Annotated in this window: 54 protein-coding genes and 2 tRNA genes (1 of these 56 running past the window's edge); 24 read left to right on the top strand and 32 right to left on the bottom strand. The window is 73.0% G+C overall.

Features of this window, described 5'->3' with window-relative positions:
* Positions 1–94: 94 nt before the first annotated feature.
* Both ACWCXH_RS22440 and ACWCXH_RS22445 read right to left on the bottom strand, forming a co-directional pair.
* Entirely contained in the window at positions 95–556 is a 462-nt protein-coding gene (locus tag ACWCXH_RS22440) for an N-acetyltransferase family protein (RefSeq protein ID WP_449803217.1), read from the bottom strand.
* A gap of 89 nt (positions 557–645) precedes the next feature.
* Positions 646–1,437, bottom strand: a complete 792-nt coding sequence (locus ACWCXH_RS22445; RefSeq protein WP_449803218.1) for a VOC family protein — start codon at positions 1,435–1,437, stop codon at positions 646–648.
* 217 nt (positions 1,438–1,654) lie between these two features.
* Between ACWCXH_RS22445 and recD2 the strand changes: the two genes are divergently transcribed.
* The 3 genes from recD2 (at position 1,655) to ACWCXH_RS22460 (ending at position 6,656) form a co-directional block, all read left to right on the top strand.
* The gene (gene recD2, locus ACWCXH_RS22450; RefSeq protein ID WP_449803219.1) at positions 1,655–3,892 is read left to right on the top strand and encodes an SF1B family DNA helicase RecD2; all 2,238 of its coding nucleotides are present in this window, start codon (positions 1,655–1,657) and stop codon (positions 3,890–3,892) included.
* Between the two features lie 223 nt (positions 3,893–4,115).
* Positions 4,116–5,405 carry a citrate synthase gene (locus tag ACWCXH_RS22455; RefSeq protein ID WP_449803220.1) on the top strand — a complete coding sequence of 430 codons (1,290 nt, stop codon included), beginning with the start codon at positions 4,116–4,118 and terminating at the stop codon, positions 5,403–5,405.
* 531 nt (positions 5,406–5,936) lie between these two features.
* On the top strand, positions 5,937–6,656 hold the full coding sequence (locus tag ACWCXH_RS22460) for an SDR family NAD(P)-dependent oxidoreductase (protein WP_449803221.1): 720 nt from the start codon (positions 5,937–5,939) through the stop codon (positions 6,654–6,656).
* A gap of 96 nt (positions 6,657–6,752) precedes the next feature.
* Here ACWCXH_RS22460 and ACWCXH_RS22465 read toward each other — a convergent pair whose 3' ends face one another.
* The 3 genes from ACWCXH_RS22465 to ACWCXH_RS22475 all read right to left on the bottom strand — a co-directional run bounded on the left by ACWCXH_RS22465 (position 6,753) and on the right by ACWCXH_RS22475 (position 9,792).
* Complete coding sequence (locus ACWCXH_RS22465) at positions 6,753–9,119, bottom strand: heavy metal translocating P-type ATPase (RefSeq protein WP_449803222.1); 2,367 nt, start codon at positions 9,117–9,119, stop codon at positions 6,753–6,755.
* 138 nt (positions 9,120–9,257) lie between these two features.
* Positions 9,258–9,476 carry a heavy-metal-associated domain-containing protein gene (locus ACWCXH_RS22470; protein WP_449803223.1) on the bottom strand — a complete coding sequence of 73 codons (219 nt, stop codon included), beginning with the start codon at positions 9,474–9,476 and terminating at the stop codon, positions 9,258–9,260.
* A gap of 127 nt (positions 9,477–9,603) precedes the next feature.
* A complete protein-coding gene (locus ACWCXH_RS22475; protein WP_449803224.1) occupies positions 9,604–9,792 on the bottom strand; it encodes a hypothetical protein in 189 nt (62 codons plus the stop codon).
* Between the two features lie 161 nt (positions 9,793–9,953).
* On the opposite strand from ACWCXH_RS22475, the gene ACWCXH_RS22480 reads away from it, so the two are divergent.
* Complete coding sequence (locus tag ACWCXH_RS22480; RefSeq protein WP_449803225.1) at positions 9,954–10,343, top strand: hypothetical protein; 390 nt, start codon at positions 9,954–9,956, stop codon at positions 10,341–10,343.
* Here the strand turns inward: ACWCXH_RS22480 and dhaL are convergent.
* The gene (gene dhaL / locus ACWCXH_RS22485; protein ID WP_449803226.1) at positions 10,340–10,966 is read right to left on the bottom strand and encodes a dihydroxyacetone kinase subunit DhaL; all 627 of its coding nucleotides are present in this window, start codon (positions 10,964–10,966) and stop codon (positions 10,340–10,342) included. The genes ACWCXH_RS22480 and dhaL overlap by 4 nt on opposite strands.
* Positions 10,967–10,980: 14 nt before the next feature.
* On the bottom strand, positions 10,981–11,964 hold the full coding sequence (dhaK, locus tag ACWCXH_RS22490) for a dihydroxyacetone kinase subunit DhaK (RefSeq protein WP_449803227.1): 984 nt from the start codon (positions 11,962–11,964) through the stop codon (positions 10,981–10,983).
* 171 nt (positions 11,965–12,135) lie between these two features.
* On the opposite strand from dhaK, the gene dhaM reads away from it, so the two are divergent.
* The gene (dhaM, locus tag ACWCXH_RS22495; RefSeq protein ID WP_449803228.1) at positions 12,136–12,528 is read left to right on the top strand and encodes a dihydroxyacetone kinase phosphoryl donor subunit DhaM; all 393 of its coding nucleotides are present in this window, start codon (positions 12,136–12,138) and stop codon (positions 12,526–12,528) included.
* Between the two features lie 19 nt (positions 12,529–12,547).
* On the opposite strand, the gene ACWCXH_RS22500 is transcribed toward dhaM, so the two are convergent.
* Entirely contained in the window at positions 12,548–14,278 is a 1,731-nt protein-coding gene (locus ACWCXH_RS22500; RefSeq protein ID WP_449803229.1) for a bifunctional 3'-5' exonuclease/DNA polymerase, read from the bottom strand.
* A 183-nt stretch (positions 14,279–14,461) separates the two neighbouring features.
* Here ACWCXH_RS22500 and ACWCXH_RS22505 point away from each other — a divergent pair, with 183 nt between their 5' ends.
* Positions 14,462–16,486, top strand: a complete 2,025-nt coding sequence (locus tag ACWCXH_RS22505) for a M3 family metallopeptidase (protein WP_449803230.1) — start codon at positions 14,462–14,464, stop codon at positions 16,484–16,486.
* A 48-nt stretch (positions 16,487–16,534) separates the two neighbouring features.
* Here the strand turns inward: ACWCXH_RS22505 and ACWCXH_RS22510 are convergent, their stop codons facing one another.
* On the bottom strand, positions 16,535–18,010 hold the full coding sequence (locus ACWCXH_RS22510) for a cellulase family glycosylhydrolase (protein ID WP_449803231.1): 1,476 nt from the start codon (positions 18,008–18,010) through the stop codon (positions 16,535–16,537).
* A gap of 65 nt (positions 18,011–18,075) precedes the next feature.
* Positions 18,076–18,714: a TetR family transcriptional regulator gene (locus ACWCXH_RS22515; protein ID WP_449803232.1), complete on the bottom strand. Its 639-nt coding sequence runs from the start codon at positions 18,712–18,714 to the stop codon at positions 18,076–18,078.
* Between the two features lie 145 nt (positions 18,715–18,859).
* On the opposite strand from ACWCXH_RS22515, the gene ACWCXH_RS22520 reads away from it, so the two are divergent.
* A complete protein-coding gene (locus tag ACWCXH_RS22520) occupies positions 18,860–20,083 on the top strand; it encodes an acyl-CoA dehydrogenase family protein (RefSeq protein WP_449803233.1) in 1,224 nt (407 codons plus the stop codon).
* Positions 20,084–20,094: 11 nt separating this feature from the next.
* On the opposite strand, the gene ACWCXH_RS22525 is transcribed toward ACWCXH_RS22520, so the two are convergent.
* From ACWCXH_RS22525 to ACWCXH_RS22535, 3 genes are all read right to left on the bottom strand, one after another.
* Positions 20,095–20,697, bottom strand: a complete 603-nt coding sequence (locus ACWCXH_RS22525) for a hypothetical protein (RefSeq protein ID WP_449803234.1) — start codon at positions 20,695–20,697, stop codon at positions 20,095–20,097.
* A 128-nt stretch (positions 20,698–20,825) separates the two neighbouring features.
* Complete coding sequence (locus ACWCXH_RS22530) at positions 20,826–21,599, bottom strand: enoyl-CoA hydratase/isomerase family protein (protein ID WP_449803324.1); 774 nt, start codon at positions 21,597–21,599, stop codon at positions 20,826–20,828.
* A complete protein-coding gene (locus tag ACWCXH_RS22535; protein WP_449803235.1) occupies positions 21,506–22,219 on the bottom strand; it encodes a TetR/AcrR family transcriptional regulator in 714 nt (237 codons plus the stop codon). Before ACWCXH_RS22535 ends, ACWCXH_RS22530 begins: the two co-directional genes overlap by 94 nt.
* On the opposite strand from ACWCXH_RS22535, the gene ACWCXH_RS22540 reads away from it, so the two are divergent.
* A complete protein-coding gene (locus tag ACWCXH_RS22540; protein ID WP_449803236.1) occupies positions 22,170–22,901 on the top strand; it encodes an MFS transporter in 732 nt (243 codons plus the stop codon). The two genes, ACWCXH_RS22535 and ACWCXH_RS22540, sit on opposite strands and share 50 nt — an antisense overlap.
* Positions 22,902–23,005: 104 nt before the next feature.
* Here the strand turns inward: ACWCXH_RS22540 and ACWCXH_RS22545 are convergent, their stop codons facing one another.
* Positions 23,006–23,554: a GNAT family N-acetyltransferase gene (locus ACWCXH_RS22545; RefSeq protein WP_449803237.1), complete on the bottom strand. Its 549-nt coding sequence runs from the start codon at positions 23,552–23,554 to the stop codon at positions 23,006–23,008.
* Positions 23,555–23,642: 88 nt separating this feature from the next.
* Between ACWCXH_RS22545 and ACWCXH_RS22550 the strand changes: the two genes are divergently transcribed.
* Positions 23,643–24,281: a TetR/AcrR family transcriptional regulator gene (locus tag ACWCXH_RS22550; RefSeq protein WP_449803238.1), complete on the top strand. Its 639-nt coding sequence runs from the start codon at positions 23,643–23,645 to the stop codon at positions 24,279–24,281.
* A gap of 327 nt (positions 24,282–24,608) precedes the next feature.
* Here the strand turns inward: ACWCXH_RS22550 and ACWCXH_RS22555 are convergent.
* Positions 24,609–24,684: transfer RNA gene (locus ACWCXH_RS22555), tRNA-Arg, on the bottom strand.
* A 634-nt stretch (positions 24,685–25,318) separates the two neighbouring features.
* On the opposite strand from ACWCXH_RS22555, the gene ACWCXH_RS22560 reads away from it, so the two are divergent.
* From ACWCXH_RS22560 to ACWCXH_RS22580, 5 genes are all read left to right on the top strand, one after another.
* Entirely contained in the window at positions 25,319–25,924 is a 606-nt protein-coding gene (locus ACWCXH_RS22560; protein ID WP_449803239.1) for a single-stranded DNA-binding protein, read from the top strand.
* A gap of 354 nt (positions 25,925–26,278) precedes the next feature.
* The gene (locus ACWCXH_RS22565; RefSeq protein WP_449803240.1) at positions 26,279–27,727 is read left to right on the top strand and encodes a Cys-Gln thioester bond-forming surface protein; all 1,449 of its coding nucleotides are present in this window, start codon (positions 26,279–26,281) and stop codon (positions 27,725–27,727) included.
* A gap of 300 nt (positions 27,728–28,027) precedes the next feature.
* Complete coding sequence (gene ettA, locus ACWCXH_RS22570) at positions 28,028–29,692, top strand: energy-dependent translational throttle protein EttA (protein ID WP_449803241.1); 1,665 nt, start codon at positions 28,028–28,030, stop codon at positions 29,690–29,692.
* Between the two features lie 109 nt (positions 29,693–29,801).
* Positions 29,802–30,281 (top strand): acyl-CoA thioesterase, encoded by a 480-nt coding sequence (locus tag ACWCXH_RS22575; protein ID WP_449803242.1) that lies wholly within the window; start codon positions 29,802–29,804, stop codon positions 30,279–30,281.
* A 36-nt stretch (positions 30,282–30,317) separates the two neighbouring features.
* Positions 30,318–31,010: a hypothetical protein gene (locus ACWCXH_RS22580; RefSeq protein WP_449803243.1), complete on the top strand. Its 693-nt coding sequence runs from the start codon at positions 30,318–30,320 to the stop codon at positions 31,008–31,010.
* A 12-nt stretch (positions 31,011–31,022) separates the two neighbouring features.
* On the opposite strand, the gene ACWCXH_RS22585 is transcribed toward ACWCXH_RS22580, so the two are convergent.
* The 10 genes from ACWCXH_RS22585 to ACWCXH_RS22630 form a co-directional block, all read right to left on the bottom strand.
* A complete protein-coding gene (locus ACWCXH_RS22585; protein WP_449803244.1) occupies positions 31,023–31,427 on the bottom strand; it encodes a globin in 405 nt (134 codons plus the stop codon).
* A gap of 87 nt (positions 31,428–31,514) precedes the next feature.
* Entirely contained in the window at positions 31,515–32,681 is a 1,167-nt protein-coding gene (locus ACWCXH_RS22590) for an ABC transporter permease (protein ID WP_449803245.1), read from the bottom strand.
* Positions 32,678–33,595 (bottom strand): ABC transporter ATP-binding protein, encoded by a 918-nt coding sequence (locus ACWCXH_RS22595; RefSeq protein ID WP_449803246.1) that lies wholly within the window; start codon positions 33,593–33,595, stop codon positions 32,678–32,680. Before ACWCXH_RS22595 ends, ACWCXH_RS22590 begins: the two co-directional genes overlap by 4 nt.
* A 132-nt stretch (positions 33,596–33,727) precedes the next feature.
* Positions 33,728–34,720 carry an FHA domain-containing protein gene (locus ACWCXH_RS22600; RefSeq protein ID WP_449803247.1) on the bottom strand — a complete coding sequence of 331 codons (993 nt, stop codon included), beginning with the start codon at positions 34,718–34,720 and terminating at the stop codon, positions 33,728–33,730.
* A 195-nt stretch (positions 34,721–34,915) separates the two neighbouring features.
* Entirely contained in the window at positions 34,916–36,271 is a 1,356-nt protein-coding gene (locus tag ACWCXH_RS22605) for a vWA domain-containing protein (protein WP_449803248.1), read from the bottom strand.
* A gap of 83 nt (positions 36,272–36,354) precedes the next feature.
* Complete coding sequence (locus tag ACWCXH_RS22610) at positions 36,355–37,686, bottom strand: protein phosphatase 2C domain-containing protein (protein WP_449803249.1); 1,332 nt, start codon at positions 37,684–37,686, stop codon at positions 36,355–36,357.
* Positions 37,687–37,689: 3 nt separating this feature from the next.
* Positions 37,690–40,206, bottom strand: a complete 2,517-nt coding sequence (locus ACWCXH_RS22615) for a tetratricopeptide repeat protein (RefSeq protein WP_449803250.1) — start codon at positions 40,204–40,206, stop codon at positions 37,690–37,692.
* Positions 40,207–40,211: 5 nt separating this feature from the next.
* A complete protein-coding gene (locus ACWCXH_RS22620) occupies positions 40,212–41,564 on the bottom strand; it encodes a hypothetical protein (protein ID WP_449803251.1) in 1,353 nt (450 codons plus the stop codon).
* A 213-nt stretch (positions 41,565–41,777) separates the two neighbouring features.
* Complete coding sequence (locus tag ACWCXH_RS22625; protein ID WP_449803252.1) at positions 41,778–42,722, bottom strand: glutamate ABC transporter substrate-binding protein; 945 nt, start codon at positions 42,720–42,722, stop codon at positions 41,778–41,780.
* A 13-nt stretch (positions 42,723–42,735) separates the two neighbouring features.
* Entirely contained in the window at positions 42,736–44,208 is a 1,473-nt protein-coding gene (locus ACWCXH_RS22630) for a hypothetical protein (protein WP_449803253.1), read from the bottom strand.
* Positions 44,209–44,502: 294 nt separating this feature from the next.
* Here ACWCXH_RS22630 and ACWCXH_RS22635 point away from each other — a divergent pair, with 294 nt between their 5' ends.
* Positions 44,503–45,078 (top strand): nucleosidase, encoded by a 576-nt coding sequence (locus tag ACWCXH_RS22635; RefSeq protein WP_449803254.1) that lies wholly within the window; start codon positions 44,503–44,505, stop codon positions 45,076–45,078.
* Between the two features lie 30 nt (positions 45,079–45,108).
* Complete coding sequence (locus ACWCXH_RS22640) at positions 45,109–45,630, top strand: DinB family protein (RefSeq protein ID WP_449803255.1); 522 nt, start codon at positions 45,109–45,111, stop codon at positions 45,628–45,630.
* Between the two features lie 44 nt (positions 45,631–45,674).
* On the opposite strand, the gene ACWCXH_RS22645 is transcribed toward ACWCXH_RS22640, so the two are convergent.
* Entirely contained in the window at positions 45,675–46,580 is a 906-nt protein-coding gene (locus tag ACWCXH_RS22645; RefSeq protein ID WP_449803256.1) for a sigma-70 family RNA polymerase sigma factor, read from the bottom strand.
* Between the two features lie 116 nt (positions 46,581–46,696).
* On the bottom strand, positions 46,697–46,930 hold the full coding sequence (locus ACWCXH_RS22650) for a hypothetical protein (protein WP_449803257.1): 234 nt from the start codon (positions 46,928–46,930) through the stop codon (positions 46,697–46,699).
* Positions 46,931–46,949: 19 nt separating this feature from the next.
* Between ACWCXH_RS22650 and ACWCXH_RS22655 the strand changes: the two genes are divergently transcribed.
* On the top strand, positions 46,950–47,213 hold the full coding sequence (locus tag ACWCXH_RS22655) for a helix-turn-helix domain-containing protein (RefSeq protein ID WP_449803258.1): 264 nt from the start codon (positions 46,950–46,952) through the stop codon (positions 47,211–47,213).
* A 95-nt stretch (positions 47,214–47,308) separates the two neighbouring features.
* A complete protein-coding gene (locus ACWCXH_RS22660; RefSeq protein WP_449803259.1) occupies positions 47,309–48,097 on the top strand; it encodes an alpha/beta fold hydrolase in 789 nt (262 codons plus the stop codon).
* Between the two features lie 94 nt (positions 48,098–48,191).
* On the opposite strand, the gene ACWCXH_RS22665 is transcribed toward ACWCXH_RS22660, so the two are convergent.
* From ACWCXH_RS22665 to ACWCXH_RS22675, 3 genes are read right to left on the bottom strand one after another with little or no spacing between them, the layout of a single operon-like run.
* Positions 48,192–48,665 (bottom strand): hypothetical protein, encoded by a 474-nt coding sequence (locus ACWCXH_RS22665; RefSeq protein WP_449803260.1) that lies wholly within the window; start codon positions 48,663–48,665, stop codon positions 48,192–48,194.
* 35 nt (positions 48,666–48,700) lie between these two features.
* A complete protein-coding gene (locus tag ACWCXH_RS22670; RefSeq protein WP_449803261.1) occupies positions 48,701–49,258 on the bottom strand; it encodes a hypothetical protein in 558 nt (185 codons plus the stop codon).
* Between the two features lie 9 nt (positions 49,259–49,267).
* Entirely contained in the window at positions 49,268–49,711 is a 444-nt protein-coding gene (locus ACWCXH_RS22675) for an ATP-binding protein (RefSeq protein WP_449803262.1), read from the bottom strand.
* A gap of 158 nt (positions 49,712–49,869) precedes the next feature.
* Between ACWCXH_RS22675 and ACWCXH_RS22680 the strand changes: the two genes are divergently transcribed.
* The 3 genes from ACWCXH_RS22680 to ACWCXH_RS22690 all read left to right on the top strand — a co-directional run bounded on the left by ACWCXH_RS22680 (position 49,870) and on the right by ACWCXH_RS22690 (position 51,056).
* Positions 49,870–50,820, top strand: coding sequence for a helix-turn-helix domain-containing protein (locus tag ACWCXH_RS22680; protein WP_449803263.1), 951 nt, complete (start codon positions 49,870–49,872; stop codon positions 50,818–50,820).
* On the top strand, positions 50,780–50,914 hold the full coding sequence (locus ACWCXH_RS22685) for a DUF397 domain-containing protein (RefSeq protein WP_449803264.1): 135 nt from the start codon (positions 50,780–50,782) through the stop codon (positions 50,912–50,914). Before ACWCXH_RS22680 ends, ACWCXH_RS22685 begins: the two co-directional genes overlap by 41 nt.
* Before the next feature lie 58 nt (positions 50,915–50,972).
* Positions 50,973–51,056 (top strand) — tRNA-Leu (locus ACWCXH_RS22690).
* A gap of 71 nt (positions 51,057–51,127) precedes the next feature.
* Here ACWCXH_RS22690 and ACWCXH_RS22695 read toward each other — a convergent pair.
* Positions 51,128–51,640, bottom strand: a complete 513-nt coding sequence (locus ACWCXH_RS22695) for a hypothetical protein (protein WP_449803265.1) — start codon at positions 51,638–51,640, stop codon at positions 51,128–51,130.
* Entirely contained in the window at positions 51,637–52,476 is an 840-nt protein-coding gene (locus ACWCXH_RS22700) for an SDR family oxidoreductase (RefSeq protein ID WP_449803266.1), read from the bottom strand. The genes ACWCXH_RS22695 and ACWCXH_RS22700 overlap by 4 nt, the downstream gene beginning before the upstream one ends.
* Positions 52,477–52,798: 322 nt before the next feature.
* Between ACWCXH_RS22700 and ACWCXH_RS22705 the strand changes: the two genes are divergently transcribed.
* The 3 genes in view from ACWCXH_RS22705 to ACWCXH_RS22715 are tightly spaced (at most 18 nt apart) and all read left to right on the top strand, a layout consistent with a single transcriptional unit that may run on beyond the window.
* Positions 52,799–53,035, top strand: coding sequence for a ferredoxin (locus ACWCXH_RS22705; RefSeq protein ID WP_449803267.1), 237 nt, complete (start codon positions 52,799–52,801; stop codon positions 53,033–53,035).
* Entirely contained in the window at positions 53,025–54,419 is a 1,395-nt protein-coding gene (locus ACWCXH_RS22710; protein ID WP_449803268.1) for an NAD(P)/FAD-dependent oxidoreductase, read from the top strand. The genes ACWCXH_RS22705 and ACWCXH_RS22710 overlap by 11 nt, the downstream gene beginning before the upstream one ends.
* An 18-nt stretch (positions 54,420–54,437) precedes the next feature.
* Positions 54,438–55,067, top strand: partial view of a cytochrome P450 gene (locus ACWCXH_RS22715; protein ID WP_449803269.1) — the 5' portion only. The gene runs 609 nt beyond the window's last position; only the first 630 of its 1,239 coding nucleotides appear in the window; its start codon is at positions 54,438–54,440; its stop codon lies off the right edge, out of view.

Raw genomic sequence — 55,067 nt, forward strand, 5'->3', positions numbered from 1 at the left:
GGACCCTGTGGGAGAGTAGGACGCCGCCGAACAATTCTTCTGAAGAACCCCCATCCGGATTCCGGATGGGGGTTCTTCGCGTTTCCGGACCTTTTCAGAGCCGGTACTTGAAGCCGTAGTGCGACCGCACGAAGCCGAGCCGCTCGTAGAACCGGTGGGCGTCGGTGCGGGTGGCGTCCGAGGTGAGCTGGATGAGGTCGGCGCCGAGTTTGCGCGAGCGCTCGATCGCCCACTCGATCAGCTCGGTGCCGAGGCCGCTCCCGCGTTCGTCGGCATGGATGCGGACGCCCTCGATGATCGCGCGGGTGGAACCCTTCCGGGAGAGGCCCGGGACGAGCGTCAGCTGGAGGGTGCCGACGACCCGGCCGGCGCGCTCGGCGACGACCAGGTGCTGGTGCGGGTCGCCGGCGATGCGGGCGAGGGCGGTGCGGTAGGGGGTGAGGTCGTCGGGGCTCTCGCGCGTCGCGCCCAGCGGGTCGTCGGCGAGCATCGCCACGATCGCCGGCAGATCGTCCTCCGTCACCCGGCGGATCGTCAGAACGGTCGTTTCGGTCATGATCAGAGATTAAGAGGTTCCGTCTCCCGCGCCACCCCCTGTCTACGCCCGTAGCACCCCTTCACGGCCCTTCTCGGGGTGATCCCGCGTCACTCGCCGGGCTTGGCGCTGGTGATGACGGCGAACACGGCTCCGTGCGGGTCCAGCAGCTGGGCGAGCCGGCCCACGCCGTGGACGTCCATGGCGGGGATCCGGACGGTCGCCCCGAGGGTGCTCGCGATGGCGAGGCTCGCGTCGACGTTGGGGACCTCGAAGTAGGGGAGCCAGTGCGAGGCGGTGCCGCGGGCGGTGTGTTCGGGGCCGAGCTGCATGATGCCGCCGTGGGCGTCGTCGGTGCCGCCGCCGGCCGGGGTGAGGACGGTGTAGAGGACCTCGCCCAGCGGGACGTCCTGCTCCTGCCAGCCGAAGACCGTGCGGTAGAAGGACTTCGCGCGTTCGGCGTCGACGCTGTAGCACTCGGTCCAGCAGAGGCTGCCCTCCTCGGTGACCACGTCCAGGCCGCGGGTGTCGTGCGGCTGCCAGACGGCGAAGTCGGCGCCGGTCGGGTCGGTGTAGCCGGCCATCCGGCCCGCCGTGAAGACGTCGAACGGGGCGAACCGGACGCGTCCGCCCGCCTGTTGGACGAGTGCGGTGGTGCGGTCGGCGTCGGGGGTGGCGAAGTACACCGTCCAGCTGGGCAGGGCGCCCTCCTCGACGAGCGGGCCGAGGGCGGCGACCGTCCGGCTGTTGACCTGGAAGAAGCCGTAGCCGCCGGCCTCGGGCCCCGCCGAGTCGAAGGACCAGCCGAACAGGGCGGTGTAGAAGTCCACGGAGGCCTGGGTGTCGGGGCTGCCGAGGTCGAGCCAGACGGGGGCGCCGGGGCGGTAGTCGGTGGTGAGCATGACGGGCTCTGCTCCTCGGACGGGGCCCGTGCGGGCGCGGGTGCGATGGGTGACCCCCCTGTCACTCCCAGCCTGGCACCTGCACCGGTGGGCCGCACGGCAGGCGGGCTGTGACCAGGGCGGACGGAGGCCCTCCACGGGCGGTCCGGAGGTGTCCGACCGGGGCGGTACGGTGCGTAGCGGAAAGGTCCGCCCGTACCGGTCGAAGGGGGTCCCGGTGGCCAGGCAGCCGCAGGCGGGACAGGAACCCGCGCAGCGCCAGCTCGCTCAGGTGGAGGGGGTGCTGGAGCGGATCACGTACGCCAACGAGGACACCGGGTACACGGTGGCCCGGGTGGACACCGGCCGTGGCGGGAACGACCTGCTGACCGTGGTGGGGGCGTTGCTGGGGGCGCAGGTCGGGGAGTCGCTGCGGCTGCACGGGCGGTGGGGTTCGCACCCGCAGTACGGGCGGCAGTTCGTGGTGGAGAACTACACGACGGTGCTGCCGGCCACGATCCAGGGCATCCAGCGGTACCTGGGCTCGGGGTTGATCAAGGGGATCGGCCCGCGGTTCGCGGAGCGGATCGTGGAGCGGTTCGGGGTGGACACCCTGGAGGTGATCGAGAACGAGCCGGGCCGGCTGATCGAGGTGCCGGGGCTGGGGCCGAAGCGGACGAAGAAGATCGCGGCGGCCTGGGAGGAGCAGAAGGCCATCAAGGAGGTGATGGTCTTCCTGCAGGGGGTCGGGGTGTCGACCTCGCTGGCCGTGCGCATCTACAAGCAGTACGGGGACGGTTCGATCGGCGTCGTGAAGAACGAGCCGTACCGGCTGGCCGCGGACGTGTGGGGCATCGGGTTCCTGACGGCGGACCGGATCGCGCAGGCGGTGGGGATCCCGCACGACAGCCCGGAGCGGGTGAAGGCGGGACTGCAGTACGCGCTGTCGCAGAGCAGCGACCAGGGGCACTGCTACCTGCCCGAGGAGCGGCTGATCGCGGACGGCGTGAAGCTGCTCCAGGTGGACGTGGGGCTGGTGATCGACTGCCTGGCCGAGCTGGTGGCGCTGGAGGGGGTGGTGCGGGAGTCGGTGCCGGGGGAGGGCGGCCGGCCGATCACCGCGGTGTACCTGGTGCCGTTCCACCGGGCGGAGGTCTCGCTGGCCAACCAGTTGCTGCGGCTGCTGCGTGCGGACTCGGACCGGATGCCGTGGTTCGCCGGCGTGGACTGGCCGGTGGCGCTGGAGTGGCTGGCGAAGCGGACGGGGGCGGAGCTGGCGCCGGAGCAGGAGCAGGCGGTGCGGCTGGCGCTGACGGAGAGGGTCGCGGTGCTGACGGGTGGCCCGGGCTGCGGCAAGTCGTTCACGGTGAAGTCGATCGTGACGCTGGCGCTGGCGAAGCGGGCGAAGGTCGTGCTGGCGGCGCCGACCGGTCGGGCGGCGAAGCGGCTCGCGGAGCTGACCGGGGCGGAGGCCTCGACGGTGCACCGGCTGCTGGAGCTGAAGCCGGGCGGGGACGCCGCGTACGACCGGGACCGGCCGCTGGACGCGGACCTGGTGGTGGTCGACGAGGCCTCGATGCTGGACCTGATCCTGGCGAACAAGCTGGTCAAGGCGGTGCCGCCGGGGGCGCACCTGCTGTTCGTGGGGGACGTGGACCAGCTGCCGTCGGTGGGGGCGGGGGAGGTGCTGCGGGACATGCTGGCGGACGGCGGGCCGATCCCGTCGGTGCGGCTGACCCGGATCTTCCGGCAGGCGCAGCAGTCGGGCGTGGTGACCAACGCGCACCGGATCAACGAGGGGAAGCCGCCGCTGACGGACGGTCTGCCGGACTTCTTCCTGTTCGCGGAGGACGACGCGGAGCGGGCGGCGGGTCTGACGGTGGACGTGGTGGCGCGGCGCATCCCGCAGAAGTTCGGCTTCGATCCGCGGCGGGACGTCCAGGTGCTGGCGCCGATGCACCGGGGGCCGGCCGGCGCGGGGAACCTGAACACGCTGTTGCAGGCGGCGGTGACGCCGGCCCGGGAGGGGCTGGCGGAGCGGCGGTTCGGCGGGCGGACGTTCCGGGTGGGGGACAAGGTCACGCAGGTCCGCAACAACTACGACAAGGGGCGGAACGGCGTCTTCAACGGCACAGTGGGAGTGGTGACCGCTCTCAGCGTGGACGACCAGCGGTTGACGGTGCTCACCGACGAGGACGAGGAGGTGCCCTACGACTTCGACGAGCTGGACGAGCTGGCCCACGCGTACGCGGTGACGATCCACCGCTCGCAGGGCAGCGAGTATCCGGTGGTGGTGATTCCGGTCACCATGTCCGCCTGGATGATGCTCCAGCGAAACCTCTTGTACACCGCCGTGACCAGGGCGCGGAAACTGGTGGTGCTGGTGGGGTCACGGAAAGCGATCGCGCAGGCCGTTCGGGCCGTCAGTGCAGGTCGGAGGCATGCCGCACTCGATCATCGACTTGCTACTGGATGATTATCCAGCAGGATGGTTGCCTCTAATGTTCTCTTGACGTGAAGAGATTTACGGCAGAGCCTAGGATGGCGTCGATCTTGTCCGGTTCGTACCGGCTGCGGCGGCAGGTTTTGTAGGGGAGGGCCCTTTCGGGCCACCCCGGGTGCGCGACTGTCCTCCAGATGGGGGATGGTAGAGACAGTGGGCACCTTGGAAGAGGATTCATTTCGTCGGTGAGGAAGACGTGAGCGACAACTCGGTAGTACTGCGGTACCAGGACGGCGAGTACGAGTACCCCGTCGTCGAGAGCACTGCGGGCAACGCCGGCTTCGACATCTCGAAGCTGCTCCCGCAGACCGGCCTGGTCACCCTGGACAACGGCTTCGGCAACACCGCCGCCTACAAGTCCGCGATCACCTTCGTGGACGGCGACAACGGCATCCTGCGGTACCGCGGCTACCCGATCGAGCAGCTCGCGGCGCAGGGCGGCTTCATCGAGACCGCGTACCTCCTGATCAACGGCGAGCTGCCCACGGCGGACCAGCTGGCCGAGTTCAACCGCGAGATCACCCAGCACACGCTCCTGCACGAGGACGTCAAGCGGTTCTTCCAGGGCTTCCCGCGGGACGCCCACCCGATGGCCATGCTGTCCTCGGTGGTCGGCGCGCTCTCCACGTTCTACCCGGAGAGCCACAACCCGTTCGACGCGGCCCAGCGCCACCTGTCGACCGTGCGCCTGCTCGCCAAGCTGCCCACCATCGCGGCCTACGCGTACAAGAAGGCGATGGGCCAGCCCTTCGTCTACCCGCGCAACGACCTGAGCTACGTCGAGAACCTCCTCCGGATGACCTTCGCGGTCCCGGCCGAGGACTACGAGCTCAACCCGGTCGTCGTGAACGCGCTGGACAAGCTGCTCATCCTGCACGCGGACCACGAGCAGAACTGCTCCACCTCCACCGTGCGCCTGGTCGGCTCCAGCCACGCCAACCTGTTCGCCTCGATCTCGGCCGGCATCTCGGCGCTCTGGGGCCCGCTGCACGGCGGCGCCAACCAGGCCGTGCTGGAGATGCTGGAGAGCATCCAGAAGGACGGCGGCGACGTCGACGCCTTCATCACGAAGGTCAAGAACCGCGAGGCCGGCGTCAAGCTGATGGGCTTCGGCCACCGCGTCTACAAGGCCTTCGACCCGCGCGCCGCGCAGGTCAAGCTGCTGGCGCACGAGGTCCTCGGCCAGCTGGGCAAGCAGGACCAGCTGCTGGAGATCGCGCTCAAGCTGGAGGAGCACGCCCTCAAGGACGACTTCTTCATCTCGCGCAAGCTCTACCCGAACGTGGACTTCTACACGGGCCTGATCTACCGCGCCATGGGCTTCCCGACCAGCATGTTCACCGTGCTGTTCGCCCTCGGCCGGCTGCCGGGCTGGATCGCCCACTGGCACGAGATGATCAACGACCCGACGAGCCGCATCGGCCGTCCGCGTCAGATCTACACGGGCACCGCGATCCGCGACTACGTCGCCCTCGGCGACCGCTGACGCACAACCCCGAAGGGCCCGGCCGCACGTGTGCGGCCGGGCCCTCGTGTGTCCCTGCGCGGTGGGACCCGTCGGATCCCCCGTGCGCGGACGGGATCGTACGACGCACGACTCCGGGGCCGGCCGCAGCCCGGGACGGCCGCTCAAAGCGTCCCTGGCCCGCCACAACCCCGGCGCCGTGCGCGAAGGCCGTCGAGTCGACGGCCGACCCGGGGCCCGCCGGAGCCCCGTCGGCGGCACTGGAGGTGCGGGGACGCGTTGCCGTTCGTCGCGTCTCCGTCCCTCGGAAAACTGCCGCACTACCAACCTAAGACGTATCAGGGTGCGAGAAGTTACGCCCGAGGGGTGTGAGCTGCCTCTCGCCACGCTCTGTGTGCGCGTGGTGCCGGGCCCATATCACACGTTCCGGCGTGGGCGACGTCACCCTCCCCGCAGTCACGGCAACCGAGCGTGATAGGAATCGTGGCATTCCGGTACGGACCGCCCCGCACCCTCGCAGCGTGGCGGCGGAACTGGGGAGGGAGTGCGCAGATGGCCAGGAACGTCGTAGTCACCGGCGGTGGCACGGGAATCGGGTTCGAAGTGGCGCGGCGGTTCGCCGAGGCGGGCGAACGGGTCGTGATCGTCGGCCGCCGCCGGGAGGTGCTGGAGAAGTCCGCGGCCGGGCTCGGGCCCAACGTCACCCCGCTGGTCTGTGACCTCGCCGACCCGGACGCCGTCGAGGCCGCGCTCGCCGAACTGCCCGAGCGGATCGACGTGCTGGTGAACAACGCCGGCAGCCGCGAGACCGTGATCGGCGGCGGCCCGCACGCGCTGCTGGCCCGTTGGCGCGGGGACTTCGAGCGCAACGTGCTGACCGTCGTGCTGCTCACCGAGTCGATCCGGGACCGGCTCACCCCGGGCTCCGGCCGGGTCGTCACGGTCAGCTCGATCGCCGCCCTGCGCGGGGCCGGCTCCTACGGTGCGGCGAAGGCCTCGCTGCACGCCTGGAACCACTTCCTGGCCGCCCAGTTGGGCACCTCGGGCATCACCGCGAACATCATCGCCCCGGGCACGGTGGCGGGCACCGAGTTCTTCGGGCCGCGGCTGGACGAGGCCGAGGTGGCCCGTCGGGCGGCGCGCACGCTGCTCGGCCGGATCGGGGAGACGGGGGAGGTCGCGGGGGCCGTGTACTTCCTCGCCTCGCCCGAGGCCGGGTTCATCACCGGCGAGATCCTGCACTGCAACGGCGGTGAGCTGCTCGGGCGTTGAGCCCGTACGGCCGTGGGCCCGGACCGCGACGAGCGGTTCGGGCCCACGGCCGTCTCGGGGCCGTCAGGCGGCCGGCGGACGGCTGTCAGGCGGCTGTCAGGCCGCCTTGAAATGGCGCAGCCGGAGGCTGTTGGTGACGACGAAGACCGAGGAGAAGGCCATCGCGGCGCCCGCGATCATCGGGCTGAGCAGTCCGGCGGCGGCCAGCGGGATCGCGGCCACGTTGTAGCCGAAGGCCCAGAACAGGTTGCCCCGGATGGTGCCCAGGGTCCGCCGGGAGAGCCGGATGGCGTCGGCCGCGGAGCGCAGATCGCCGCGGACCAGGGTGAGGTCGCTCGCCTCGATGGCGGCGTCGGTGCCGGTGCCCATCGCGAGGCCGAGGTCCGCGCGGGCGAGCGCGGCGGCGTCGTTGACCCCGTCGCCGACCATGGCGACCGAGCGGCCCTCGGCCTGGAGGCGCTCGACGGTGGCGACCTTGTCCTCGGGCAGCACCTCGGCGATCACGTCCGCGGGGGCGATGCCGACCTCGGCGGCGACCGCCTCGGCCACGGCCCGGTTGTCGCCGGTGAGCAGCACCGGGCGCAGGCCCAGGGCGCGCAGCTCGGCGACGGCCTCGGCGCTGGTCGGCCTGACCGCGTCGGCGACCTCCAGGACGGCCCGTGCGGCGCCGTCCCAGCCGACCGCGATCGCGCTCCGGCCGGCGGCCTCGGCGGTCCGCTTGGCCTCGGCGAGGCGCTCGGGCAGGAGCTGGGAGCGGTCCGCGAGGAGCGCCTCGCGGCCGGCGACCACGGTGTGGCCGGCCACGACGCCCTGGACGCCGAGGCCCGGGACGTTCTCGAAGCCCTCGACGGGCGGCAGTTCGCCCGTCCGCTCGGCCGCGGCGGCGGCGATGGCAGCGGCGATCGGGTGCTCGGAGGCGTGCTCGACGGCGCCGGCCAGGCGCAGCGCCTCGGTCTCGGTGACGCCGTCGGCGGTGTGCACCGCGAGCAGGGTCATCCGGCCGGTGGTGACGGTGCCGGTCTTGTCGAGGACGATGGTGTCGACCCGGCGGGTCGTCTCCAGCACTTCCGGGCCCTTGATCAGGATGCCGAGCTGGGCGCCGCGGCCGGTGCCGACCATGAGGGCGGTCGGGGTGGCGAGGCCGAGGGCGCACGGGCAGGCGATGATCAGCACGGCGACGGCGGCCGTGAACGCCGCGGTGGGGCTGTCGGTGGCGAGGAGCCGGCCGACCAGGGTGGTGAGCGCGATCAGGACGACGACCGGGACGAAGACGGCGGAGATCCGGTCGGCGAGGCGCTGGGCGGCGGCCTTGCCGTTCTGCGCCTCCTCCACCAGCTTGGCCATCCGGGAGAGCTGGGTGTCCGCGCCGACCCGGGTCGCCTCGACCACGAGCCGGCCGCCCGCGTTGACGGTGGCGCCCGTGACGGCGTCGCCGACGGAGACCTCGACCGGGACGGACTCGCCGGTGAGCATCGACGCGTCCACGGCCGACGCGCCCTCGACCACCACGCCGTCGGTGGCGATCTTCTCCCCGGGACGGACCACGAACCGGGTGCCGACGGCGAGTTCGGCGATCGGGAGGCGCACCTCGTGCCCGCCCGCCCTCCCCCGGCCTTCGGCCGGGGGTACCCCCGGCTCACCACCACCCTTGCCCGAGGGCGATTCGCGCCCGCCCCCTTCGACGAGCACCGACACGTCCTTGGCACCGAGGTCCAGCAGGGCGTGCAGGGCGGCCCCGGCCCGGCGCTTGGAGCGGGCCTCCAGGTGGCGGCCGAGCAGGATCAGCACGGTGACGGCGGCGGCCGTCTCCAGGTACAGGGTGGACGAGGCGTCGGTGTCGCCGATCGACAGCGAGAACTCGTGCCGCATCCCCGGCATCCCGGCGTGGCCCCAGAACAGCGCCCAGAACGACCAGCCGAAGGCGGCCAGGGTGCCGAGCGAGACCAGGGTGTCCATGGTCGCGGCGCCGTGCTTGAGGTTCGTCCAGGCGGCTCGGTGGAACGGCAGGCCGCCGTACACGACGACCGGGCCGGTCAGGGCGAAGGCCAGCCACTGCCAGTTGGTGAACTGCAGGGCGGGGACCATCGACAGCATCACCACGGGGATGCTGAGGACGGTGCCGATCAGCAACCGGTCGAGCAGGGGGTCGGCGGGCTGCTCGGGCGCGGCGGTGGCGTCGGCCGGCCAGGGGGCGGGGGCGGCCGGGGGCGGCGGGAGCTCGGCGGAGTAGCCGGTGCGCTCCACGGTGGCGATCAGGTCCTCGACCGAGACGCCGGGGCCGTAGTCGACCCGGGCCTTCTCGGTGGCGAAGTTGACGGTGGCCTCGACGCCGTCCATCCGGTTGAGCTTCTTCTCGATCCGGGCCGCGCAGGAGGCGCAGGTCATCCCGCCGATCGAGAGCTCGACCCGGTCCGGTTCCCCGGTACCGGTCGCGCCCTCCATCCCGGGTGCGGTGGTGCTCATGCACCCACCTCGCCGCGCTCGGCAGGCACTTCGCGCGACGCGCACCTCTCGTTGATGAGCTCGCTGCGCTTGCTCATGCTCAGCTCCTCAGAAGACGGATGGCGGGCCCGCCGCCCGGGCCCGTCGTGCCGGACGGACTCAGGCGCTGCGGCCGACCAGCTCGTAGCCGGCCTCGTCGACGGCGGCGCGGACCTGCTCGTCGTCCAACGGGGCGGCAGAGGAGACGGTCACGGTGCCGGCCTTGGCATCGGCGGCCACCTCGGTGACACCGGCCAGGGAGGAGAGCTCCTCGCTGATCGCGTTCTCGCAGTGGCCGCAGCTCATGCCGGTCACGGTGTAGGTGATGGTGCTGGACATCCGGGCCTCCGGGAAATCGTGTGCGGCCCCGGGCGGCGCCCGGGTTCCTGGTCTGGTGACACCATACCCCTCCAGGGTATCTCCCGGAGGGGTGTGGTGACGCGGATCGCATGGCCGTCCGGGCGGCTCACGCCGGGGCGGACGGGAACTGGGCCGGGATCGGCGCCGCTCGTTCCGGGCGGACCGGCATCCTCGGCCACAGCAGTCCACCCAAGGAGATCACGGCCGGGCCCGCGACCCGCAGCCGGTGCAGCGACTGCGGGTCGCGGGCCCGGCCGGGGGTGGAGAAGCGCGAGGTGTTGCGGTATCCGGACACCGGTCATGACCTTGATCTGTGCGGCTGCCTTGGTCGTACTGTATGACAAATAGGGCATTTCGGTGTGCTTCGGCCGAGTCCCCGGCGGGTCGGCGGGGGTGGTGGGCCGAGCCGGGGTGGGCGGGTGGGTGGCTGTCTTGATCGTCCGTTATGTTCGATATGTGTTCCCGATCCGCCGCTCCCAGTCGCCCGCGGCCCCCACCGCCGCCGGGCTGCCGTCGGACCGGCAGCGCGATGCCCTGCTGGCCACGGACCTCCAGGACGTCCCGCTCTGGCGGCGGGCCACCCCCGCGTTCGCCGCGATCGTCGTCGTCGGGCTGGCCGACCTGCTCTCCGGCAAGGAGCGCTACCTCGCGCCGCTGATGACCGTCGTCCCGGTGATCGCCGCGCTCACGCTGAAGCCGGGCGAGCTGCTGGTCGGACGGACGGGTGAGGGCGCGGGGGCGCTTGGGGACGAGGTGACGGGGGAGCCTTCCGATGCGCGCAGCTCCCCGCGCCCCTTTCGGGGCCGGGGAACTGCGCGAGGTAGGGAGCGGTGGCCCTGGCCCTAACCGGCCGTGACGTCGGCCAGGGCGCGGAAGATGAGGGCCGTGGAGGTGGCGCCCGGGTCCTGGTGGCCCTTGCTGCGTTCGCCGAGGTAGGAGGCGCGGCCCTTGCGGGCTTGGAGGGGGATGGTGTCGGTGGCGCCCTGTTCGGCGGCGTCGGCTGCTGCTGCGGCGGCCTCGGGGAGGGTGATGCCCGCAGCGGCGGAGGTGTGGAAGGCGGCCACGGCCGGGGTGTAGGCGTCGACGATGGTCTTGTCGCCGGGTTCCGCCTTGCCGAGGGCGCGGACGGCGTCGAGGCCGGCCGCGAGGGCCTCGGCGAGGGCGGCCGGGCCCGCGGGCCCGGGCAGGGCGGCGCCGATCGCGCGGAAGGCCTTGCCGTAGAGGGGGCCGGAGGCGCCGCCGACCTTGGAGATCAGCGTGGTGCCGGTCTTGGTGAGCACCGCGCCGGGGCCGGCCGGCCGGAGGCCGTCGAGCGCGGCGAGGGCGGCGGCGAATCCGCGCTGGAGGTTGCTGCCGTGGTCGCCGTCGCCGATCGCGGAGTCCAGTTCGGTGAGCCGGCCCTGCTCCTTCTCGACGGCGGCGGCGACCGCGCGGATCCAGGCCTCGGCCAGCGGGGTGTCGAAGTCCACGTGTGTCTCCTCGCTCAGGCCCGCTTGAGGGCGGGGGTGTCGACCGGGGCGTCCCAGAGTTCCAGCAGCTGTCCGTCGGCCTTGGTGAGGGTGAGCGAGAAGCCCGCCATGTCGAGGCTGGTGACGTAGTTGCCGACGAGGCTGCGGGCCACCGTGATGCCGCGCTCGGCGAGCCGGGCGGCGACCTCGCCGTAGACGACGTACAGCTCCAGCAGGGGCGTGCCGCCGAGGCCGCCCAGCAGGGCGATGACCTCGTCGCCCGGGGTGAGGTGGTGGTCGGCGAGGATCGTCCGGACCACCTCGGCGGCCAGGTCGCGGGCCGGGCGCAGCTTCTCGCGGCGGCGGCCGGGTTCGCCGTGGATGCCGACGCCGACCTCGATCTCGTCCTCGGGAAGGTCGAAGCCGGGCTTGCCGACGGCCGGGACGGTCGCGGCGGTGAGCGCGATCGCGAAGGAGCGGGAGGCGGCGTTGACGCGCTCGCCGAGCGCGGCGACGTCGTCGAGCGGGGCGCCGCGTTCGGCCAGGGCGCCGGCGGTCTTCTCGACGATGACGGTCGCGCCGGTGCCGCGGCGGCCGGCCGTCCACGTGGAGTCCTCGACCGCGACGTCGTCGTTGACCAGGACGGTGCGGACCTCGACGCCCTCCTCGGCGGCGAGCTCGAAGTTCATGACGTCGCCGGTGTAGTTCTTGACGACGAAGACGACGCCCGCGCCGGAGTCGACGGCCTTGGCGGCGGCGAGCATCTGGTCGGGCACCGGGGAGGTGAACACCTCGCCGGGACAGGCGGCGTCGAGCATGCCGGGGCCGACGAAGCCGGCGTGCAGCGGTTCGTGGCCGGAGCCGCCGCCGGAGATCAGCGCGACCTTCGGCGCGCCGGGGCGACCGGCCCGGGTGACCACCCGGTTCGGGATGTCCACCGTCAACTCGGGGTGGGCGGCGGCGAATCCGGCCAGCGCGTCCTCCAGGACGCTCTCCGGGGTGTTGATCAGCTTCTTCAACGCTCTTCGCTCCCTTGGTCAGGACGCTGGTGAGGGCGCCTGGTGAGGCCGTCACCGCCGTGGACGCTGCTGCCCCGACGCTACGCCGGACGGGGGTGGTCGGCACGGGGTGCGACACGCGCGATCCCCGTCACCTCCCGGAGCAGCGGGCCGGGTCGTAGGGTCGGGGGCATGACCGAACACGTGGGTGTCGTCCTGGTCTCGCACAGTGCCCGACTCGCCGCCGGGCTGCGGGAGCTGCTCGGGGAACTGGCCCCGGACGGGGTGCGGGTGGCGGTCGCGGCCGGGACGGAGGACGGCGGGCTCGGCACGAGCTACGACCTGATCGCGCGGGCGATCGGCGAGGCGGACGGCGGTGCGGGCGTCGTCGTGCTGCCCGACCTCGGCAGCTCGGTGCTGACCGCCGTGACCGTGCTGGAGGACGATCCGCGCCCGGGCGTGCGGCTGGTGGACGCGCCGTTCGTGGAGGGCGCGGTGGCCGCCGTGGTGACCGCCTCGACCGGGGCGGGGCTGGCCGAGGTGGTCGCGGCGGCCGAGGAGGCGCGCGCCTTCCGCAAGCTGTAGCGGCTGCTCGGCGGGGCGGTCATTTGGCGTCGGCGTAGCAGTCGACGACGGCGGTGGTGAGCGGGAAGCGGACCGGGGTGTCGCCGAACACCAGCAGCCGGGCCTCGTCGGCGGCCTCGGCGACGGCGGCGGCGACCTCGTCGGCGAGGTTGGCCGGGGTGTGCACGACGACTTCGTCGTGCTGGAAGAACACCAGGTGCGGGCGGTCCGCTGGGACGGCCGCGGGCAGGGCGTTCAGCCGCCGGCGCAGCGCCGCGAGCAGGGCGAGGGCCCAGTCGGCGGCGCTGGCCTGGATGACGAAGTTGCGGGTGAAGCGGCCGCGGGCGCGGGCCCGGCGGCCGCCGGCCTCGCCAGCGGTGTCGGGCGCCTCGGTGAGGTCGAGGAAGTCGGCGGAGGCGGGCGGGCAGACCCGGCCGAGCCGGGAGGCGACCACGCCGCCGTCCTCGCCGGTGCGGGCGGCGGCCTCGACGTAGCCCATCGCGGCGGGGTAGCGGTGGCGCAGGGTGGTGAGCAGCGGGCCGATGTCGCCGCTGGTCTGCCCGTACATGGCGCCGAGCAGGCCGAGCTTGGCCTTGTCGCGGTCGCCGCGGAAGGCGCTGGCGGCGAGGGCCTCGTAGAGGTCGCCGCCGGCGGCGGTGCGGGCGAGGCCGGCGTCCTGGGAGAGCGCGGCGAGCACCCGCGGTTCCAGCTGTGCGGCGTCGGCGACGACGAGCAGCCAGCCCGGGTCGGCGACGACGGCGCGGCGCAGGATGCGCGGGATCTGCAGGGCGCCGCCGCCGCGGCTGGCCCAGCGGCCGGAGACCACGCCGCCGACCACGTACTCGGGCCGGAACCGGCCGCCGCGGGCCCAGGCGTCCTGCCAGGCCCAGCCGTGGGCGGCGTGGATCCGGGACAGCTCCTTGTAGCGGATGAGCAGCCGGGCGGCCGGGTGGTCGACGTCCTTGAGCTCCCAGGAGCGGGTGGAGCCCAGGTGGATGCCCTGGTCGGCGAAGGCGCGCAGCACCTGGGTGTGCGAGTCGGGGTTGAACGGGCGCCCGCCGAGGGCCTGCTGGAGTTCGGCGGCGAGGTCGGCGAGCAGCTTGGGCTGGGTGCCGGGGACGGTCGGGCGGGGGCCGAGCAGCTCGGTCAGCAGGTGGTCGTGGACGTCGGCGCGCCAGGGCAGTCCGTCGTGGGTCATCTCGGCGGCGACCAGGGCGCCGGCGGACTCGGCGGCGACCAGCAGGCGGAACCGGTGGCGGGCGGCCGGGTCGGCGATCGCGGCGAGCCGGCGTTGCTGCTCGGCGTGGACGGCGACGACCGCGGCCAGCGGGTCGGCGCCGGGCGGCAGTTGGAGCCGGTCGGGGGCGAAGAGGGTGTCCTGTCCGTCGTCGGACTCGGCCGAGCCCGGCTCCGGGAGGTCGTCCGGTACGGGCAGGCCGCGCAGCCGGGACCAGGCGGCGCCGAGCGAGCGGGGCGCGCCGAAGCGGCCCTCGTGCGCGAGCAGGAGGGCCTCGACGAGCCGCAGGTCGTGGCAGCGGCCGAGCCGGTCGGGCAGCCGGGGCAGCAGCGGGGCGTAGGCGCTGTCGGCGGCGGCCCAGACCCATCGGGGCCCCGGCTGACGAGCGCCTCCGGCGGCCTCCCGGGCGGCGACCGCGGCGGCGAGGTCGGGGACCGGTTCGGGCGGGCCGAGCGGCGCGCCGGCGTCGTCGAGCGGCTGGAGCCGGCCGCCGGGGCCGTGCGGGTCGGGGACCAGGGCGGTTCTGGGGGCCACGGGGGCTCCTCCTCTCGGTGCGCGGGCTGGTGTGCGGGTTCGGGTGCTCGTGTGCGGATCCGTGAGGGTCCGCGAGGGTCCGCGAGGGTCCGGGGTCGACGGTAGCCGGTGGGTCCGACAACGGGGGACGACGCGGCAAGGGACGCGTAGGCAGCGCGGGGGACACGGCGTATGGTCCGTGAAATGACCGAGAACCCGTTCTTCAAGCCCAGCACCCTGGTCTTCGAACTGCCTCCCTTCGCCGAGATCCGGGACGAGCACTACCTGCCCGCCTACGAGCACGGGATGGCCGGGCAGCTGGCCGAGATCGCCGCGATCACGGCCGATCCGCAGCCGCCGACCTTCGCCAACACGCTGGTGGCCCTGGAGCGTTCCGGCGAGGTGCTGCGCCGGGTGGACGCGGTCTTCCGCAACCAGGTGGCCTCGGACACCAGCGACCTGGTCGACGAGGTGGACGCCAAGGTGAGCCCGCTGCTGGCCGCGCACCACGACGCGATCCACCTGGACCGCGCCCTGTTCGCCCGGATCGAGGAGCTGTACGGGCGCCGCGCCGAGCTGGGCCTGGACCCGGAGTCGCTGCGGCTGCTGGAGCGCCGGCACACCGCGTTCGTCCGCTCCGGCGCCCGGCTGGGCGCGGCCGAGCAGGAGCGGCTGCGCGAGCTGAACGCCGAACTCGCCGCCCTCGCCACGACGTTCCAGCAGAACGTGAACGCCGCCACCAAGGCCGCCGCGCTGGTCCTGGACTCCGCCGGGGAGCTGGACGGGCTGTCCGCCGACGAGGTCGCCGCGGCCGCGGAGAACGCCCGGGTGCTCGGCCACGACGGGAAGTACGTGCTCAGCCTGCGGAGCACCTCGGGCCAGCCCGAACTGGCACTGCTGACCGACCGGTCGGTGCGCGAGCGCCTTCTCGCCGCCTCGCTCGGCCGGGCCGCGGACGTCAACGGCCCGCTGGCGATCCGGATGGCCGGGCTGCGGGCCGAGCGGGCCCGGCTGCTCGGCCACCCGACCCACGCCGCGTACGTGGTGGCCGACGAGACCGCCGGCTCGGTCGAGGCGGTGGACGGCCTGCTGGCCCGCCTGGTGGAGCCGGCGGTGGCCATCGCCCGCCGGGAGGCCGCCGAGCTGGCCGAGCTGGCCGCGGCCGACGGGATCGAGGAGATCGCCGCGCACGACTGGGCGTACTACTCGGAGAAGGTCAGGCAGGGCTCGTACCGCGTCGACGCGGCCGCGCTGCGCCCGTACTTCGAGCTGGAGCGGGTGCTGCGCGACGGCGTGTTCTTCGCCGCCGGGCTGGCGTACGGGCTGGGCTTCACCGAGCGGCCGGACCTGACGGCCTACCACCCGGACGCCCGGGTCTTCGAGGTGTCCGAGGAGGACGGCACCCCGCTGGGCCTGTTCGTCGGGGACTTCCACGCCCGCGCGTCCAAGCGCGGCGGCGCGTGGATGGACGAGCTGGTGTCGCAGTCCGCGCTGACCGGCCGGCGGGCGGTGGTGATGAACAACCTGAACGTCCCGAAGTCGGCGCCGGGCGAGCCGGTGCTGCTGACCTGGGACGAGGTGCGCATCCTCTTCCACGAGTTCGGGCACGCGCTGCACGGGCTGTTCTCGGACGTGCGCTTCCCGCTGTTCGCGGGCACCGCGGTGCCCCGGGACTTCGTCGAGTTCCCGTCGCAGGTCAACGAGATGTGGATGGTCCGGCCGGAGGTGCTGGCCAACTACGCGCGCCACCACGCGACCGGGGAGCCGCTGCCGGCGGAGCTGGTCGAGCGGATGGCCGCGGCCGAGGGCTTCGGCCAGGGCTTCCGGACGGTGGAGTACCTGGCGGCGACGCTGCTGGACTGGGCCTGGCACACGGTGCCGGAGGGCCGGGAGATCGCCGACGCCGAGGAGTTCGAGGCGCAGGCGCTGGCGGCGGCCGGGATCGCGGTGCCGGCGATCCCGCCGCGCTACCGGTCGGCCTACTTCCAGCACGTCTTCTCGGGCGGCTACAGCGCCGGGTACTACGCGTACATCTGGTCGGAGGTGCTGGACGCCGACACCGCGCGGTGGTTCGGGGAGAACGGCCGCCCGGTGCGGGAGAGCGGCGAGGTGTTCCGGCGCGAGCTGCTGTCGCGCGGGTTCAGCCGGGACCCGCTGGACTCGTTCCGCGCGGTGGTCGGCCGCGCGCCGGAGACCGGGCCGCTGCTGGCGCGCCGGGGGCTGGCCTGATCACCCCGGGGCCCTGATCACCCCGGGGTGGTCACTTCGGGGCCCTCGTCACTTCGAGGTGAGCGCGACCGTCACCGGGGTGCCCGGGCGGGCGTGCGGGAGCCGGATCCGTACTGTTCCCGCGCGCCCGCCCGCGGGCTGCTCGACCTCGACCCGGGCGCCGGCGGGGGAGACGGAGACCTGTGCGCCGCGCGGGAACGCGGCGGGCGGCAGGACGAGTTCGCTGCTGCGCCCGGTGCCGTCCGCGCTCCAGCGGACGGTGCCGCCGCCGGCGTCGGTGTGCACGTCCGTTCCGGCGACGGCCGCCGGGTAGGGGCCGAACGCGGGCCCGTCGCCGGGGGCGGGCCGCCCGGCCGGATCGAGCGCGCAGTAGCCGCCGGTGCCGCGGCACCAGTACCACATCGTCCAGCCCTCGGCGAAGCCGTCCATCGCCGCGACCTGCCGCTGGACGAGCCGGGTGTTGCCCGGGGTGCGGGAGTCGGGCGGCCCCCACTCGCCGACCAGGACGGGCAGTCGGTGGGCGGCCGGGTAGGCGGTGATCGCGGCGGTGTAGTGCTCGACGAAGCCGTCGGACGGGTCCCAGTCGGCGCCGTTCTCGACGGCGGTGTCGTAGAAGTGCGGCGCGTAGCCGAGCCGGGGCGCACCGGGGCGGGGGTCGTCGAAGCCGGGCAGTCGCGTGGGCACGCCCTGGCCGACCAGGACCGTCGGTTCGACGAACAGCCAGGCGCGGCGGTCGACTCGGCGGATCGCGGCGATCAGGCGGCGGTACATGCCGGCGAGCCGGCCCTGTTCGAGGGCGGCGGAGGCGGCGGCGAGGACGGCCGGGTCGGCCGGGTCGCCGTCCACCGGGCCGAACGGCTCGTTGAACAGGTCGTAGCCCAGCAGCGAGTGGTGGCCGCGCAGTTCGCGGGCGAGCCGGGTGTAGAAGTCGGCCTGCCAGGCGCGCAGGTCGGGGTCGTCGTAGAGGTGGCGGAAGGCGGCCTGGACGGCGGGCTGGAAGTAGCCGGCGAACCAGTCGTCCGGGTCGGGGGTGAACGGCAGGCCGTCGTCCCGGGTGGCCCAGCGCGGGATGCCGCGGTCGCCGCCGCCGAACGCCGGCCCGTAGACGTCCTGGTGGAAGTCGACGAGGGCGAGCACGCCGTACCGGTCGGCCCAGCCGAGGAGCCGGTGCAGGCGGCTCAGTTCGGCCGGGTCGAGGCGGCCGCGTTCGGGCTCCAGCCTGTTCCAGGAGACCGCCACGCGGATCAGCGTGAAGCCCTGCGCGGCGAGGGATTTGACGTCCGCCTCGGTGGTCTCGGCGTACTTGTCGAGGTTGAAGCCGCGCAGCCTGAGGTGGCGGCCGTGGGCGTCGGTGAGCGCGGTGCGGCCGTCCGGGCCGGTGGCGGTGCCGGTCGGGAAACGGGCCGCCGGGGCCGCCGGGACATCATGGGCCTCATGGGCCTCATGGGCCGAGGCGCCGGGGGCGTCGGCCAGGGCGGCGGTGGTGGCGAGCAGGATGGCAACGGCGGTGCGGCGCAGGCGCATTCGGACCTCGCACGGCGGTGGGTGGGGCCCGATGATGCCCGCGGCGCCGTGGGCGGCACAAGGGGTCAGACGGCGCCGTTCGCCCCGGCCGGTCCGGCGGGCGTGGTCGGCAGGGCGGCGGTCGGCAGGTCCGCGGCGGCGGCGAGGCGGCCCCACAGCAGGTCGGCGAGGGCCTGGACCATGCGGGTGCGCGAGCACGGCCTGGACTCCAGCCACCAGTCGCCGGCCGCCAGCACCATGCCGGTGATGCCCCGGCCCCAGGCCTCGGCGAGCAGGTCGCGGTCGGCGCCGAGGTCGACCTGGCTCTGCACGGCCCGGGTGATCTCCTCGGCGATCTGCCGCAGCGCGGGGGCGAGCGCGTTGCCCGCGCCGGTCGGGTCGCCGGGTTCGGGGTGGGTGAGCAGCCGGTAGACCTGCGGGCGGGCCTCGATGCCGGCCAGGTAGGTGTCCAGCACGTGCTCGACCCGGTCGCGGCGCTCCAGCGGCTCGGCGAGCGCGGCCCGGACGGCGGCCAGCAGGCCGCTGGTGTGACGCTCGGTCAGGGCCCGGATCAGGCCGTTCCGGTCGCCGAAGTGCCGGTAGAGGATGGGCTTGGTGATGCCGGCCTCGGCGGCGATGGCGTTCATGCTCGCGCCCGGGCCCTCCCGCTGGACGACCCGGTCGGCGGCGTTGAGCAGCTGCTCGCGGCGGGGCTCTCGGGACATGCGCTGCTCCTCGGATACGGGGGTGGGCTGGGCGTCCGCGCCCGCCCTGGGCGTTGACACCGGTTACCAATCAGTAGCAGACTCCGACGATGTTACCCGAGGTAACACCCCGGTCGGCCGTACCCCTTCTTCGGAGGCAAGCACCATGAGCAGCACGTTCTCGATGGATCCGGGTGCGGACCAGCTCGCCGTGCGCGACTGGCTGCACGGCTTCGCCGCCGATGTCGTCCGACCCGCCGCCGCCGAGTGGGACGAGCGCGAGGAGACCCCCTGGCCGATCATCCAGGAGGCCGCCAAGCTCGGCATCTACTCGCTCGACTTCTACGCCCAGCAGTACTTCGACCCCTCCGGCGTCGGCATCCCGATCGTCATGGAGGAGCTGTTCTGGGGCGACGCCGGCATCGGTCTGTCCATCGTCGGCACCACCCTGGCCGCCGTCGCCGTGCTCGCCAACGGCACCGACGAGCAGATCGGCACCTGGACCCCGCAGATGTTCGGTACCCCGGACGACGTCAAGGTGGCCGCGTTCTGCTCCTCCGAGCCGGACGCCGGCTCCGACGTCTCCGCGCTGCGCACCCGCGCCGTCTATGACGAGGCCAAGGACGAGTGGGTGCTGAGCGGCACCAAGACCTGGGCCACCAACGGCGGGATCGCCGCCGTCCACGTCGTCGTCGCCACCGTCGACGCGGAGCTCGGCGCCCGGGGCCACGCGTCCTTCGTCGTCCCGCCGGGCACCCCGGGGCTGAGCCAGGGCCAGAAGTTCAAGAAGCACGGCATCCGCGCCTCGCACACCGCCGAGGTCGTCCTGGACGACGTCCGGGTGCCCGGCAGCTGCCTGCTCGGCGGCAAGGAGAAACTGGACGAGCGGCTGGCCCGGGCCCGCGAGGGCGTCCGCAGGAGCGGCAGGGGCAACGCGGCCATGGCCACCTTCGAGGCCTCCCGCCCGGCCGTCGGCGCGCAGGCGATCGGCATCGCGCGGGCCGCGTACGAGGTCGCGCTGGACTATGCGAAGACGCGCGAGCAGTTCGGCCGTCCGATCATCGACAACCAGGGCGTCGCTTTCCAGCTGGCCGACATGCGGACCCGGATCGACGCGGCCCGGCTGCTGGTGTGGCGGGCCTCCTGGATGGCCGTCAACAACCAGCCGTTCACCGCGGCCGAGGGCTCGATGTCCAAGCTGTACGCGGGCGAGACGGCCAAGTGGGTCACCGCGCAGGCGATGCAGATCCTCGGCGGCAACGGCTTCACCCGGGAGTACCCGGTCGAGCGCATGCACCGGGACAGCGCGATCTACTCGATCTTCGAGGGGACCAGTGAGATCCAGCGGCTGGTGATCGCCCGGGCGATCTCGGGGGTGCCGATCCGCTGACTACCGGCTGCTCACCGGGCCGCCCAGAACGTGAGCCCGGCGGTGAGGGCGCCCACCACCGTGCCGACGACCGTCTGCGCGGTGGTGTGGTCCCGCAGCACCGTCCGGGACCAGCCGACGACCGCGACCAGCGGGTAGAGCAGCAGCCACCACGGGCCGAGCGCGATCGCCAGGCAGACCACCGCGCCGCTGGTGACGGCGGTGTGCACGGAGACCTTCCACCACACGGTGATCACCAGGATCGGGATCAGTGAGGCGAACATCGCCGCCACCAGGGCCGTCAGGTCGGCCGGGGCGTCGAGCCAGAGCATCGCCGCGAAGCTGACCGCGACCGAGCCCATGATGAACGGCAGGACCGTCAGCCGGCGCTGCCGGTGCCCGACGTGCCGGTCCCCGACAGTGCCCTTGCGCATGCCGCGCTGGATGAACAAGGTCGGGATGACGGCCGCGAACAGCGCGGCGAAGGCCGCCCAGGCGATGCCCTTCCAGCCGTAGCGCAGGCCGCCGAGCAGCGGCAGCAGCACGATGATCACGTTCTTCGGCTCGACGCCGTCGGTGATCCGCCGGGCCCAGAGCGTCCTGGTGGTGGTGGGGGCGGTCGCGGGCTCGGTCATCGGGGGAGTGCTCCAGGCGGCTCGGATCGGGCTTGCCGGATGATCGTATTTCCTTGGAGTGGCCGCCCTTCCCCGGGGAGGCGCGGCTCGTTTCCCCGGGACGGTGGCTCGTTCCCCGGGAGGCGGGCTCAGAACCGGGCCGGGCGGCCCTCCAGGAACGCGGCCAGCCCCTCGTGCACGTCCGACGCCTCCCGGGAACGTCGCTCCCACGGTGCCAGCGCCTCCGCCGCCCGATCCGCCGGGACGGCCAGGGCGGCCTTCACCGCGCCGATCGTCTGTGTCGAGCGACTGGTCAGCAGCCGGGCGAACTCCAGCGCGGCGGCGTCCAGTTCGGCGTCCGGCAGGACCCGTTCCGCGAGGCCCAGCGAGAGCGCGTCCCGGCCCGTCACCAACTCGCCGGAGAACAGCAGGTACTTGGCGCGTGCCGGGCCGACCAGCCGGGCCAGCCGCAGCGTCGGCACCGCCGGGTAGACCACGCCGAGCTTGGCCGGGGTGATCCCGAGCCGGGCGTCCTCGGCGACGAACCGCAGGTCGCACGCGACGGCCAGCTGGCAGCCGCCGCCGACGCAGGCGCCCCGGACGGCGGCGATCGTCGGGTGCGGGAAGGCGGCCAGCGCCTCCTCGGCCGCGACGTTGACCGCGTGGTAGGCGTCCGCGCGGTCCGGATCGCCGTACACGTCGGCGAGTTCGGCGATGTCCGCGCCCGCGCTGAAGGTGCCGCCGGCGCCGGTCAGCAGCAGGGCGCGGACGCCCTCGTGCCCGGCGAGCTCCCGTAGCACCTTCGGCAGCGCCTGCCAGATCGCCAGGGTCACCGCGTTGCGCCGGTGCGGGCGGGCGAACTCCAGCACCGCGACGCCGTCCTCGCCGACGTGGGCGTGCAGCCCGTCGGCGTGGGCGGGCAGAGCGGCGCGGTCCCGCGTGAGCAGCGACTGGTCCATGCGGCAGCACCTCCGGGAGGGTCGTGGTGCGCCCACTCTCTCAGGAGGCGCCGGCGCAGTAGTCGCCGATCCCCCGCTCGACGAGGGCGAAGGCGCGGCGGGCGCGGTCGAGGGCCTCCGGCAGGGCGTGGGCGGCGCGCTCGCCGGCCAGCATCCGGAGCTGGTTCTCGGTGGTCAGGACCAGCCGGGTGGCGAGCAGTTGGGCACCGGCGACCTGGGCGGTGAGCTCGTCGTGGGCCGGGTCCTGGGCGAGCAGTTCGGCGGGTCAGCAGGGCCTGGGCCTCGCGGCCGAAGGCGGCGGTGGCGCGCGTCGCCAGGGCGGGGGTGCGGTGCACCAGCCGGACCACGTCGAGCACCGTCCGGTCGTCGTTCAGGCCGCTGGCGGGGTCGAAGGCGGCGAGCGCGGCCAGGAAGTGCTCGCGCAGGGCCGCCACCGCAGAGGTGCCCGGGGCGCGCTCGCGCACCACCCGGGCGGGCTCGTCGAGGTGTTGCTCCATCGGGCCCATGACCAGGTCTTCCTTGGTCGGGAAGTAGTTGAAGACGGTCATCTTGGAGACCTCGGCGGCGGCCGCGATCTCGGCCACCGAGACCTGGTCGAAGTCGCGTTCGGCGAACAGCCCGATGGCCGTGCGGAAGATCCGGATCGCCCGGGGGATCGCCCCGACCTCGGCCAGCCTCTACCTGATGCCGATGGCCGCCGGAATGACCGCGGTCGGGCTGGTGGTCGGCCGGCTGACCGCCCGCGGCTACGCGCCGCGCACCTTCCTGGTGGCCGGCTCCGCCTGCGCGGCGCTCGCCCTGGCCCTGCTCGGGCTCAGCGGTCCGGACACTGGCCTGTGGGCGGTGGGCCTCGAACTCGCCCTGCTCGGCGTCGGGTTCGGCCAGCTGATCGGGCAGCTGATCACCCTGGTGCAGGAGGCCGCCCCGCGCCACCAGCTCGGCGTGGCGACCACCGGCATCCGGTTCTTCCAGACCCTCGGCGGCGCGCTCGGCGCGGCGTTCTTCGGGACCCTGCTGGCCCGGGTCTTCGCGGCCGACGAGCCCGGCCGGTCGATGGGCGCGGTCCGGGCACTGACCGGGGCGGCCCGGGACCACGCGGTGCGCGGCTTCACGGACGCCGTCGACGTCGTCTTCCTGTCGGCGGCCGGGGTGATGGGGCTGGTGCTGCTGCTCGCGCTGCGGCTGCGCCCGGTGGAGGCGGCGCCGGGGGCACCCGAGGCACCCGGGGCGCCGGAGACGGTGGAGCGGCCGGTGCTGGCGGCCTGAGCGGCCTTTGCGGCCGGCGTCGGCGGCCTGAGCGGCCCGAGGTGTGGTGAAGCGCGGGGCCCGGTGGATCGCAGGGGAAGCCACCGGGCCCCGGCTTCGCGCGGTCAGGCCTGCGGCGTCCACTCGGTCGCGAGGATCGACCAGATCTCCTTGTCGTGGCGGACACCGTTGTGCAGGAACCACTCGCGCAGGGTGCCGTCCAGCGTCATGCCGACCCGCTCGGCGACGGCGCGGCTGCGGGCGTTGGCGGAGGAGCACCACCACTCGGCGCGGTGCAGGCCCCGGGTGGTGAAGGCGTAGTCGAGCAGGTGCCGGACGGCGGCGGTGATCAGTCCGCCGCCCTCGCCGGCCGGCTCGGTCCAGGCGCCGATCTCGCAGATGCCGGTCCGGGCGTTGAAGCTGACGAACATCACGCCGCCGACCAGGGTGCCGTCGCGCCAGATGCCGTAGATCCGGCCGGAGTCGGTGTGGTGGCGGTCGGCGTAGCGCTGCAGGGTGGCGCGGGCCGAGTCGAGGTCGGTGGAGAAGGTGGCCCACGGGATCCACGGGTCGGTGTGGGCCCGGGCGCGGTCGATGTGGGCGAGGAACTCGGGGGCCTGCCACGGCTCCAGCGGGCGCAGTTCGACGTTCTCGGCGAGCGGTACGGCAAACAAGGGTGGGGCCTTTCCGGGGAGTGCGCGGGGCGGGCGTTCCGCCTGGAGATCCATTCATAACAAACGTTTGGTATGTACGATAGCCCCCATGACACCGGCCCGTGGAGACCATGACGCCCGCCGCCTCGAAGTCTCCGAGGGGGTCTGGCGGGTGCTCTCCTCCCGCGGCTTCGAGGGGCTGACACTGCGCGCGGTGGCCGCCGAACTGGGCGCCTCCACCGGCTTGTTGACGCACTACTTCCCCAACAAGCGGGCCCTGCTGGGCCACGCGCTGGAGGAGCTGGACCGGCGCTCCCTCGCCCGGCCCCGGCGTACCGACCCGGCCGACGGCACCCCGCCGCCCGCAGGGCTGGCCCGGCTGCGGGCCGCGCTGCTCGACATCCTGCCGCTGGACGAGGCCGCCGTGGCCGGCAACCGGATCTGGGTCGGCTCGTGGGACGTCGCCCTGGCCGACCCCGAGCTCGCGGCCGCCCACGCGGGCCGCTACGGGCGCTCGCGCGAGGCCCTGGCGGCCCACGTCGCGGACGCCCAGCGGCTCGGGGAGCTGCCGGCCGGGGCGGACGCCGCGGAGCTCGCGGCGGGTGCGCAGGCCTTCGTGCTGGGGCTGGTGGTGCAGGCGCTGTTCTCGCCGGGGGAGTTCCCGGCGGGGCGGCAGGTCGCGCTCCTGGACGCGCACCTGGCGGGGCTGGCGGCGACCGACGGGTCCGTTGGACCGGGCGCGGGCTGAACCTCGGGACCGGGTGAGGACCTGGCGGCGGACCGGCGTGAGGGCCGGGCTCGGAGCTGCGGTGAGGGCCGGGGTGGGGCCGGGGCGAGAGCCGGCCCGCGGCCCGGTCGTGGGCCGAACTCGGGCGAACTCGGGCGAACTCGCGCCCCGAAGGGGGATTCGCCGGATTTCCGTCGTTCGGCGGGCGTCGTGCGTTTGGTCCGAACTGGCGCGGAATGCCGGAGTAAGTTTCTCGCGGTGGCCATGACACGCATTGTCACGGGTTATGCGCGGTGCGTGTGCGGGGGATTTCCCCGCCGCCGAGGCGGCGGCCCGGGAATTGGCAGGTGGTGCCCCCAGCAGGATTCGAACCTGCGACCTACCGCTTAGAAGGCGGGTGCTCTATCCGCTGAGCTATGGGGGCGGGACGGGCGGCGCCCGGGTGGGCGTGACCGTTGCCGGGATCGGGTGACGAGCGCGTGGGGCGCCCGTGTCCGGCCCCGTACCTGAGGGTTGGGGTGGGGGTTGGCAGGCCCTCGCCCTGTCGGGGACAGGATAAGGGTGTCCAGTTCCTCGGCCGGGTTCGACGGCACCGCCGTTGGTGTGTCGGCTCCGGTGGAGCGGTCCGATAATCGCAGGTGAACGCCGTGTGTGCAGCGTTCTGGCAGTGTTCCGCGCCGGACGTTGTGCAGTCGTTACGGGGCTGCCGCCTCACCCGTTATGGATTCGACACGGAGAAACTACCGCGTCCGGCGCGGGTGGGGGGCCGTATTCGGGCCCCTTCGGTCGGATGACGTGGGCAGACGGTGGCCGGCTCGCGTTCCCCGGTGGCGGAGGCGGGCCGGGAAGCGCCCCGATTGTTGTCATGCTCGCGAAGAGTTGGCGTCCGAGGGGGAGCGGAAGGGCGAAATTCACTCCTGCGAGTGACAGGAGTTTTCCACAGGGGTGAGTTGTCCACAGGATTTCGGAACTTCCCGGCGGGGATTTCCCGTGAAGCGCACTCTCGTTCCGCATCGGTCGATTCCATACGGTGCATCGGCGAGAACGGAGAGTGCGCTGTGAACGAGACCCAGGTGACGGTGATCGGCAATGTCGTGACCGACGTGAGCTACGGCGAAACGGGCAGCGGCGTGCCGATGGCCAACTTCCGGCTCGCGTCCACCGAGCGGCGGTACGACCGCGAGCGCCAGTGCTGGGTGGACGGCGAGACGCAGTGGCTGACGGTGACGGCCTGGCGGGCGCTGGCGGTGAACCTGATCGGCTCGCTCGCCAAGGGCGATCCGGTGGTGGTGAGCGGCCGGCTCCGGGTGCGGGAGTGGGGCGAGGGCGAGGGGAGGCGCAGCCGGGTCGAGATCGACGCCAGATCGGTCGGACACGATCTCAACCGCGGGACCTCGGCGTTCCGTTGGGCAGCGGGCACGCGCGGGCACCCGCCGACGGCGGCCGGGGCGGTCGGCGGCGAGCCCGGCGGGTCGCCCGACGGCGAGGTGGTGCCGGGGTGGATCGCCGACGCCCTGGCGGCGCGCAAGGCGTCGGCGGTGGCCGCGATGCCTCCCGGAAGCGGGGCGGGTGGGGAGGATGCGGTGCCGGCAAGGGCGTCCGGTGAAGGTGACGAGGTGTCCGAAAAGGAAAGCGGAGATGATGCGCAGGGGGTGCTGATCTGACCCGGAGTCGACCAAAACTGTCGACAAATATGTAGATCGAGGCGGTTGTTGCACCCGCACGCGCAATCGGGAGCGGATAACAGAAAGTGGCGAGGAGTTTCTGGTCTACCGTCAGCTTGTGTGGAAACTGAGGGGGTTGATAACGATACAGATACGGAATCGTCCTGATTTCGCATGGGGGTTTGCGGGCCTCTGGGGCTCAATAGGATTCGTCTGGTTCATACCCCGCAGCGGCGCCATACGGGGCGCCAGCGGCAAGGCAAGTCGGCGGGCTGCCCATCGGCACGGCCCGGCCCGGAGGGAAACCAGATGGTCCAGATGCAGAGGCGGAGTCTTCCCCGCATAGCTACTGTCATGCTCGCGACCAGCCTCGCGCTGGGCGGAGGTCTGTTCGCGGCCGGTGCGGCGGCTGCGGCCGCACCTGGCTCGGGCGTGACCGCCGTCGTCCAGGACACGATGCTCGGCGAGCCGATCGACATCCAGGGCGGCAACACCGTCGAGGGCGGTCTGTTCACGCTCAAGACGGACAGCGGTGAGCTCCAGACCTACTGCATCGACTTCGGCAACCCCGTGTACCTCGACAGCGGGGCGAAGTACCAGGAGTCGGACTGGAAGTCGAGCTCGCTCGGCCGCAAGGACAAGGCGCAGGACGCCTCCAAGATCCGCTGGATCCTGGAGAACTCCTACCCGCAGGTCAGCGACCTCGCGAAGCTGTCCAAGGACGCCGGTGTCGACGGCCAGCTGTCCCCGGAGGACGCCGCGGCCGGCACCCAGGCCGCGATCTGGAGGTTCTCGGACGGCAAGAACGCCACCCCGCAGAACTCCAGGGCCAAGCAGCTGCGCGACTACCTGATCAGCGACAAGAACAAGGGCGTCGCGGCCGAGCCGAAGCCCTCGCTCACCCTCGCCCCGGACTCGGTCTCCGGCAAGTCGGGCGGCAAGCTCGGCCCGTTCACGCTCAACTCCAGCGCCACCCAGGTGAAGCTGGCGGTCTCCGGCGACGCCGCCGACAAGGTCAAGGTCCTCGACAAGGACGGCAAGCAGGTCGGCGGTGCCCTGAACGGCCAGATCGCCAAGGACACCCAGCTCTTCCTGGACGTCCCGGCCGGCACCCCGGACGGCGCCGCCACCCTCACCGCCTCCGCCGAGACGGTCGTGCCCAGTGGCCGTGTCTTCCTCAGCGAGGGTTACACCCCCGAGCGGCACAGCCAGACCATGATCCTCGCCGGCTCCAGCAAGCTGAGCGTCAGCGCCACCGCCAAGGCCACCTGGAAGCAGGGCAAGGGCGCGCTGCTCGACAGCATCGCCCAGGTCGAGTGCGACAGCAACGGCGTGCGGGTCAGCGTCGCCAACGGCGGTGACGAGGCCGCCACCGTCAACGTGCAGCCGGGCAAGAGCCTGACGGTCCAGCCGGGCAAGACCGAGAGCCTGGTCGTCCCGGTCAACAACAAGGCCGCCTACGACATCACCGTCACCGGCCCGAACGGCTACACCAACAACTTCAAGGGCATCCTGGACTGCAAGGGCACCGGCACCCCGGTGACCCCGAGCTCCGGTCCGTCCACCCCGGCCACCTCCGGCAAGCCGACCACCCCGTCCACCCCGTCCGCCTCGGTGAGCACGGCCGGCCACCCGGCCCCGGCCACCACCAGCCCGGCCCCGGGCACCGGTGGTCTGGCCCAGACCGGTGCCAGCAGCAACACCCCGATCCTGGCCGGCGCTGCCGGCGCCCTGGTCATCGCCGGTGGTGCCGCGGTCTTCTTCCTGCGCCGTCGCGGCCGCCACGGTGGCAACGCCGCCTGAACCGGTAGCACCGACTAGCAGTACCCCTTGGCCATGGCCCGGCTCCCCGCACCCGCTGCGGGGAGCCGGGCCGTCGGCTTTCCGCCGGTCGCGAGGCGGTGGCGAGTAGGCCCCGGGCCCGGCCCGGGTCGGGTGCGTGCCGCTTCGGCGTCGGCGCCCCGCGGGCCCGTGCCCCGATCCCAGGAGGCCCGCCGGGGGTGGCTACCCGGGGGCGATGGGCGGTTCGGGGCTTCCGGTCGGGTGCGGCACAATGGAAGGCTGCAAGCCGAATTACTCCCGACGACGCCGGAGCGATCTCACGTGGCGGAATACATCTACACGATGCGCAAGGTGCGCAAGGCGCACGGAGACAAGGTCATCCTTGACGACGTGACGCTCAGCTTCCTCCCCGGAGCGAAGATCGGCGTCGTGGGCCCCAACGGTGCCGGTAAGTCCACCGTGCTGAAGATGATGGCCGGTCTGGAGCAGCCCTCCAACGGCGACGCCTTCCTCTCGCCCGGGTTCACCGTCGGCATGCTCCTCCAGGAGCCGCCGCTCGACGAGTCCAAGACGGTCCTGGAGAACGTCCAGGACGGTGTCAAGGAGATCAAGGGCAAGCTCGACCGCTTCAACGAGATCGCCGAGCTGATGGCGACCGACTACTCGGACGCGCTGCTCGACGAGATGGGCAAGCTCCAGGAGGAACTGGACCACGCCGAGGCCTGGGACCTGGACGCCCAGCTGGAGCAGGCCATGGACGCCCTGGGCTGCCCGCCCGGCGACTGGGCCGTCACCAAGCTCTCCGGTGGTGAGAAGCGCCGTGTCGCGCTCTGCAAGCTGCTGCTGGAGGCCCCGGACCTGCTGCTGCTCGACGAGCCCACCAACCACCTGGACGCCGAGTCGGTGAACTGGCTGGAGCAGCACCTGGAGAAGTACAAGGGCACCGTCGTCGCCGTCACCCACGACCGGTACTTCCTGGACAACGTCGCCGAGTGGATCCTCGAGCTCGACCGCGGCCGCGCGTACCCGTACGAGGGCAACTACTCCACCTACCTGGAGACCAAGCAGTCCCGCCTCAAGGTCGAGGGGCAGAAGGACGCCAAGCGCGCCAAGCGCCTCAAGGAAGAGCTTGAGTGGGTCCGCTCCAACGCCAAGGGCCGCCAGGCGAAGTCCAAGGCCCGTCTGGCCCGCTACGAGGAGATGGCGGCCGAGGCCGACAAGATGCGGAAGCTGGACTTCGAGGAGATCCAGATCCCGCCGGGCCCGCGTCTGGGCAGCGTCGTCATCGAGGTGGAGAACCTCTCCAAGGCCTTCGGCGAGAAGATCCTGATCGACGACCTCAGCTTCACCCTGCCGCGCAACGGCATCGTCGGCGTCATCGGCCCCAACGGCGCCGGCAAGACCACGCTGTTCAAGATGCTGCAGGACCTGGAGACCCCGGACTCCGGCAAGGTCAAGGTCGGCGAGACCGTCAAGATCAGCTACGTCGACCAGTCGCGTGCCAACATCGACCCGAAGAAGACCCTCTGGGAGGTCGTCTCCGACGGTCTGGACTGGATCAACGTCGGCCAGGTCGAGATGCCGTCCCGCGCCTACGTGTCGGCCTTCGGCTTCAAGGGCCCGGACCAGCAGAAGCCGGCCGGCGTGCTCTCCGGCGGTGAGCGCAACCGCCTGAACCTCGCGCTCACCCTCAAGCAGGGCGGCAACCTGCTGCTCCTCGACGAGCCCACCAACGACCTCGACGTCGAGACGCTCTCCTCGCTGGAGAACGCCCTGCTGGAGTTCCCCGGCTGCGCCGTGGTCATCTCCCACGACCGCTGGTTCCTGGACCGAGTGGCCACCCACATCCTCGCCTACGAGGGCGACAGCAAGTGGTTCTGGTTCGAGGGCAACTTCGAGTCGTACGAGAAGAACAAGATCGAGCGGCTGGGCGCCGAGGCAGCCCGTCCGCACCGGGCCACCTACAAGAAGCTGACCCGCGGCTGACACCCAGCTGTCACGACGGCCCGGCAGACCGCCCTCCGGGGCGGCCTGCCGGGCCGCGGCCCGCCGCCACCGACCGGCGGCGGGCGACCGGACACCGAGGAGAACACCTGTGGCCCGCCACATCTACGCCTGCCCGCTGCGCTGGTCCGACATGGACGCCTTCGGGCACGTCAACAACGCGGTCTTCGTGCGTTACCTGGAGGAGGCCCGGATCGACTTCATGTTCACCCGGGCCGCCGAGGCCGGCGCCGGGGAGTTCGCGGGCGGGTCGGTCGTGGCGCGCCACGAGATCGACTACAAGCGGCCGCTGGTGCACCGCCCGGAGCCGGTGACCATCGAGACCTGGGTGACCAAGATCGGTGCCGCCTCGCTGACCGTGGCGTACGAGATCAAGGACATCGCCGAGGACGGCAGCGACCTCGTCTACGTCCGCGCGTCCACGGTGGTCGTGCCCTTCGACCTGGCCGAGCAGCGCCCGCGCCGGATCTCGGAGGTGGAGCGGGAGTTCCTGTCCCGTTTCCTGGACGACCGCAGCATGGACAAGTCCGCTGCGACGCGCAAGGACGAAGCCGCCGTCGTCGTCGCCTGAGTGCAGAAACCTCCTACCGATTCGAGCTGAACCGCGTTGACCACCACCGACCGCCTCGCGCTGACCGACGCCGGCGATGCCGCCGACCTGTCCGCCTTCCTGCTGCGCCTGCTGCGCTTCGACAAGGCGGCGGCGGTGCGGTTGCAGGCGGTGGCCCCGGTCGGGGGCGACGGCGTGCTGGCGGTCTTCGGGCGGCTGCCGCTGGGCGGTTCGGGCGCGCTGGCGATCCGCACCGCCCGGCTGGCCGGTCTGGGCGAGCCGGTCGACCGGACCGTCTCGGCGGGCCAACTGCTGGACGGCGTCGACGCCGGGGCGGGCACCGTCGCCCTGCCCGCGCCGGTGACCGGCCCGGCCTGGGCCGGGCTGCTGCCGCCGCGCACCGGCTGGCGGCCGGTCGGGGAGCCGCCGGTGGCCCGGGTGTACCCCGAACTGATGGCCGGCGTGCGGGAGTTCCGCGAGCGCAGCGAGGCCGTTCCGGCGCACCACCGCAGCCGCGCGGTGCTGGACGCGCTGGCCGACGAGATCTGGTCCCGCCCGGTGGCGGTCCTGCCGGAGCTGCCCCTGCGGGCCGTCCACGCGGCCTACGTGATCGGCTTCCTGAAGCCGGACGCCCCGCTGACCGTGCACCGGGCCGGCGGCTGGCTGCGGCTGAGTGCCCCGGCCGGGTCGGTGGCGGTCCGCACGGCGGCCGCGCCCGGCGCGGGGCTGGGGCTCAGCCCCGTCCGGTGAACCCGGTGGGGCTCAGCCCTCGGTGTTGATCATCGAGGCGGCGGCGTAGGTGAGGTAGTCCCACAGCTGCCGCTCGTCCTCGGCGGGCAGGGCGAGGTCGTCGACGGCCGCGCGCATGTGCTTGAGCCAGGCGTCGTGCGCCGCGCGGTCCACCTTGAACGGCACGTGCCGCATGCGCAGCCGCGGGTGGCCGCGGTGCTCGCTGTAGGTGCGCGGGCCGCCCCAGTACTGCATCAGGAAGAGCGCCAGCCGCTCCTCGGCGGGGCCGAGGTCCTCCTCGGGGTACATCGGCCGCAGCAACTCGTCCTCGGCGACGCCCTGGTAGAACCGGTGGACCAGCCGCCGGAAGGTCGACTCCCCGCCGACCTTGTCGAAGAAGCTCTCCTCGCTGAGCGTGCCACGCCGGATCTCATTCACCCGACCATGGTCGCAGACGCCGACGGGGCCGTACACCGGGACCAAAGGCGTACGACCCCGTGGGGTTCGGCTACCGGGGAGCGACGATCAGGCGTCGTCCCACTTGAACAGCTTCGCCGAGATGAGCGTCAGCACGACGGCGAAGCCCAGCAGGATGCCCATGGCGGGCAGCGCGTCCATGACGCCGCCGCCACGGCTGAGCACCGACCCGGCGGCGTCCACCAGGTGCCGCAGCGGCAGGACCTCCGAGATGGTCTTCAGCCAGCTCGGGGCGTCGTCCATCTTGAAGAAGGAGCCGGACAGGAACGACATCGGCAGCACGATGATCTGCGAGATGCCGTTGGCGGCCTCCTCGGTCTTGGCGATCGAACCGGCGAGCAGGCCGATCGACATGAACGCGATCGTCGCGCAGATCACCAGCGGGATGATCAGCCACCAGTTGCCGGTGAGCTTGAGCCCGAAGAACGGCGTGGTGGCGACGGCCAGGAAGACCGCCGTCTGGGCGAGGGCGGTGATCACCGACACCACGACCCGCGAGGCGATGACCGAGAAGGCGCTCACCGGGGCCAGCCGCAGCCGGCGGAGCACCTTCTGCTTGCGCCAGCCGACCAGGGTCAGCGAGGCGCCGAACACGGCGCCGGTGGCGACGGCCCAGCCGAGCAGGCCCGGGGTGAGGAACTGGATCGGCTTGAGCGACTGGTCCTCGACCTGGCCGGCGTCCAGCGAGAACGTCGGCGGCTTGCCGGTGGCCTGCTGGTAGGCGGCCTGGTTGGCCTGCTGGACGATCGCGTTGAGGATGCCCTGGACGGACCCGGCGCGAACCTGGTCGGCGGCGCTGAAGCGCAGCTCGATCCTCCCGTCCGGGCCCTGCTCGATCAGCGCGTCGAGGTCGCCCTTGCGGACCTTGGTGAGCGCGGCCGACTCGTCGTCGACCTTGCTGATCTCCAGGACCTTCTCGAGCTCCGTGCGGCCCTCGCCCTGCACCGAGTCCAGTACCTGCACGGCGCCGACCTGGGCGACCTTGGCGTGCGGACTGGTGGCGCCCTTGAGCAGGGTGCCGAACAGCAGCAGGAACATCAGCGGGAACAGCAAGACGAAGAAGACGGCGCTGCGGTCGCGCTTGAACGACAGCAGCATCGACCGGGACAGGCTCCAGAAGGCGCTGACCCGCTCCTGGCCGGCGTCGGCGCCGCCGCCGGCCGAACCGCCGCGCTGGGCGGGCACCTTCGGCTCGGTGGACGTGGTTGACGTCATGCCCGGTACTCCCGTCCGGTCAGCTGGAGGAAGACGTCCTCCAGGGTGGCGCCGCGCACTTCGAGGCCGCGCAGGGCGTTGTGCTCGGCGAGGACGGCCAGGATCGGGGCCGGGAGGCGGGTGGAGAGGGACAGCGTGGTGCCGTCGTCCTCCAGGGAGGCGGTCTCGGCGCCGGCCGCGGCGAGCAGCTCGCGCGCCCGGTCGAGGGCGAGCTGGCCGGACTCGACGCCGATCCGGACGGTGTCGTCGATCTCGCGGATCAGCGCCGCGGGGGCGCCGGTGTGCAGGATCTTGCCGTGGTCCATGATCGAGACCCGGTCGCAGAGGATCTCGGCCTCGTCCAGGTAGTGGGTGGTCAGGACGACGGTGCGGCCCTCGCGGTTGATGTCCCGCAGGAGGTCCCAGAGGTTGCGGCGGGCCTGCGGGTCGAGGCCGGTGGTGGGCTCGTCGAGGAAGACGAGCTCCGGGTCGTGGGCCAGCGCGCAGGCGATCGACAGGCGCTGGGCCTGGCCGCCGGACATCTGCTCGGTCATCACCCCGGCCTTGTCGACCAGGCCGACCCGCTCCAGCATCGCGTCGGCCCGCTTGGGGCCGACCCCGTAGAACGACGCGAAGGTGCGGATGGTCTCCCGGGCGGTCAGCTTCCGGAAGAAGGCGGAGGCCTGGAACTGCACGCCGATGCGCGGCAGCAGTCGCGGGTTGCGCGGCCAGGGGGCCATCCCCAGCAGCTCGATCCGGCCCTCGTCGGGCTTGCGGATCCCTTCCAGGATCTCCAGTGTGGTGGTCTTCCCGGCGCCGTTGGGCCCCAGGATCCCGTAAAACTCGCCGGCTTCGACGGTGAGTGACACCCCGTCGACAGCCTGCACGTCCCCGTACCGCTGACGGATGCCGTCGGCGGATATAGCTGCAGTCATGAGCCCAGAGCGTAGGGCTTCCATCGGAAGTTATGCACGTCACCGACAAGGGATTTGTGCGTAGTTTGAGGAACCGGGAACAAGCAGGGCCGAGCGGATTGTTCCAATCCGCTCGGCCCTGTTGATCGTTGGTCAGGCGCGGTGCAACGTGATGGTCGTCCAGGCGCCGATGTGGATCCGGTCACCGTCGTTCAGCGGCACGGCGACGTGCGGGGTGACCGGCTCGGCACCGCCGTTCATCGTCGTGCCGTTGGTCGAGTCCTGGTCGACCAGCACCCAGCTGCCGTCCGCCTGTTCGGCGAGCAGCGCGTGCTGGTGCGAGGCGCCCGGGTCCTCCGGCGGCACCGACAGGTCGATCTCCGGCACGGTGCCGCGGTGCTGGCTGCGTCGCCCGATCCGCAGCTGGCCGCGGCCGGTCAGCGGGACGCGCCGCTCGGGGCAGTACGGCGGGAAGAACAGGCCGGCCGCCTCGGGGCCGCTGCGGGCCATCATCTCGGTGAAGTACTCGCGGTCGGCCGCGACCACGGCGATCCAGTTGGTCCGCACCGGCTCCGGCTGGGCGGGCTCGGGCTGCGGCTGCGGCGGCAGCGGCGGGGCCAGGTTGAACGACGTGCCGAAGTCGCGGTTGCCCGGGTCGGCGTAGACCGGACCGGAGTCCTCGCGCACCGGGGCCTCGGGGAACGCGGCCGCCGTGGGCCCCTCTCCCCCGGCCTGCCCGCCGGGAGGTGCCCCCAGCCCGTTGGCGGGCGAGGAGGGAGGGTAGCCGTAGGTGTGCGGCTGCGCCGGAGCCTGCGGCTGGACGGGCGGCTGCGGGGCCGGCGGCACCGTGCCGCCGTACGCCGCCGGGATGTTCAGCGGGGCGGGCGGCTGCACCGGCGGCGGCACCGGGGCCGCGACGGCCGGGGTCTGCCGGCGCGAGGGCGTGGACAGGTCGTAGTCGTACCCGCACTCCTCGCAGAACCGGCCGGTCTGCGGGCTGCGGCAGATCGGGCAGACGGCCAGGCCCTCGGTGAGGCCCTGGGGCGCCGACGGAGGCGGCGGCACGGCGCCCGGCGGCATCGGCGGCATGGGCGCCCCGTACGGTGCACCCCCGTGCTCCGCGTACCCGGCGGGTGCACCGGGCACGGGCGCGCCTCCGTACGTCCCCGGGTGGGCCCCGGGCGGCGCCGGGGGCGGCGGAGTCATCGGGAAGCCGCAGAAGTCGCACCAGTCCTCGGCCTGCGACTCATGGCCCCTCGGGCAGATCGGCATCAGGTCCCCCTCAGTTCCGGCCGGCGGTCGCGCCGGGCCGCGGCCCGGTCACGTCTTCAGCGGTAACGGTCACTTCTTCACACGTACGGTCTTGGTCGACCGGGTCTCGAGGGTCATCGAGTCGGCCTCGCTCACGTTCTTACGGAACCGAACCGTACCCTCCTTCGCGTCCACCACGTCCACCACCTTCTGGAGCAGCTTGTAGGTGCCCTCGTTGCCGGTCGCGTGTGCGATTCGGACGGCGGCGCCCAGCTTGGCGGTCGCGGTGTCGACGTCGCCGGCGCGGTGCGCCTCCAGGCCCTCCTGGATGGAGGAGGCGAGCTCGGCCTGCCCGGTGTAGTGGGCGACCTGCGGGCTGATCCGGGTGGAGGAGGCGAGGTCGTCGGTCCAGACGGCCTTGACCAGGCCCTGCGAGAGCACCTCGGGGGTGCCGCCGGCGGCCTGCGGGGGCAGCACCAGGCTGACCCGGGCGGCGAGCATCTCGTTGCCGATGGAAGCGGCCGGGACCTCGACGCACACGTGGTAGTCGCGGCTCTCGTCGCCCCAGGAGCCGGTCGGGTAGTCGCCGGCCCGCGGCCCGGCCTCGGCACGCCGGGCGGTGAGGTCCTCGACGCTCGGGGCGACCTGCTTGACGAACTTGACCGAGGCGTTGGCCGGGGTCCAGATGCGCAGTGCGACGTCGGCGACCTGCTTGCCCATCGCGCCGGCCATCATCGAGCGGAAGTCGTCGGCGAGGCCCCCGGGTTCGGCGACGATGTCCACGGTGCCGAGCAGCGCGGAGGAGATCTTGCGCAGCTCGTCGATCCGCCAGTCGGTGCCGACGCCGCGGCAGTCGGCGGTGAAGTGGCCGGTGACGCGCTCGATGTTGCGGGCCAGGTCCTGTGCCGACTCGTGCTCGTTGTTGCCGTCGGTGAGCAGGATGGCGTGCCGGATGGCGATGTCGTGGCGGGTCAGGAAGAGCTTGTCGGCCTTGGCGAGCCAGGTGCCCATGGCGGTGCCGCCGGCCGCGGTGAGGCGGCGCAGCGCCTCCTTGGCGTGCTCGCGGGTGCTGTTGGAGGCGATCGCGAGGGTGCCGTCGCCCGGGTAGATGTCGCGGGCCTCGTGGGTGCCGGCGACGACGGCGAAGGCGGTGCCGTCGCGCAGGGCGTCGATGGCGGCGGCGGTGGCCTCGCGGGCGCCGTTGATCTTGCTCTTCGGGTAGTCCATCGAGCCGGAGCAGTCGACCATGATGACCACGGCGGCGGCGGTGGCGGCGCCCTGCGGGCCGGAGTCGGCGATGCCGAGCGGGCGGCCGCCCGAGGTGCCGCCGCCGGTCGCGGTGACGGTCACGATGGCGTTGACCTCGCGGGCGCCGTCGGCGAGGAACTCGTTCTGGAAGATCTCCACATCGAACCTGGGCAGGTTCGGCTTAGCCAGTGTTGCCATGGGCCGGTGGCTCCCGTCGGGATGAAGGGTTGATGCGGGTCGGTCGGTGGGCCCCGCGCGGTCGGGCCGGGCGGGACGGGCCGTCAGGCCGTCGGCGGGTGCGGCGGCTGTGGCGGGACGGGCGGCACCGCGGGTGCGCCCGGCGGGCCGGCCGGGGGCGCGGGCGGTGCGGGGGGTGCCGGCGGGGCCGGGGCCGGGACGCGCGGAGGCAGCGGGGCGGCGGGGGAGCCGATCACCGGGAGGTCCGGCAGGGTCGGCTCGTAGTCCGGGTCGTCCGCGGGGTCCGGTCGCGGCCCGGCCGGGGTGATCACCGGCAGGTCGAGGGCCGTCGGGGTCTGCTCGGCCTCCTCGACGTCCTCCCGGGCGGGCGGGTCGATCGGCAGGACGGCGACCGTGATGTTGTCGTGGCCGCCGGCGGCGACCGCGAACTTCACCAGGGTCTGGGCCGCCGCGAGCGGCTCGGTCCGGGCGTCGGGCCGCACGTAGTACGCGAGGTCGGTGGCGGCCTCGGCGTAGTTCCACAGGCCGTCGGTGCAGATCAGCAGCACCCCGGGGACGTGCGGGGTGAAGTCGAGGGTGTGCGGGACGACCTCCTCGGCGTCGGCGCCGAGCCAGCCGGTGATCGCGTGGGCGCGCGGGTCGGCGTAGGCCTCGGCCTCGCCCATGAGCCCGGCCTCGACCATCCGGGCCGCCCAGGAGTCGTCCTGGGTGAGCCGGAAGGGCTCGGCGGCGGCCCGGTCGTCCGGGATCCAGTAGGCGCGGGTGTCGCCGACCCAGCCGATGGTGATCCGGCCGCCGGCCGCGATGGCGCTGACGTAGGTGCACGCGGGCGCGTTGAGGTCGGGCCGGGCGGGCCCGGCGCCGTCCTCGGCGAGGCCGGCGACGGCCTTGGCGGCGTCGGCGATGGCCTGGCGCATCGCGGCGCCCGGCTCGCGGCCCGCCTCCAGGGCGCTCAGCAGCGACTCGGAGGCGGCGTCGACGGCGGTCTCGGAGGCCTCGTCCGGACGGTCCGAGGAGGAGACGCCGTCGCACACCACGGCGACGACGACGGGCTCGCCGCCGGGCAGCGAGGTCGCGGCGACGGTGAAGGAGTCCTCGTTGCGGTGGTGGCGCACGCCGCGGTCGCTGACCCCGGCGACGCCCGCGAGGGCCTTCTCCATGTGGTCGCGCGGGCGCGGCTGGGCGCCGCCGCAGGCCTCGCAGTAGCCGTCGGCGCCGACCTGCGGCAGGCCGCAGTGGACGCAGGCCGGCCCGTGCTGCTGCGCGGGGACGGACTCGGCGTGGGCGGAGGCCCAGCTCGCGGGCATCGCGCCCGGGGCGGGCCGGCCGTCCCGGCCGGTCCCGCAGGCGCCGCAGAAGGCGTCCTCCGGGTCCAGCGGTTCGGAACAGCTCGGGCACACGGTCTGCTGCGGCATCGGCTACACCCACGTCCTGGGGCGGGCGCGGTTGGCCCGCTCCACCATCTCGATCCTGGTCTCGGCCCGGTCGGCCAACCGGGCGAGTACCCGGTAGGACTGTTCCAGGGCGAAGCGCAGTTCCCGCTCGACGGCGGGCCGTCCCAGCACGGTCGGCTGCCCGGCCTGGCCGGCCCCGGCGGAGCCGGCGGTGACCCAGCCGAGGGCGGCCTGGAGGACCTCGACGGACAGCTCCTCGCGGCGCCGGTCGTCCAGGCGCAGCGCCGTCAGCTGGTCGGAGCCGGCCGCGAGGTCGGCGCCGATCGGCTCGTCCGCGGCGCGCTCGCGCAGCCGGGCGCGGACGGCGGCGATGCGGGCGGCGGTGTACTGGCTGGAGGTGGCCGGGACGGACTCCAGGATGCGGACGGCGTCGGGCCGCATCCCCTCGCCGAGGTGGACCCGGGCGAGGCCGAAGGCGGCGCTCAGGTAGGACTGGTCGGTGGTCCAGACGAGCCGGTAGAACTCGGCCGCGTCGCCGCCGTCGCCGAGCAGTTCGGCGCAGATGGCGAGGGCCAGCTTGGGGGCGCTCTCGCCGGGGAAGGCGTCGTAGACCGCGTCGAAGGCCTCGGCGGCGGCCCGCAGCGAGGCCTCGTCCGGCGCGTCCGGCTCGGCGCGGGCGCCGACGAGGGCGGCGAGGCCGCGGTACCAGACGACCCGCCAGTCGTCGGAGTGGTCCTGCTCCAGCGCGGCGAGCGCGGCCAGGGCCTCGCTGTGGCGGCCGAGTTCGAGCAGGGCGCGCAGTTCGCGCAGCCGGCGTTCGGCGGAGTCGGAGGGCGCGCCGGCGAGGGCCGCGAGCGCCTCCTCGGGGTCGGTGGCGAGCAGCGTGGCGAGGAAGCCCGCGTTGGGGTCGCCGGGGTCGACCCGGGGGACGGGCAGCGCGAGGGCGGCGGCGGCCGGGTCGAGGGCGGCCACCCTGAGCTGTCCGGTGTTCTCGGTGGGCAGCACCAACTCGGTGTCGACGACGCGCAGTTCGGGGCCGAACAGGGTGGAGAGCGCGGGCCGGGCCCGGCCGTCCTGGAGGGCCAGGATCTCCCGCAGCACGCCGGTGAGCTGGTCGGCCATCTCCTCGGCGGAGGCGAAGCGGCGGGCCGGGTCCGGGTCGGTGGCGCGGACCAGGAAGCGGTAGTAGGACTCGTACTTCGCGAAGACCTCGACGTCCTCGGGGCCGGGCAGCGAGTCGCGGTAGGTGGTGCTGTAGCCCTGGAAGTCGAAGGTGAGCACCGCGAGGGTGCGGGCCACGGTGTAGAGGTCGGAGGCGGGGGAGGGGCCGAGGCTCGCGATCTCCGGGGCCTGGTAGCCGACGGTGCCGTAGATCGGGCCGTCGTGGTCGAGCCGGCAGACCGCGCCCATGTCGATGATCTTGAGCGCGTCGCCGCTCTGGATCACGTTGTCGATCTTGAAGTCGCAGTAGATCAGACCCCGGCCGTGCAGGTACCCGAGCGCGGGCAGCGCCTCCAGCGCGTACGCGATCGCCACCTCGACCGGCAGCGGCTCGCGCCGGCCGTCCGGGTTGCGGCGGTCGTTGGCGATGTCCTTGAGCGACTTGCCGCCGACGTACTCCATGACGATGTAGCCGTCGGTGGAGCCGGACGTCAGGTCCAGGTGCTCGGCGAAGTTGATGATCCGGACGATGTTCGGGTGGTCCACCTCGGCCAGGAAGCGCCGCTCGGCGACGGCCGCGGCCAGCGCGTCCTCGTCACCGGTGTTCAGCAGGCCCTTGAGGACGACCCACTTGTCGTTGACCCGGCGGTCCACCGCGAGGTAGATCCAGCCGAGTCCGCCGTGTGCGAGGCAGCCCACGACCTCGTACTGCCCGCCGACGAGGTCGCCGCGGCGCAGCTTGGGCGTGAACGAGTACGGCGTGCCGCACTTGGTGCAGAAGCCGTCCGGGCGGCCAGGGCGGCCGTTCTTCTCCCGGCCCACCGGGGCCTCGCACTTGGCGCAGAAGCGCTTGCGCTCCGGCACCTCGGGGTTCTCCAGCACCGCCTGGGACGGGTCGGCGCTCTCCACGGTCGGGACGGTCACCAGGCCGGCGCCCAGCCGGTTGCGGGTGCCCGCGCTGACGCTGCCGCGGGTGCCGCTGCGCACCGAGACCGAGCGGCTGCTGCCGGTGCGGGTCGAGCGGTGCGAGCGCGAGCGGCCGGACATCGAGCGGGAGGAGCCGGTGCGGGCCGACAGCGAGCGGAGCGAGCCGCTGCGCGCCGAGTCCCCGAAGGCGCGGGCCGCGGGCACGTACGGCTGGGCGGTCCCGGTGTCACCGCCGGGCGCGGTGAGGCCGCACTCGTCGCAGTAGCCGTCCGTGTCGATCGTGCCGGAGCAGTCGCGCGGGCAGGGGGAGCCGGGGCCCGCCGCCTCGGGAGGTGCGGTGGCCGGCGCCGTGGTGGTGCCGCCCGCCGGGGCCAGCCCGCACTCGTCGCAGTAGCCGTCGGCGTCGATCGTCCCGTTGCCGGTGCAATCCGGCCGTACGCACACCTCGCCCATGAACCTCAGCCCCCCTGTACCTGTCCGTCGACCGGCGTCTGGCCGGCCTCCTCGTGTGCGGTCTCGGCGTGCGCCGGCCGCAGCGACTGCTGGAAGCGGGCCACCGCGGCGGCCGCCGCCCGCAGGTCGCAGGGCGCGCTCCACAGCAGCCAGCGCGCCTTCTCGTACCGCTCGATCACTTCCGGGTCCTCGGACACCCGCAGCCGGGCGGCCATCGCCTTGTACGCGTCCAGGCGGCCGCGCAGTTCCGCCCGCACGGCGAGCGGCTGGGTGACCTCGGTCAGCGACTGGCGGGCGCGGGCCAGCTCCTTGGCGGCGGCGTCCTCCAGCGCGTCGAGCAGCGGCGCCAGCCGGCCCCACTGCCCGCCCTGGCGCAACTCCAGTGCCACGACGATCCGTTCGCGAAGCGCCGAGGCCGGGCCCGGCACCGCGGGGACGTCGCTGGAGGCTATCTTCGCCAGCACCTCGCCGCGCGCCCGGCGGGCCTCGGCGAGCGTCGCGTCGGCCCGCTGGAGCAGGTCGCCGACGCCCTGGAGGCGCTCCTCGGCGTCGTCGCGCAGCCGCAGCAGGTTCTCCAGCTCCAGCCGCACGCCGTCCAGCGCCCGCCCGGCCCGGTCGAACCGTTCGGTGTCCACCACCCCGGACGGGGAGGCGAACGCGCCGCCCTCCGGCACGGTGCCGCGCTGGGCGGGCACCCGGGCCGGGCGCCACAGCGCGAGCGGGTCGCTGCGCACCTCGGCGCGCAGGGCCGTCAGGTCGGCGGCCAGCCCGGCCAGGTCGTCGCCCAGCGGGTGGGTGGCGGCGTGGACGCCGAGCGAGGCGGCGAGGGTCTGCACCCGGTGCAGTTCGGCGAGCAGCAGGTCGATCCGGGCCGGCAGCGCGGACCAGACCGCGTCGGCGGCGCTGACCACCTCCAGGACGGTGGCGTACCAGGAGTTCATCCGGGTCATCAGCGCGTCCAGGCTGACCCGCTCGACCAGCTTGGCGGGCGCGCCGAGCAGTTGCGGCCCGTCGGGCAGCGCGCCGCCCGGGACGGTCACCGTGTCGCCGGTCAACAGCTCGCTCAGCTCGGCGAGTTCCGCCGAACCGGGCTTCGCCCTGCGGGCCCGGACGGCGCGCGCCGAGGCCAGCGCCTCCGCGTAGCGGTCGAACAGCGCCCACAGCAGCGGCAGGCCCTGTCCGGCGACGGACCAGCGCTCCTGCGTCCGCCCGGACAGCTCGGCGCCGTCGAGCAGCCGCAGGCCCGGGTGGTCCTGCAGGGCCAGCAGCGCCGACTCGACCGCGTCGCGCTCCGCGCCGAGGCGCACGAGCGCGCGGTCCACCTCCTCCCGGCTCAGTACCGGGCCAGCAGATGCCACCGCCGTCCTTCCTTCCTTCACCGATCCGGCCGTGCCAAGCGCCGGACCTCCCCGTGCACGACGGGTCTCCCCGTGGTGATCGTCCCGAACCCTAGCCGGTGCTCCTTCGGGTGGAGCGGGCGGTGGGCGTCAAGACGGCGTCAACGGCCCGCGTGCGCGCCGCGGGCGCCCGGCGGGCCGCTGGCGGCCTGTCGGCCGGCCGTCGGCGGACCGTCAGTGGGCTGTGGCGCCCGGCCAGTAGTGGTCGGCGTCGTTGAGCATGTACGGCTTGAGCCAGCGCTCGTACGAGCTGCGCCAGGCGCCGCTCGCGTAGTAGTCGGCCAGCACCTGGTTGACCCGCGCGGTGAGATCGGGGCTGGTCTTGAGCATCGCGACGCCGATGACCTCGGGCTGCACCTCGCCGTCCACGATCCGCACGGTCTGGTCCTGGGCGGCCTGGCCGGCCGCGAGGCCGTCGTCGGTCATGATGGCGTCGATCTTGCCGAGCTGCATGAGGACCAGGCAGTCCAGCTGGTTCTCGACCGGGACGATCTTGGCGGCGGTCTTCTTCGCGTCCAGCACGGTCCGCGCGGTGGAGCCGTTCGCGGCGCACACGGTCTTGCCGTCGATCGCCTCGTCGATGCTCTTCGCCGGGGACGAGCGGGGTACCAGGACCCGCTGGGTGATGTTGAAGTACGGCTTGGAGAACGCCACGTCCTCCATCCGCCTGCAGTTGATCGTCATGGTGCGGACGATCAGGTCGACCCGGCCCTTTTGGATGGCGTCGATCCGGTCGGCGGTCGCCACCGGCTTCAGCACGACCTTGTTCGGGTCGCCCATGATGGCGGCGCCGATCGCGCGGGCGAGGTCGATGTCGAAGCCCTCGATCTGGCCGGTGTTCGGGTTGCGGGCGCCCCAGCGGAAGCTGTTCTGGTCCACGCCGATCACCAGGTCGCGCCTGCCCTTGATGGCCTGGACCGCCGGGCCGTCCTGGCTGCTCGGCGGGACGCTCCTGTAGACGTCGCAGGACTCGGCCTGCGGCTGCCGTGGTGCCAGTGGCACCGCTCCCGCGGTGAGCGGTGCGGCGCCGGACGGGCCGCCCCCGCAGAGCACCACCGCGCAGGACGCCAGCAGCGCCAGCGCCGTCACCGCGCGGATCCGTACGGTCCCCTTGCGCATGTCCGTTCCCCCTCTACCGGTACTCGGCCAGTCGGCGGCCGAGGCCGCGCAGCGCCGTCGCGGCCGCCAGCAGGCCGAGGACGGCGACCCCGGCAGCCGTGACGCGCAGGTCCCCGTCGGTGCCGTCGGCCGCCCTGCGGAACTGCTGCTGCTCGATGTCGGCGGCGTGTGCGAGCGTCAGGTCGGTGGCGTTGAAGGACGCGTCGGCGGTGTTCGGCGCCTTCGCCGGGTCCGCCGTCACGGTCGCGTCCAGGGCACCCTGGTAGTCCGCGTTGTCCGTCTCCAGCTTCTTCGCCGCGTCGTGCCGGGTGGTCCACGTGTCGTACTGCTGCGCCGCCTCGGCGACGGTGCCCCGGGCGGCCGGGGGAGTGAGCCGGTAGGCGTCGGGCAGCGAGCCCGAGCGGGACTCCTCCGGAGTGCCGGCGGGGACGCTCTTGGACAGGTGCTCGGTGGTCCTGGACCACAGGTCCGCGTACATGGTGGTCGAGCCGCGGGCCACGTAGTGCAGGTTCTCCGCCAGTCGGGCGGTCAGGACGTCCACGCGCGCGATGTTGAGGGCACGCAGAGGGGAGGCGCCGTGGCGGTCGCTGTCGTCCAGCGCGGCGCTCGTGGTGGCGCCGGTGACGGCCAGCCAGAGCGCGCCCGCGAGGACGGCGGCGGTGGCGCCCAGCAACCCAAGATTGAACACCCGGTTGGTGCGGCGGAACAGCACCACCTGCACCCAGACCAGCGCGCCCAGGGTGAGCACCCCGAGCGCGTACCCGGCCCAGGGGGCGGACTTCGCCTCGGCGTAGTCGTCGGCGAGCTCCTGGTTCTCGGAGGCCGTCAGCTCGGCGGCGGCCGGCAGGAGCACGTTGCGCATCTGGTCCGAGGCGTAGCGCAGGTAGGCGCCACCGAGCGGGAAGCCCTGCCGGTTGTCCGCCCGTGCGCTCTCCACCAGACCCGCGTAGACGGGCAGTTGCTGGTTGAGCCGGGCCAGCGAGCCCTGCGCGGGGGAGGAGGAGGTGGTCCGGGCGGCGGCCTCGGCGATCAGCCGGGCGGCCGTCGAGAGGTCCTGCTCGTAGCGGTCCCGGACGGCCTTCGGCTCGGCGCCCGCGAGCAGGAAGCCGGTGGCGGCGGTGGTGTCCGCGTCGGCGAGCGAGCGGTGGATGTCCGCGGCGGCCTGGCTCAACGGCTGGCTGTACGACACCACCCGCTCGGCGGCCTGCGCCCGGCTTTCCAGCTGCCCCGCGGTCAGCCCGCCGAACGCGACGGTGAGCACCGCCAGTACCGCCCCGGCCAGTCGCAGCCGGCCCGGCGCGGTGCGCGCGGCGCGCGTCAGCCGGGCCTTCAGGCCGGACGGCGTGAGCGCCGAGGGCTGCCGCTCCGCCGGCACCCCGCCGGGCCGCGGCGCCGGGGCACCCGGCCGGGGCGGTCCCGCCGGCGGACGGTTCGGCCGTACCGGGACCACGGCGCCCGCCGTGCCGCTACCTACTGGTGTCGCCACCCGCCTCATCCTCCTTTGGGGCCGGCCCGTCCTCCGGGGCCCGGCCGATGCCAGCAGTATGGCCGTGACTCCCTCCGGCCACACCCGAGTTGCGCCGGTCTTGAGCTTTGCCGTGCACAGGTGAGGCCCGCAGCCTCCGCGAATTCTTCATACGTTTTCCCGTGCGGACCCCCGTGCGGCGTGGGCGGCGACCGCTGCGACGCGGATCGTCCCCCGAACGGTTCCCGCTCCCGCCCGCCGTCCGTCCGGCCGCCGCCGTCGGGCTCCGGGGCCGGCGCTCCGTACGATGAGGCCATGCGCCTGCTTGGAACGATCACCCCTGACCGCCCGCTGCTCGTCGTCGCCGTCCGCGAGGAGGCCGCCCACCTGGACGACCGGCTGCCCGTGCTGCTCACCGGGATGGGGAAGGTCAACGCCGCCGCCGCGCTCGCCACCGTCCTCGCCCGGGGCGACCAGCCCTCCGAGGTGATCAACCTCGGCACGGCCGGCGCGCTACGTCCCGGCTGGGAGGGCACGCACCACGTCACCCAGGTGATCCAGCACGACCTCGACTCGCCCGCCCTGCTGGCCCTCACCGGCCGCACCTACGGCGCCCCGCTCGTGGTCGGCAAGGGCGACGGGCCGATCCTCGCCACCGGCGACCTCTTCGTCTCCGACCCGGCCGCCCGCGACCGCCTCGCCGAGCACGCCGACCTGGTCGACATGGAGGGCTACGCCGTCGCCACCGTCGCCCACCGGGCCGGCCTGCCGGTGCGCCTGGTCAAGCACGTCAGCGACGAGGCCGGCGACGGCGCCGCCCACTCGTGGCGCGAGTCCGTCGACGACTGCGCCCGCCACCTCGCCGAGTGGGTTGCCGCGCAGGGCTGGTGACGGCGTTTCGGCCGGTCGTAGGGTGAGACCGTGACCGAGAACACCGCGCCGTCGCTGCCACGCCCCGACGCCCGCCCGCCCGGCGTCAACGCCGACGAGCCGACCACCCTGCTGACCTTCCTCGACTACCTGCGCGAGGCGGTGATCGCCAAGCTCGCCGGGCTCCCGGACGAGCACGCGGCGCAGCCCGGGGTCGCCTCCGGGACGAGCCTGCTCTGGCTGGTCCGGCACCTCACGGTGGTCGAGTCCAACTGGTTCGAGTGGGCCTACCGGGGCGTGGGCGAGAAGCCGCTGGAAACCGACGGACTCTCGCTGGGCCAGGCCTCGGTGGCGGACGAGATCGCCGCGTACCGGGCGGCGATCGCCCGGTCGAACGCCATCGCCGCCGCCGTCGGCGCCGACCTCGACCGGCCGGGGGTGCGCTCGCTGCGGCCGGACGGCGAGGCGCCGTCGCTGCGCTGGGTGCTCGTCCACATGATCGAGGAGACCGGCCGGCACGCCGGGCACGCGGACATCATCCGCGAGCAGTTGGACGGCGCGGTCGGGCGCTGAGGCGCCGGGCGGGCTCCTCCTGGAGGGAGCCCGCCCGCTGCTGCCTAGTCGAAGAGGGACAGGTCCAGCGCTGCCAGCCGCTCCGGGTCGTTCAGCACGTCGATCGCGACGATCGCGCCCGCCACGACCGTGAACGCCATGACGGACATCGCCCTGCCGCCCGGTCCGATGACGACCGCGCCCGCCGTGCCGTTGACCAGCGCCGGGCGCGCGAACGGCGCCAGCCTGCCCCACAGCACCGCCTGGCCGGCCACCGTCGCGGCCCCCGCGAACACCACCGAGTGCCGGGCCCGCGCCGTGCCGCCGTCCGAGCGCAGCACCACGTCCGGGTCGAGCACGGCCACCAGCGCTTCGAGGTCGCCCTCGCGCGCGGCCGCGAAGAACGCGTCGACCGCGGCCCGCTGCCGGGCCAGGTCCCTGTCCGGCGCGGGCGCCTGCCCCTGCACCTTGCGGCGGGCCCGGCTGGCCAGCTGGCGGGTCGCGGCGGCGGTCTTCTCGATCAGCGGCGCGATCTCCTCGAACGGCACCGCGAACAGGTCGTGCAGCACGAACGCGACCCGCTCGGCGGGCGACAGCGACTCCATCACGACCATCAGCGCCAGGCCGACGGAGTCCGCGAGCATCACCTCCTGCTCGGGGTCCACCACGCCCTCCCGCCCGAGGAGCGGGTCCGGGATGCGCGGCGCGCCGCCGGCCTCGCCCGCGTCCAGCGGCTCCTCCCGGCGCTGCGTGCGCGAGCGGAGGAAGTTCAGGCACACGCGGGAGACGACCGTGGTCAGCCAGGCACCGAGGTTGGCCACTCCGCTCGTGTCGGTGCGGTCGTAGCGCAGCCACGTCTCCTGGACGGCGTCCTCGGCCTCCGCGACCGAGCCGAGCATCCGGTACGCGACCGCGCGCAGATGGGACCGGTGCCCCTCGAACTGATCGGCAGGTGCGGTTATCTGATTCACCGTGTGTTTTCCTCGTCCCCGTCGGCTCACTGGCTGAAGCACAGGCAACCTAACCGCTCCCGCCCCGAGAGCGGGGCCCGGGGCCCGGGTCCGCGGTGACCGCCGGAGGGCTGCGCCTACGAGCCGCCGATCCGACGCCCGGCCGCCTTGAGCACGGCCTCGGTGGTGACCACCTTCGCGAACCGCATCGCGTGCAGCACGGTGCTGGTGGCGCGGGCGAGTTCGGCGGCGAGCGTTCGTCCTGGCGGAGGCGGGGCTGATGGACGGCCGGGAGGCCACCACGCACTGGGCGCTCGCGCCTCCGATCCGCTCGCCGCCGCCCGCACGGAGATCCTTGCTTCGCTGGACACCCAGTGGACGGTCCGCCGGATGGCCGCCGCCGCGCTGATGTCGGAGCGCACCTTCGCCCGCCGCTTCGCCGAGGCCACCGGCACCACCCCGCTGCGCTGGCTCCTCGAACAGCGGGTCCTGGCCGCCCAGCGCCTGCTGGAGGAGACCGACCTGCCCGTCGACGCCGTCGCCACCCGCTGCGGCTTCGGCTCGGCGGTGTCGCTGCGCCCCGCCTTCACGTCCCGCGTCGGCGTGCCCCCGCGCGAGTGCCGGCGGGCGTTCCGGGGGTGTGAGGGGGCCTGACCGGGGCTGAACAAATGTCTTGGACGTTTGTGTTGCACGATCGTCTGACTCCTGGGTATGGTCATCTCATCAACCGCTTCACAGGGGGAACGACCATGGACGACGCCATCCGCTCCGAGCTCGCCATCGACGGCCGCCGGCTCTCCTACCTCGACTTCGGCGGCACCGGCCGCCCGCTGCTCGCCCTGCACGGGCACCTCTCGGAGGGCGCCGTGTTCGGGCAGCTGGCTGCCGCGCTCGGGCCGGAGTGGCGGGTCATCGCGCCCGACCAGCGTGGGCAGGGGGAGTCGGAGCGGGCCGGGGACTACTCGCGCGAGGGGTACCTCGCGGACATCGAGGCGCTGCTCGACCACCTCGGGCTCGCCCGGGTCGTGCTCCTCGGGCACTCGCTCGGCGGCATCAACGCCTACCAGTTCGCGGCCCGGCATCCCGAGCGCGTCGCCGCCCTGGTCAACGCGGAGGGCCCGGCGGCGCTCGGGCTGGACGGGAGCCACCCGCTGGGCTTCCTGCTCCACCTGCCGTACGACGCCTCCAGCCGCGACGCGCTCGTCGCCGCGCTCGGCCCCGCCGCGCCGTACTTCGAGGACCGCCTGCGCGAGAACGCGGACGGCAGCTGGCGCCTGCCGTTCCACCCGCAGGACATGTACGCCTCCGAGGAGGACGTCCACGGCGACCACTGGGCGGACTGGACGGCCACCACCTGCCCCGCCCTGCTGGTGCACGGCACGAAGGGCCCGGGCGTCCTCCCGGCCGAGCAGGCCGAGGAGATGGCCGCCCGCCGCCCCGGCACGGCCCGGGTGCAGCTGGACGCCGACCACCTGGTGGTCACCACCGCCGCCGACGAGTTCGCCGCCGCCGTGAGGGAGTTCCTGGCCACGGTGTGAGGGGGCGGGGTGGCGGCCCTCAGCGCCGCCACCCCGTTGGCCTTTCGGCACCCGAGCGGTGGTTCGTTGAGCCAAACCCCACGTTCGGGTGGAGTCAGAGGGACTCCGGGGGACACAGGACGAGGTCGGTGACGGTCGCCCAGTGCTCGTCGGGCGCGGTGACGATGATGTACCGCTCCCGGTCGGGGAGTTGGGGGATCAGTGTGCTGGAGCAGCCGTGCGCCTGGTGGACGTGGACGGGGAAGCGCAGGCCGTTGAAGTGGATGTCCCGGCCGATGTAGGCGGTGGGCATGCCGAAGTCCGCTGAGGTGGGCTCGATGCGGCCGGAGTCGGCGAGGAAGGTCCACAGCTGGCTCTCGGGCGTCGAGACGGGTCGCACCCGGTGGCTGGCCGGCACGAGCCGGGAGCTCTGGACGATCGCGACGAGTTCGCGGTCCTGGTGGTAGTTCACGTCGAGGTGGCAGAGGAACCCGTCGGAGGATCCCGAGCCCAGCGTCACCCGCCACTCGGGCGGCGCGTTCCGGACTACGGCGATGGGCCCGCCCCACTCCTCGGCGATCTCGCGCATGGCTCCCCCTCCGGCGGTCGTCGGCCCTCAGTACATCACTGGGGGGTGGTGTTCGCGCGCTCCCGGCAGCGGGTGAGGGCAGGCTTGATGCGGGGGTCCGGCGGGGTACGGGAGGCGAGGAGTTCGCCGGCGGCGACGAGGGCCGACCAGTAGTGGGCGGGATCGCCGACGCCGGGGCGGGGTTGGGTGGCCGCCAGGGAGAGGAACACGGCGGTCAGGTTGCCGGTGACGAACCAGCGGGCGATGCCGTGCTGGTGCCCGGCGCGGATGACGCCGAGGGCGTCGATGGCGAAGAGGAACTGGTCGACGACGGCCAGGTCGTGGGCGTCCAGGGGCTTCGGGACGTCGAACACGCCGAGCGCTTCGAGGACTTCACCGGTGTCGGCCTCGGAGTTGGGGCGCGGATCGGCGAGGAGGGCGTCGAAGTACTCGTCGATCCGGCGGGTGGTCTCGGTGGGGGAGATGCCGAGGGCGAGGCAGACGGCACGGGCGGAGGCCGCCGGCTCACGGGTGCGGCGGGCGAGGGAGGCGTACGCGTCGGCGGGGGTGGAGCCGGTGTCGAACAGGTGCCGGGCGAGGGTGACGAGGTGCATCGGCGGCCTTCAGACGGCGAGGGAGATGGGGGCGAGGGCGGGAGCGGGCGCGATGAGGACCCAGACGAACTTGCCGATCCCGCCCGCACGGGGGCAGCAACCCCAGCGCTCGGCAAGCTCGTTGACGAGGAGGAGGCCTCGCCCGTGTTCGCTGGTGGGGATGGCAGGGAGGAGGGAGGGGCGGCCGGCGCCGGCGTCATGGACTTCGAGGCGAAGGCGGCGGTTGATGAGGGCGAAGCGGACTTCGATCAGACGGTCGGCGGGCGCGTCGGAGTGCTGTACGGCGTTGGAGAAGAGCTCGGAGAGGAGCAGTTCGGCGGTGCCGGAGTAGCGGTCGCCGAAGGGCAGCGCCGAGAGGTACGCACGGAGCAACTGGCGGGCGACGGGCGTGGAGGAGGCCCGGGAGTCGAGGCGCGCGGCGAACGTGCGGGGGCGGCGGGCGGTTTTGAGCATGGGGGGACCTCGGGGGGCGGATGGGGGGAGTGTGAGAGGGGCGCGCAATCACGCTATGCATGCAGATGATTGCGTTCCGGTCTCAATCATCCGGGTGCGGGGCTACGGTGACGACCAGATCGGGGTGCACGCCGTGCACCACACATCTGGGGGCAGTGATGGCACATTCGAAGACTCGGCAAGGACCGACGGCGAGCTCGGCGGTCCTGTTCGGCGAGGAGCTCCGGCACGCGCGCAAGGCAGCGGGCTACACCCAAGAGGAGTTGGGCAAGCTCCTGCACTGCGACCGGACGGTGATCACGCGGACCGAGGGCGGCAGGCGGAAGCCGTCGATCGAGGAAGTCGAGGAGTATGGTCGGCTGTTGAACACCGGCGACCTGCTGATGCGGCTGTACGGCCGTGTCGACTGGGAGGCCTCGATCGAGCACCCGGACTGGTTCCAGGAGTACGTGGACCTGGAGGCGATCGCGATCGCGCAGCGGGTGTACCAGAACAGCGTGATGTACGGCCTGTTGCAGTGCTGGCAGTACGCGCGCGCACTCTTCGGAACCGGTGATGCAGTCGGCAAACCGGAGGAGATCGAGGAGCTGACCAGGGCTCGACTCAGTCGGCAGACGCGCTGGCTTGAGCCTGATGGGCCGTTGTTGCTTGTCATTCTCGACGAGAGTGCCATCCGTACGGTTATCGGCGGGGCGACCGTGATGAGATGCCAGATGGAACACCTCCTGCGGGTGGCCCAACTCCCCAACGTCGTCATCCACGTGGCGCCGTTTACCATTCGGCGGACTCTCATCGACGCGGCTATGGTGTTGCTGGAGCTACCGGACGAGGAGCATTGGCTCTACTCGGAGAGCCTCGATCGAGGGTATCTGAGCGGTGATTCTGCCGCTGTAGCCAAGCATCAGCGTCGCTATGATCAGCTCCGTTCTGAGTGCCTGTCAGAGAGCGACTCGCTTCGGTTGATCGCCGAGGTGCTGGAGGGTTTCAGGGATGATGAGCAACGAGCTCGCCGCAGCCGCCTGGCGGAAGAGCAGCTACAGCGGCACCAACGGCGGCAACTGCATCGAGGTGGCCCCCGGATTCCTTCCCGGCGCCGTCCCGGTGCGTGACTCCAAGGACCCGCACGGCCCGGCCCTCGTCTTCCCCGCTCCCGCCTGGGCGAGCTTCGTCGCGGCCGTCCGGGCCGGCGACTTCCCCTCCTGACCCCGGGGTGGTCAGAAGCACCCCTCCGGGTGGGCTACTATTTACTCATCACCCAGATGCGCGGGTGGCGGAATAGGCAGACGCGCTGGATTCAGGTTCCAGTGCCCGAAAGGGCGTGGGGGTTCAACTCCCCCCTCGCGCACAAAGGTCAACCGACCGAATGAGGCCGGTCAACCCGACGAAATGTCGGGTTGACCGGCCTCATTGCATTCGTCAGTGCTGCAGTGCGGCCTTGGCGGCGGCAATGATCAGCCCGAGCAGAAGGTTGACGGCGCCGCTGACCACCACCAGACGGCGAGTCGCGCCGGCGCGGACCAGTGCGGCACTGGCCCAGCCGACCAGCTCGGCCCCGGCCACGGCGAGGGCGAACCAGGCTGTTCCCGTCACTCCGATCCCCAGGAGCGGACTGATCGCCACGGCAGCGGCCGGAGGAACGGCGGCCATGACGATCGGCCACTCGCGGGCGCCCTCGCGGCGGATCTCCTCCCAGGTCAAGGACTTGTGCGCCAGCCGGTCTCCGACGAGGGCGGTGTAGACGTGCGTAGCCCAGAACACCAGCGCGGTGACGAGCAGGAGCAGCACGAGCTGGATCCGCGGGAAGGGGCCGAGGCCGGCCCCGGCCACGACCGATGCGGCGAGGATCGATCCGTAGAGCGCGCTGACGTAGTCGGTCCGAGCTGCGCGGGGCTGCTTGTGAGCGGGTCCGTCCACGTTGTCGACGGTCATCCGCCGGTGGCGAAGCCGGGGAACAGCGTCATCCCGCCATCGACGTAGAGTGTGGCGCCCACGACGTAGTCGAACAGGTCGGATGCCAGCGCGGCCACTGCGGTGGCGATGTCCTCCGGGTCGCCGACCCGGCCGTAGGGGATCAGGCGGAGCAGGTCGGCCTCCGCCTCCGGAGAGTCCCAGGCGGCTCGGTTGATGGGGGTGCGGATCGCTCCAGGGGCGACCGCGTTGACCCTGATCCTGTGAGGTGCGAGCTCCTGGGCCAGGGTCTGCATCATCATCAGGACGCCGCCCTTGGAGGCCGCGTAGTTCACGTGCCCCGCCCAGGGAATGACCTGGTGGACCGAACTCATGCAGATGATCTTTCCCGCGGACTTGGAGACCTCCGGGACGACTCCTCTGCGCAGGAACTCCTTGGTCGCCTCCCGGGCACACAGGAACTGGCCGGTCAGATTGACGTCCAGGACCTTCTGCCATTGCGCCAGGGTCATGTCGGTGGCGGCTGCGTCCCGCTGGAGGCCCGCGTTGGCCACCAGGACGTCGATCGTGCCGAACTCGTCGACCATGTGGGAGATCATCCCGGCCACCTGGTTCTCCTGGGAGACGTCGGCCTCGTGCGCGTAGGCCCGCACCCCGGAGCTCTCGATCTCCCGCACCACCTCTTCGGCGGATTCGCGATCGGACACGTAGTTGACCACGACATCGGCACCGGCCTTTCCCAAGCCGATGGCGGTGGCCTTGCCGATTCCGGAGTTCGCGCCGGTCACCAAGGCTTTCTGGCCTTTGAGCAGCGAATAGGCGGCGGTCGCGTGACTCTCGCCGGTGCTGGTGCCCATCGATGTCTCTCCCTCTCTGCGGCGGTACACGGAACAGAAGCACGAGCACCAGTACGCGGTGCGGCTCGGCTCGCGCCCTTGGTCCGTCCGGGGGAGGACCCGGTCCGGATCACCGCTGACTTCACCGCTCCGGCGGGTCGGCCGCGGCGCGGGGTGTCTCACCTCATCGGCCCGGTGGACGTGCGCCGTGCCGGGAGGGCCTTCCATGGTGGACCGGGGACACCACGTGTCCGGGCTGCACGCGGATCATGGGGCACCTCCCGGCCGAAGGCGGGGGAGCGGATCAGTGGCAGTGCCACGACGCTGATGAAGCGGAGACCTGATGAGGCTTGTCGTTGATCTCAACCGGTGCCAGGGGTACGCACAGTGCGCCTTCCTGGCCCCGGAGGCGTTCACCATGCACGGTGACGAGGCGCTGATGTACGACCCGCAACCCGACGACGCGCAGCGGGAGAACGTGATGCGGGCAGCGCACGCCTGCCCGGTCAAGGCCATCACCGTGGAAGGCACGGACGGGGCGTTGATCGCGGAGAGGGCGGGTGCCTCCCGTGTCGGTTGACGGTTCACTGCAGAAGCTCAGGCGTGAGGGACACATCGTCATCGTGGGAGCCTCTCTGGCGGGCCTGCGGGCCGCCGAGACGCTCCGCGACGAAGGCTTCGCCGGCACCCTCACCCTGGTCGGTGACGAGCCGCACGAGCCGTACGACCGGCCGCCGCTGTCCAAGCAGGTCCTGCTCGGCAGAGTGCCCGCCGACCACACGGAGCTGCCCCGGCGCCGGGCGCTGGACGCGCGGTGGCGGCTCGGCGTCGCGGCCACCGGGCTGGACCTGGCAGCCAAGCGGGTGCACCTCGCCGACGGCGACTCGCTGGAGTACGACCGGCTGCTGATCACGACCGGCGTCCGCGCCCGGCCCTGGCCGCACGAGCTGGAGGCCGACCTGGACGGGGTCTTCGTGCTGCGCACCAGCGACGACGCCGCCCGCCTGCATCGCCGGCTGAGCGCGGGCCCGAACCGGGTCCTGGTCATCGGGGCCGGATTCACCGGCTCCGAGATCGCCTCCGCCTGCCGTGAGCGCGGACTGGACGTCACCGTCGTCGAGCGCGGCGCGGCTCCCCTGGTGGGCGCACTCGGCGGCGTCGTCGGCGAGGTGGCCGCGAAGCTGCAGCGCGAGCACGGCGTCGACCTGCGGTGCGGTCTCATGGTCACCGGGCTGGAGGGGGACTCCGCGGGACGCCTGCGGCGTGCGCACCTGTCGGACGGCAGCTCGGTCGAGGTGGAAGTGGCGGTCGTCTGCCTGGGGGCGACCCGCAACACCGAATGGCTCGCGTCATCCGGTCTCGGTGCCGGCCCGCGCGGGATCGCCTGTGACGCCGGCTGCCGGGCCTTCGACGTGCGGGGCATCGTCACCGACGACGTCTTCGTCGCCGGTGACGTCGCCCGCTCCCCCCACGCGCTCTTCGGCTACCAGTTCCTCTCCCTGGAGCACTGGGGCAACGCGGTCGCGCAGGCCGAGATCGCGGCCCACAACATGATCAGCTCCGGCCCGGACCGCCGCCCGCACCTCTGGACGCCGTCCTTCTGGTCCGCCCAGTTCGGCGTCAACATCAAGTCCGTCGGCGTGCCGCCCATGGCTGACGAGATCATCGTCACCCAGGGGTCCCTCGACGAGCACTGCTTCACCGCGGCCTACGGCTACCAGGGCCGCATCATCGCCGCTGTCACCTTCGACCAGGCGAAATGGCTGGAGTTCTACCAGAAGCAGATCGAACAGGCCGCGCCGTTCCCTCCCGAGTTCACCACCGTCGACCGGCGCCCCGAGGGGATGCGGCCGGTACCGGCCGCCTTCCCCGACCCCTCCCTGCCCAGCCACGGCCCCACCGTCACCCTCAGCGGCCACTCGCCGTCCGACCGGCGCGTCTCGTTCACCCCCCTCCACGCCTGACTCGGAAGGACCCACGCCATGACGTCGGTCGCACTCCTGCGCCAGATCACCGACTACGCCAACCGCGCCGACCCGTACCCCCTGTACGCCGAGCTCCGCAAGACCCCGGTGGTGCGGGACGAGGACGGTCCCTACCTGGTCAGCACGTACTGGGAGATCCACAGCCTGCTCCACGACCCGCGGGTCAGCTCCGACAACCGCAACCTGAGCCCCGAGGCAACCAGGACCGTCTCCCAGGAGGACGACCCGGACCTGCCGCCCGCCTTCATCAGGCTCGACCCGCCCGAGCACGACAGGCTGCGCGGACTGGCGATGCGGCCCTTCGGGCCGCCACACACCCCTCGACGGGTGTACGAGATGCGCGGCGAACTCGGCGAGATCGTGTCCGGACTCATCGACGGCTTCCGGGACCGGGGACAGGTCGACCTCGTGGAGGACTTCTCCTACCCCTTCCCCGTCACGGTGATCTGCAGGCTGCTCGGGATCCCCCGGGAGGACGAGGCGCGCTTCCACGGCTGGGCCGACACGATCGCCGCCAGCGTCGATCCCGCCCACGGCACGGCCGAGGAGCGCGAAGCGCAGCTGCAGGTCTTCCGCCGGGCCCGGACCGACCTCGCCGCCTACCTCGCCGCCCTGATCGAGGAGCGC

This window comes from Kitasatospora sp. NPDC001660, from assembly GCF_053596725.1.

Bases quoted from the DNA above. Each gene is read 5' to 3' on its own strand.
- ACWCXH_RS22440 (WP_449803217.1), bottom strand. From the start codon at position 556: ATGACCGAAACGACCGTTCTGACGATCCGCCGGGTGACGGAGGACGAT.
- ACWCXH_RS22445 (WP_449803218.1), bottom strand. From the start codon at position 1,437: ATGCTCACCACCGACTACCGCCCCGGCGCCCCCGTCTGGCTCGACCTC.
- ACWCXH_RS22460 (WP_449803221.1), top strand. From the start codon at position 5,937: ATGGCCAGGAACGTCGTAGTCACCGGCGGTGGCACGGGAATCGGGTTC.
- ACWCXH_RS22465 (WP_449803222.1), bottom strand. From the start codon at position 9,119: ATGAGCACCACCGCACCCGGGATGGAGGGCGCGACCGGTACCGGGGAA.
- ACWCXH_RS22470 (WP_449803223.1), bottom strand. From the start codon at position 9,476: ATGTCCAGCACCATCACCTACACCGTGACCGGCATGAGCTGCGGCCAC.
- dhaM (WP_449803228.1), top strand. From the start codon at position 12,136: ATGACCGAACACGTGGGTGTCGTCCTGGTCTCGCACAGTGCCCGACTC.
- ACWCXH_RS22505 (WP_449803230.1), top strand. From the start codon at position 14,462: ATGACCGAGAACCCGTTCTTCAAGCCCAGCACCCTGGTCTTCGAACTG.
- ACWCXH_RS22510 (WP_449803231.1), bottom strand. From the start codon at position 18,010: ATGCGCCTGCGCCGCACCGCCGTTGCCATCCTGCTCGCCACCACCGCC.
- ACWCXH_RS22515 (WP_449803232.1), bottom strand. From the start codon at position 18,714: ATGTCCCGAGAGCCCCGCCGCGAGCAGCTGCTCAACGCCGCCGACCGG.
- ACWCXH_RS22520 (WP_449803233.1), top strand. From the start codon at position 18,860: ATGAGCAGCACGTTCTCGATGGATCCGGGTGCGGACCAGCTCGCCGTG.
- ACWCXH_RS22525 (WP_449803234.1), bottom strand. From the start codon at position 20,697: ATGACCGAGCCCGCGACCGCCCCCACCACCACCAGGACGCTCTGGGCC.
- ACWCXH_RS22550 (WP_449803238.1), top strand. From the start codon at position 23,643: ATGACACCGGCCCGTGGAGACCATGACGCCCGCCGCCTCGAAGTCTCC.
- ACWCXH_RS22565 (WP_449803240.1), top strand. From the start codon at position 26,279: ATGCTCGCGACCAGCCTCGCGCTGGGCGGAGGTCTGTTCGCGGCCGGT.
- ACWCXH_RS22590 (WP_449803245.1), bottom strand. From the start codon at position 32,681: ATGACGTCAACCACGTCCACCGAGCCGAAGGTGCCCGCCCAGCGCGGC.
- ACWCXH_RS22595 (WP_449803246.1), bottom strand. From the start codon at position 33,595: ATGACTGCAGCTATATCCGCCGACGGCATCCGTCAGCGGTACGGGGAC.
- ACWCXH_RS22605 (WP_449803248.1), bottom strand. From the start codon at position 36,271: ATGGCAACACTGGCTAAGCCGAACCTGCCCAGGTTCGATGTGGAGATC.
- ACWCXH_RS22610 (WP_449803249.1), bottom strand. From the start codon at position 37,686: ATGCCGCAGCAGACCGTGTGCCCGAGCTGTTCCGAACCGCTGGACCCG.
- ACWCXH_RS22615 (WP_449803250.1), bottom strand. From the start codon at position 40,206: ATGGGCGAGGTGTGCGTACGGCCGGATTGCACCGGCAACGGGACGATC.
- ACWCXH_RS22625 (WP_449803252.1), bottom strand. From the start codon at position 42,722: ATGCGCAAGGGGACCGTACGGATCCGCGCGGTGACGGCGCTGGCGCTG.
- ACWCXH_RS22635 (WP_449803254.1), top strand. From the start codon at position 44,503: ATGCGCCTGCTTGGAACGATCACCCCTGACCGCCCGCTGCTCGTCGTC.
- ACWCXH_RS22655 (WP_449803258.1), top strand. From the start codon at position 46,950: ATGGCCGCCGCCGCGCTGATGTCGGAGCGCACCTTCGCCCGCCGCTTC.
- ACWCXH_RS22660 (WP_449803259.1), top strand. From the start codon at position 47,309: ATGGACGACGCCATCCGCTCCGAGCTCGCCATCGACGGCCGCCGGCTC.
- ACWCXH_RS22665 (WP_449803260.1), bottom strand. From the start codon at position 48,665: ATGCGCGAGATCGCCGAGGAGTGGGGCGGGCCCATCGCCGTAGTCCGG.
- ACWCXH_RS22670 (WP_449803261.1), bottom strand. From the start codon at position 49,258: ATGCACCTCGTCACCCTCGCCCGGCACCTGTTCGACACCGGCTCCACC.
- ACWCXH_RS22675 (WP_449803262.1), bottom strand. From the start codon at position 49,711: ATGCTCAAAACCGCCCGCCGCCCCCGCACGTTCGCCGCGCGCCTCGAC.
- ACWCXH_RS22680 (WP_449803263.1), top strand. From the start codon at position 49,870: ATGGCACATTCGAAGACTCGGCAAGGACCGACGGCGAGCTCGGCGGTC.
- ACWCXH_RS22695 (WP_449803265.1), bottom strand. From the start codon at position 51,640: ATGACCGTCGACAACGTGGACGGACCCGCTCACAAGCAGCCCCGCGCA.
- ACWCXH_RS22700 (WP_449803266.1), bottom strand. From the start codon at position 52,476: ATGGGCACCAGCACCGGCGAGAGTCACGCGACCGCCGCCTATTCGCTG.
- ACWCXH_RS22705 (WP_449803267.1), top strand. From the start codon at position 52,799: ATGAGGCTTGTCGTTGATCTCAACCGGTGCCAGGGGTACGCACAGTGC.